The sequence below is a fragment of the Rhodopseudomonas faecalis genome (assembly GCF_003217325.1).
In the GTDB taxonomy this organism is placed as follows: domain Bacteria; phylum Pseudomonadota; class Alphaproteobacteria; order Rhizobiales; family Xanthobacteraceae; genus Rhodopseudomonas; species Rhodopseudomonas faecalis.
This window is the reverse complement of record NZ_QJTI01000019.1, coordinates 15,717-73,387: the sequence shown is the minus strand read 5'-3', so window position 1 is coordinate 73,387 and position 57,671 is coordinate 15,717. Positions and strand designations below refer to the sequence as shown.

The following is a 57,671-nucleotide window of genomic DNA, read 5'->3' as shown; positions in this document are numbered from 1 at the left end:
GGCCAGCACCAGGTCGCTGAACAGCTCGGTGCGCAGCTCGCCGGTCGGCAGTTCGCGGTAACGCACCTTGTAACCCTGGGTTGTGGTTGCGATCGCAACCACCGGGCACAGCGGCCGGATGCGGTCGTCCTGCTCGCCGCACAGCCGTCGCACCAATTCGCGGCGCTGCGGCAGCGAGCCATATTGCGAGCCATAGGATTTGTGGCTGAACCCGGTGGCGGAGCCTGACAGCGCCACAGGTTCGCTCGGAAAGCTCGGCGCCGGGATGCCGATTTCGGTCAGCAATTCGGTGATGGCACGATAGGACTGGCGCAGCCGCAGCCCGTTGCCAAGCTGGTAAAGCCCTGTTCCAGAAGGGAAATAGCTGAATTTGCCGTCGGAAAACAGCCCGGCGCCGCCGATGCCGTAGCCGAGCTCGTCGGCGCGGTCATGGCGCCGCGCCAGCAGCGCCGGCCCAGCCTCGAACAGCCGGTAATCGATCCCGGCGCGGCGCAATGCGTAGGCGGCACCGAGGCCCGCGGGGCCCCCTCCGATGATGCAGACTTTCCTCATAACGGGTCACCTCCATGGCTATGCCCAAAAGGTGACGCAACTTATGCGTGTATGCAACTACAAAATACAACCAAAGAGAGATGCGGGAGACGATGCGCGCGCTGATTGAGGGGGCGGATGCGCCGTCGAGGCATCGGCTCAGCCGGGCCGCGCGGCGACGTCAAGCTCGGGCCACAAGCGAAAGGAGCGCGCCGGAGCGGATCGCAGCGGAGGTCATACCAACGGCGATTGATACCAACCTATCCGCACGTCATGGCCGGGCTCGTCCCGGCCATCCACGTCTTTGATCTTGCAGCGATTTTAAGACGTGGATACCCGCGACAAGCGCGGGTATGACGGTCATTGATACGACCCGATGGTATCAGACGCTCACAGCAGCGCGTTATGGCCGGGCGTCCCGGCCATCTTTGATGGTGCGTTATTTTTTGGGGGCGAGACGCCCGCGGCCGGCGCGGGCAGGGCGTGCCCGAGGCTGGGCAGCCGCTGCGTTACCGGCCCATCAGCCCGAGGCGGCTTGAGCCGACATAGAGCGCCAGCGCCGCGGCGTTGGAGACGTTCAAGCTCTTGATATCGCCGGGCAGATCGAGCCGCGCCAGCGCGCTACAGGTGTCCCGCGTCAATTGCCGCAAGCCCTTGCCCTCGGCGCCGAGCACCAGCGCCAGCGGCTCACGCAGCTCGATGGTGGCAAGATCGGCGTCGCCGGCGCTGTCGAGCCCGACCGTGAGAAAACCGCGCTCATTGAGTGCGGTGAGCGCGCGCGCCAGATTCTGTACCGTCACCACCGGCACCAGCTCGAGCGCGCCGGAGGCGGATTTCGCCAGCACGCCGGTGGCTTCCGGGCTGTGGCGCGCGGTGATCACGATCGCCTTGACCGCGAACGCCGCCGCCGAGCGCATAATGGCGCCGACATTGTGCGGGTCGGTGACCTGATCGAGCACCAGCACGATGCCTTGCTGCGGCAGCGTGGCGATGTCGGGCGAGGGCAGCGGATCGGCCTCGACGAACAGCCCCTGATGCACGGCGTCGGGGCTGAGCAGCTGATCAATCGCGCTCGGCCGCACCATCTCCGGCGTCACCCGGGTCGGGATGTTCTCTTCGGTCAGCCGCCGCGCGGCATTCTCGGTGAGCAACAGGCGGCGAATCTTGCGCTTGGGATTGGCCAGCGCCGCGGTGACCGTGTGCCAGCCATAGAGGGTCACCGGGCCATCACCGCGCTCGCCGCGGTCGCGCCAAGCGGGGCGACGCGCGGCCGCAGCCTGCTCCTTGGTGCGGCCAGGGCGTCCAAATCGATGTTTTCGCGAAGAATCTGTCATCCGCGGCTTGTCTCACGGCGCCCGCGGCTTGGCAATTCGACGGACGGCCGCGTTTATTGGTGAGATTTTCCGATCGTCGGTTGACTTTGGGGGTCGGCTTCGCCCATAACCCCGCCCGGTCGGGCGCCCAAGTATGGGCTCGCTTCCATCGCCAATGCCTTCTGCCAGGAAGGCCGGCGGATTTGGAGCGGGGGAGTGTCCCGAGTGGCAAAGGGAGCTGACTGTAAATCAGCCGCCTCATGGCTTCGCAGGTTCGAGTCCTGCCTCCCCCACCAATCTCTTCTTCCAAGAATGATTGACAAGGCGCGGGCTGAGTGTCTGCCAGTTACCCCTGGCAAGCTTGCTGGGGTGGGGACATCGGTGTGGTACCTATGGGGATTGTCGGAATCACGCAGCGTCAATTGCCGGTATGCCTTAGGCCTGTCAGTCAGAGCAAACCTCTCCCCATTCAATGTCGCGCGCAAAGCAAAAGTACCAGGGCGTTTTGGTCTCAACTCTCTCGTGGGGTGGCCTGTTGATTGTGTCCCGTAAGGTGGTGTAGCGGGCGGCGGGGCACCGCGATGGTCGGTAGAACCATGCCGGTCTGCTGGCGAGGGCTGGGAGGCCGCCAGTGGGATCAACGTGTGCCGGCGGCGCTGGCCTTGATCGCCAGAGCCGCGCATTTTGGCGTGCGGCGCGCTGCAACCGGAACCAGCATAAATGTCTCGTCTCTACGCCACTTATCATCTCAGTTGCGATGCCGCCGCGATTGCGGCGCGTGCGCAAGCGCTGGCGCTGGAGCAGAGCATCGAATGCCCGCTTGAGGCTGTCCCCGAACCGGCGATCCTCGATGAGATCGTTGCGCGGGTTGATGACATCACCAAGCTTGCGCCCGGGCGCTTTGCGGTGCGGCTGGCGCTGGCGGCGGTGACCGCGCCGCCCGAGCCGGGCCAGCTGATCAACATGCTGTTCGGCAACAGCTCGCTTCAGGATGATATCGCGCTGGTCGATGTCGAATGGCCGCAAGATTATCTGGCGGCATTCGGCGGGCCGCGGCTTGGCATCGCCGGCTTGCGGCAGCGCTGCGGCGCGCACGGCCGGGCGCTGACCGCCTCGGCGCTAAAACCGCAGGGGCTGGCGCCAGCGGCCTTGGCCGATCTGGCGGGCACGCTGGCGCGCAGCGGCATCGACCTGATCAAGGACGATCACGGTATTGCCGACCAAGCCTACAGCCCGTTTGCGGCGCGGGTCAGCGCGGTCAGCCGCGCGGTCGCCGAGGCCAATGCCGCGCGCGGCGGCCACACGCTTTATGCGCCCAATCTGTCCGGCTCGCTCGATGATCTGCGCCGCCAGCTCGATCTGGCGCGCGCCGCGGGCGCTGCGGCCGTGCTGGTGGCGCCGATGATCGTCGGTCTCGCCAGTTTTCATGCGCTGGTGCGCGAAGCCGAAGGGCTGGCGGTGATCGCCCATCCGGCGCTGGCCGGTGCGGCCAGAATCGCGCCGCCGCTGCTGCTCGGCAAACTGTTCCGGCTGCTCGGCGCTGACGCGACGGTGTTTCCGCATAGCGGCGGCCGGTTCGGCTATAGTGCTGCCACCTGCCGGCAATTGGCGGACGCGGCGCGTGCGCCGTGGCCGCCGCTGCAGCCGTGCCTGCCGGTGCCGGCGGGCGGCATGAGCGTTGATCGGGTGCCGGAGCTGTTGGCGTGCTACGGCGAAGACGTGATGCTGCTGATCGGCGGCAGCCTGTTATCGGCACGTGACCGGCTTGGCGCGGCCGCCGCACAATTTGTCGCCGCCGTTGCCGAGCATGGCGCGGCGCATCAGGCGCACAACGAGGATTGAGCGATGAGCGATCCGACCAGCAAGCCCAGCACACAGCTGCCGCCGCTGCGCCCCGCCGCGGGGCCGGGGCGTTGGCAGGATGTCGAGCTGCTGGCCTATAAGCAGGATGCCGAAGCACCGTTTCGCGACGTGACCCGGCAGGTGTTATTTGCTGATCCAAAGCTCGGCTGCGAATGGCGCTATTTCGAAGTCGGCGCGGGCGGTCATTCCACGCTCGAGCGCCACGACCACGTCCATGCGGTGATGATCCATCGCGGCCGCGGCCAGTGTCTGGTCGGCGACCAAGTCAGCGATGTCGGGATCGGCGATCTGGTGTTCATTCCGCCGCACAGCTGGCATCAGTTCCGTGCCAATGCCGGCGAGTCGCTCGGTTTTCTGTGCCTGGTCAATGCCGCGCGCGACCGGCCAGAACTGCCCGATGCCGAGCAGCTGTCGCAGCTACGCGCCGACCCGGCGATCGCGCGCTTTTTGGATAGCTGAGGCAAAATGGTCATCGCGCTTGCGGCGAACCCCGTCGCAGGCCGCGGCGCATCGCGCTGCCGAGCTCGCGTGCCGCGCCGCCAAGGATGATCAGCAGAAACTGTGCGAAGTGTGACATCTTCATCGTGGCTTCCTCCATAGTGCGAACGCTGATCCAACGGATCGCGTCTTTGATGAACGAAACCACCAGTGCATGGTTAGTTCCAAAGGGTCTGCGCTGTCGCGCGAGCCTGACAGGTCTGCTGTCAATCCAGCATGGCAGGTCGATTTGAGGGTGGACGCTTTGTCAGCGCGCGCTGACAGATTGAGCGTCAACTAACTGAGCGCCAACTAATCGAGTGACCTGCTGTTTGTGCGAGGCATTGCGAACAGGAACAACGCAGCGCGCCGTTCGTTTCATGGTTCAGATTCGCGTTGCGCCGAGACGATGCGCGCATCGATCAGGCCGCGCGAGCCAAGCCGTGCGATGCCGAGTGTGCAGACCTCGTCGATCAGTTCTCCACCTTCCGGATCGCCGCCAACGGACAGGAGAACGACGATGCGCAGCCAAGATCACCTTCCTCTCTCGTCGGTCCCTCACACCACCCTTAGGTCATTCCCCGGTCATGCCAAGCCGGATTGGGAACGCGACGGCCACGATTGGCCGAACCGCGACAGCAGCCGCTTTGTGCAGGCCGCGGGCCTGCGCTGGCATGTGCAGCAGATGGGGCAGGGGTCGGTGCTGCTGCTGGTGCACGGCACCGGCGCCGCCACCCATTCCTGGCGGAGGCTGGCGCCGCTGCTGGCCTCGCATTTCACTGTAGTGGCGCCCGATCTGCCCGGCCACGGTTTTACCGAGACGCCGCCCGCGCGGCGGCTGTCGCTGGATGCGATGGCCCATGACTTAGCTGCGCTGCTGCGTACGCTCGGCCATCGGCCGGTGCTGGTCGCCGGCCATTCCGCCGGCGCCGCGGTGCTGGCGCGCATGTGCCTTGATCGCAGCATCGTGCCGGGCGGTTTGATCGGTCTGAACGGCGCCATGCTGCCGATCGGCGGCCTGGCGGGGCGGATCATGACGCCGCTGGCGGGCATGCTGGCGGCGAGCGCGCTGGTGCCGCGGTTGTTCGCGCAATTCGCCAGCCGCGAGCGCGTCATCGAGCGCATGATCGCCGACACCGGCTCAGCGCTGGAGCCGGCCGGCGTCGAATTCTATCGGCGCCTGACCTGCAGCCCGGGCCATGTCGCGGCCGCGCTGCGCATGATGGCCAACTGGCGACTGCGGCCGCTGGCCGGCGAACTGCCGCGGCTGTCGACGCAATTGCTGCTGGTGACCGGTGGCAATGACAAGACCATTGCCCCGCACGATGCGCTGCGCGTCAACGCGCTGGTGCCGGGATCGCGGGTGGTGCGGATGCCGGGGCTCGGCCATCTCGCTCATGAGGAACGGCCGCAGGAAGTCGGCGCCTTGCTGGTGCAATGGGCGCGTCACGCCGGGCTGTTGCCGGAACTGGTGCCGGCGCGCATCCGCGTCCGGCGCTGATGGCTTAAGACCGCGCCGGGGCGGGCGGCGCGCTGCCGCGCGGCGGCGGCGTGCCCTGTTTGGCCAATAGGTGGCAGACCCGCGCCACCATGCGCTGCTTGGCGCGCTGCCGGCCGAGCGGCAGCGACCGCGCCTTGCGCAGCGCCGCCACCGCATGAGCCCGGAAATATTGGGTGCTGTCCGCCATGGCCCGTTAACGCCGATCGGCGGTCACGGTTGCGCCCGGCGCGGGCGCCCGCGCCATCCTAGGTGGTTGATCCGGCTTGGGTTCCAGGCTTGCCCGTGCCGCCTTGCCGAAAACCCGCTGATGCATCGGCGCCCCGGCCGTGCTAGGGGACGCGCGGATTTTGGCGCCGCCCGCCGCGCCGCTGGCACATCGCATGAGAGAACCGACCCCCGCATTGCCGCCGCCGCCGCGTGTCGATCTCTGGCTACATGAGATCGGCGACTGGCTGATGCGCAATCAGCGCGCCATCGCCGCCGTGCAATGGAGCGTGGTCGGGCTCTATCTGCTACTCTTGATCGTGCCGGTGCTGGCGCCGTTGCCGGAGCCGGGCGCGCGGATCTGGAACGATGTCGTGCTGTTCGCGCAGTTCGTGCTGTGGGGGCTGTGGTGGCCGCTGGTGCTGCTCTCGATGGTGCTGGTCGGGCGCGCGTGGTGCGGGCTGCTATGCCCGGAGGGCACCATCACCGAAGCGGTCAGCAGCCGCAGCCGCGGCCGCGGCATCCCGCTGTGGATGCGCTGGAGCGGCTGGCCGTTCGTGGTGTTCGCGGTCACCACCATCTATGGCCAGATGATCAGCGTCTATCACTATCCGAGTTCGGCGCTGCTGATCCTCGGCGCCTCGACCTCCGGCGCGATCATCACCGGCCTGTTGTGGGGCCGCAACAAGCGGGTGTGGTGCCGCTTTTTGTGTCCGGTGAATGGCGTGTTCGGCGTGCTGGCCAAGCTGGCGCCGCTGCATTTTCGGGTCGATAACGCCGCCTGGGATCGTTGGAACAAGCCGCGCGGCGCAACGCCGGTGGTAAACTGCGCACCGCTGGTGCCGATGCGCACCATGAAGGGCGCCAGCGCCTGCCATATGTGCGGCCGCTGCAGTTCCTATCGCGACGCGATCACGCTGGCGCGGCGCTCGCCGAACCGCGAGATCGTCGAGGTCGCCGGCGCTGAGCCAAAGCCAGTCGAAACCGTGCTGATCCTGTTCGGGCTGCTCGGCATTGCCGCGGCCGCGTTCCATTGGCCCGACAGCGAACTCTATCTGTGGGGCAAGTTGCAGCTCGCCGGCTTCCTGCTGCGCCACGACTGGCTGTGGCCGCTGCAGGGCGCGCCGTGGTGGCTGCTCACCCATCATCCCGAGCGCGGCGATGTGATGACGCTGCTCGATGGCGCGGTGCTGCTTGGCTATATCGTGGTGATCGCCGCCGCGATCGGCGGCTTTGCCGCGCTGTGCCTGGCGCTGGCGGCCCGCTCGATCGGGCACTGGTCGACGCGGCGCTTCCATCATCTGGTGCAGGCGATGATCCCGGTCGCCGCCTGCGGGGTGTTGCTCGGGCTGTCGCGCATGACGGTGTGGCTGCTGCACGACAATGGCTTGGCGATCGCCGGGCTGATGCCGCTGCGCGCGGCGCTGCTCGGCGGCGCGCTATTGTGGTCGCTGTGGCTCGGCTGGCGCATCATCGGCCGCTACAGCCAGCGGCGCTGGCGAAAACTGGCGGCGATGCTGCCATTCACCAGCGCCGTCGCTGTCAGCGGCGCGGTGTGGGCCCGGCTGTTCTGGAGTTTTTGACCGCAAGGGCGGCTGCCATGACGTCGCGCTTCGCTGCTGATGTGATCAGAAGCGAAGCGCTGCCCTGCCGGTCTGTCGCGCTTTATCCTCGCGCGTTACTTGATCGACGAGCCGACCGTGGGCGCGTTGCCGCGCTGACTTTCGAGCTGCTGCGCCATCTGTAGATGCTGCTGCAGCTTCGGCAGCGTGGTGCTGGCCCATTGCTTCAGCTCGGACTGCTCGTCGCCTTTGCTAAAACGCTCGAACAGCGACACCGCGTCCTTGTGCGCCGTGATCTGGTCGGCGATGTAGGCCTGCGAGAACTCCGCGCCGTTCAGCCGGCTGAGCCGGTCGAGCTTCTGCTGATGGGCGCTGTCGAGCTGCGCCGGCAAATCGACATTGGTGTTGCCGCGGCTCACCAGTCGCTTCAGCTCCGCAGAGCTTTTGGAATGTTCTTCGATCATGGTCGCGGCGAACTTCTTCTCCGCGTCGTTGCCCTTGGTCTGCGCCAGCTTGCTGGAAGCGATCTCGAACAGATCGGACAGCGCGACCTGCCGCGCGAAATCGGCGGCGCTGGGGCTGATGCCGAGTGTCGAATTGATGCCGGTCTTCTCGCCCAATGACTGCGCGGAAACCTGCGTAGCGATCATCGGGGTCGCGATCAGCAGGCAGCTCAGCATGGTAACGGCACGGTTCATGTCGGTTCCTTTCCCAGATCTGGAGGGTGGCGGCACTGGCCTGGCGCGGCAGGCAGCGGGTGCCACCGCGCCCCAGCTTGGGTCGCCGCCGTGAGTGCTGCTCTCAACCGCAAGGGGAGGGTTATGTTCCGAGCGCGGAAGCTGGCTCGCCGGGGAACCCTGGCGCGCGCGGCTAAGGCGAAGCTCAGGCCGAAGTTCCAGCCAGCCCGCCGAGCGGCTTAAAGGCCCCGGGAGCCGATGCGGGCCGGGGCCAGGATGTGGGAGGGTTGTGGCAAGCCGCCGCTGTGCGGCCGGAAAATGGGGAACGGGTGTTGAAGCCGGCCCGGCCGCTGTGTTAGGCATCGCCCGACGCGGGTGTAGCTCAATGGTAGAGCAGCAGCCTTCCAAGCTGAATACGAGGGTTCGATTCCCTTCACCCGCTCCAACACTTAGCCGAAGTCGCGATCTGAAAAATACGCCGGGGGTGCACTCCGGGGGACACCCCTGCGACGTGAGATCGGATTGCGACGTGAGATCGGCTGTGTCCGGTCGGCAAGCCCGCGCTACCCCCAGCGATCGGGCGGAATCTGATGGGCGAGCGCGGTGCGCAGCAGCACGGCGACCGGGGCAGGGATCACGCGGCCATTGGCGTAGCTGTTGATGGTGCGCAGCGAGATGCCAAGGTGCGGGGTGGCGGTCACCTGATTGAGTCCCAATGTGGCGAGGGCGCTGCAAAACTCCTCTTGTGTCATCGGCTGGTGGCGGTTCTTCTTCGGCGTGCTCGGCATGATCTCGTCTTAGGCGTCAGCGGTTTGAAACAAGGGACGCTGGCCTCGGCGCCGCTGTCGCCAGACCAAGTTTTTGCGAGAGGAGGCCAGATCGGATCGCCTCTCGGTGCGTTTGCGCGAAGCTCGCCGACCTGCGGTGCGCTTCGCTGGCCGGTCGATATCACCCGGCGCAAGCGAGCATAGCCGTAATGGTGTATATTGAGAAGGGTGCACGCAGAAGTGGTTCACACTTATTCCGTGATGGTGCGCATCGCTGCGCGCGTTCGGCGACGGTGCGGCGGTGTCCCGCGACGACGGTAAGAGGTGGCTTTGGCCGTGATCGATCATGGCAAGTTCCACGCGGGACGCGCTGGCACATGCGGCCAACAGGATGATGGACGACCGTCAATCAGAGGCCGATGATCAACGGCGTCGCAGCATTCCGCCGAGCCTGTTGTCAGTTATTGCTGCGGCGTTGGCTGGTGTTGGTCTTTGCTAATGACTGATCACAGAGCGACGCCGCGCTGTGGCGTGATCTGAGTACGCGGCCCAGCTTGACGGTTCCCAGGGCGGGACCTAGCCTTTTTTGTCCAATAACGTCAGTGCCATCACCCATGACGGCCTTCATATCGTGTCCCCTGAAGGGGGAAGGGCAGGCGTGGATTGATCAAGCGGTGGCGTCGCGCCGGGACTCACCGCATGGACATGGCTTCGCCCTCATCACTGCTGCAACCGTTTCGGTTCACCACAGCAGATTTGCCGCCAGAGCAGCGCTTTGACTCGTGGCGCGAGCATATGAGCCCTGTGGCGGAGCTGACGCCGAGCGTGAATCAGCCTGCAACCGGCGCGGTCGATCTGGCGATCTGGGACCTCGGCACGCTGGCGTTGTGCCAGGAGCGCAATCCGGGCGCGTGCTTTGCGCGCACGCCGAAGCGGGTGAGGGCCACGCTGGCCGATCATTGGTACCTGTTTTTGCTGAAATCCGGGAACAATTGGACCATCAGCGATTGCGGCGCCAGCGAGCGGATCTCGCGCGGTGCCAGCGGCCAGCTCGGCTTCTATTCGCTGGGCGAAGCCTGTTATGGCGAGATGCGCGACATCGAAACCTTGATGCTGTTCATGCCGCGCGATGTGTTTCCCAATATCGCCGGCCAGCTCGACCGGATCAGCAACAGCATGCTCGATACGCCGTGCGGCGGGCTGTTGACCGACTATCTGCTGGCGCTGGAGCGCCGGCTGCCTTCGATGCGGCATGAGGACCTGCCGGCGGTGCGGCGCGCCACCGAGGCCATGATCACGGCCTGTCTGGTGCCGACGCCTCCTAACGCCGAACAGGCGCGCGAGGGCTTGATGATCAGCCTGGGCGAGCGCGCTCGTTGTGCCGTGCACGCGCGGCTGGCCGATCCCAATCTGACGCCGGCGAGCCTCGCGCTCAGCATTGGCGTGTCGCGCAGCGTGTTGTATCGGCTGTTTGAACCACTCGGTGGTGTTGCCTGCTACATTCGCAACTGCCGGCTGGCAGCGGCGCGCCGCGCCATCGTCAATAGCAGCGATCTGCGCCGCATTCATCAGATCGCCGAAGCCTGCGGGTTCTCGAGTTCGCAGGAATTCAGCCGCGCTTTTCGTCACCGCTACGGCTACAGCCCCTCAGAGGCCCGCGCCGAGCTTGGCGGTCTGATCACGTCTTCAAGCTTTGCCCCTGGGGCGGAATGCCCTCGAACGCTCGCCGAGTTCCTGCTCGCGACCGCGTGACGCAATCCTCGTCAAGTGGCCCGTTGCCAAGCCAGCCACGCCAGATCAGCCTGCTGAACCTTAGGCAATCGCAATATGACAGATTTAATATAACGTCGAGCTTGCGAAAGGGGGTAGCTATGTCAGATTGAAGCGTCTGATGTTTCAAGAGTTCAAAGTATTGTTGAGCTGTTAAAAAGTTTCGCGTTCTAGGTTATAAAGTCGATTGGAAGTAGCTGAGTCAGAATTTGGATCGATGCGAGATGATCCGCTGTCAAGATATCTCGTTTCATTGCAATGAACGGAGCTGGCACCGCCAGTGTGAAGCATGTACGCGGATGCAGATCGTAAATGGACTGAACTGATTGCCGTGCAGGCGCTGCAACAGATTAAGAAACTGGACTTGGCGCTTGAACCTAAAAGTTTCGATCTCTGGTTCTCATACTATTCAGGGCGCAATCGGCCGCTGGTCGAAGCGCTCAACCGGCTACTCGCCACCAGCCCGAAGCCAAGCTGGCTGCAGATGGCTCAGATCCATGAGCAATACCTGACCCCCTACAAAGCCGCTGAACGGATCCGCTCGCTCGGCAGTCAGGTGCACGTCCAGTCGAACTCGCTGGTCGATGTGATCGAAGAGGCGTCGGGTGCTGCGCAGGGCTACGAGCAGCGGCTCTCCAACGCCGCGCCGCGGCTGGCAATCGAACGGGTCGATGGCGGCCTTCGGCAGTTGGTCAGCGAACTGATGTCCTGGACCGATGAGATCCAATCGACCAACTCGCAGCTGGTTGGCCGGCTGAAGAGCACGGCGGAGCACTTGCGCGATTTGCAGGACCAGCTCGACCAGGTCCGTCTGGAAAGCATGATCGATCCGCTGACCGATGTCGGTAATCGTCGATATTTCGATGCCTCGCTGGCGCGACTGCTGAAGGATGGCGCGAACGCGCAGCCGCTGGCGCTGCTGCTGATCGACGTCGACAATTTCAAGATGTTCAACGACCGGCACGGCCACATCATCGGCGATGATATTCTCCGGCTGACAGCTTCCACCATCAAACAGAGTTCCCGGCATGGCGACATCGTGTGCCGTTATGGCGGCGATGAATTTGCGATCATCTTGCCGAACACGTCGTTGGAAGGGGCCTTGCTGCTCGGCGAGAAGATTCAGGCCGCGATCGCGGCTCGCGAACTGCATCGCCGTTCAACGCATGAAAACCTGGGACGGCTGATCGTATCGATTGGAGCCGCCGAACACCGGTTCGACGAGCCGCCGGAAGCTTTCATCGAGCGCGCCGATCATTGGATGTACGCCGCCAAGCAGTCAGGACGCGACCGCAGCAACCTGGACGACAGCTCGCAATCTCCTCAGCGCGCCCGTGGTACGGTTGAACTGGTTTGGCATCGTTCTTATGCCTGCGGCGAAGTGATGATCGATCGCCAGCATCGCGAGCTGTTCGATATTGCCAATGTCATTCTCAGCACGCATGTCGAGAGCCTGGAAGTTCCCCAGGTGATCGATATCGTCGAGATACTGATCGCGCACGTCACCGAGCATTTCTCCTATGAAGAGTCAGTGCTCGAGGCGGTCGGTTATGATCGGCTTGATGCGCATAAGGTCGAGCATGAGCGGCTGTTGTCGCGCGCGCGTCAGCTCAAGGAAGCCGTGGCCTGCGGCGAGAGCTCGCTGCGCGAGCTGCGCGAATTCCTGGTCAACATTGTGGTGGTGGCCCATCTGCTCAAGGAGGACCGGCAGTTCTTCCCGGTGCTAGAGGGGCAGAGATCGCAGGAAGACGCTGAGCCGTCAGCGTGACGATGCCGCGCCGCGCCGATCGGACGCGGCGGTGTTCGCTGTAAGGCGAGAGGCCGAGCTGATCGTTATTCGGCGGGTAACCGCCGGCAGTCCATCGAATAGACCAGCGCGCCGCTCGCGGTGCGGGCGATCGGCTGGCACGGCCGCAGGGTGGCGGCGGCTTCCGCCGCCGGCTGCGCGTCTGCTGTCGGCTGCGCGTCGGTCTTGAGTTCAGACTTGGCCTCAGCGCTGTCGGCGGCGGCCGGCGTCGCCTCATGGCTCGGCTGAGCAGGGGCCGGTTCGCTGCGCGGGGTGGCCGCGACCGCCGGGGCGACCGGCGCTGCCGGGGCGATCGGGCGTTCGGCTTGCAGCGGCGCCGACACCTGAGCGGGCTGTTCGCCAAAGAAGCCAGGGATCACGTACATCACGGCGAGCGCGATCGCCACGCCCGCCACGACGATGCGCGTCAGCCAGATCGAGATCAGATGAAACATGGTGCACTCCGCTATAGCTGCCGCGACCCGTAAGGAGAGGCTGACGCGCCGTTATCTGGACCTGCGATAAGGATTCCGCCATCAGCTTCCTTGATCGCCATCAAGCCGGCCGGCGAACCGGTCGTTCGGCCGCAGGCGTTGCCAAGGCGCCGACTCGCCGCCGCCCTGGAACCGGGGCGGTTCGGGCCGCGTTAGGAGGCGAACATTTCTCCGTGCCGGTGCATGGATGGAGAAATTCATTCCATAGGAAATCCGGCGATCGGTGGAAACCTTGTCTTTTTCCGGTTCTTGGACCGTGGATATAGGCAGTTTCGGCGCGAGAGGATAACAATTTCCTCCAGATGCGAGGCGAGGCGCCACCGGCGGCGGCCTCTTTCAGGGAGTTTTGAGCATGGCAAACTGGTTTCAGGACAACGCGCAGTCGATCGGCCGCACGCCGCTGGTCCGTCTGAACCGCGTCACCGAGGGCGCGCCCGCCACGGTGCTGGCCAAGATCGAAGGCCGCAATCCGGCCTATTCGGTGAAGTGCCGGATCGGCGCGGCCATGATCCGCGACGCCGAACAGCGCGGCGTGCTCGGGCCGGGCAAGGAGATCGTCGAGCCGACCTCGGGCAACACTGGCATCGCGCTGGCGTTTGTCGCGGCGGCGCGCGGCATTCCGCTGACGCTGACCATGCCGGAAACCATGAGCCTGGAGCGCCGCAAGCTGCTGATCGCGTTTGGCGCCAAACTGGTGCTGACCGATGGCGCCAAGGGCATGAGCGGCGCGGTCGCCAAGGCCGAGGAAATCGTCGCCTCCGATCCGGACCGCTACGTGCTGCTGCAGCAGTTCAAGAACCCGGCCAATCCGGCGATCCATGAGGAGACCACCGGTCCGGAGATCTGGAACGACACTGACGGTGCGGTCGATATTTTAGTGGCCGGCGTCGGCACCGGCGGCACCATCACCGGCGTGTCGCGCTACCTCAAGGGTACCAAAGGCAAAAAAATCCAGTCGGTGGCGGTGGAGCCGGAGGCCAGCCCGGTGCTGAGCCAGAAGCGCGCGGGGCAGGATCTCAAGCCCGGCCCGCACAAGATCCAGGGCATCGGCGCCGGTTTTGTGCCGGAGGTGCTCGATCTGTCGCTGATCGACGCCATCGAGCAGGTCAGCAATGACGAGGCGCTGCTCTATGCGCGGCGGCTGGCGAGCGAGGAGGGCATCATCTCCGGCATCTCGTCCGGCGCGGCGGTGGCGGCGGCGGTGCGGCTCGCCAAGAAGCCGGAAAATGCCGGCAAGACCATTGTGGTGATCCTGCCGGATTCCGGCGAGCGCTATCTGTCGTCGATCCTGTTCGAGGGGCTGTTCGATGCCAAGGGCCTCGCCGCCGCCTGACGCGGCAGCAAGGTTCGATGCAGCTTCAAGGCACGCGGCTCAGGCCGCGTGCCTTTGTTGTATCTGGGGAGCGCAGTGCTCAGGCTGATGCGGTGCCCGCCGCGCCAGCGCCGATAAGGACGTCTTTCTCCGTCATCGCGAAGAGGCGCAGCCGACGAAGCAATCCAAGGTCTCGCTGTGCGGCATGGATTGCTTCGCTACGCTCGCAATGACAGGGCGACCGTGAGGCGCGACTTCAATTGGCGCGTCGGCTTCTCGCTTTGGTCTCGCCAAGTTTGGTCCCGCTCTGCAGCGCCAGCACCGCGGCATTGACCACGCGATCGACGATCGCCTCGACGTCGTCGAGATCGCATTGCCCCTCCGACAGTTTTTGCAGGCGTTCGCTGTCGCGGATGGTGTGGTGCGCCATCGCCAGCGCAAAATGCAGGCCCCAATAGATTTCGACTTCGGGCAACTCCGGCATCGCGCGCTGCATCGCCGCGGCGAATTTGCGCAAATGATCGACCTCGCGATTCTTGATCTTGCGGATCGGCGCGACCGCTTCCACCGAGGCGCGGATCATGAACCGCGCCGCGTCGGAGCGTTCGCCCTCCGGGCCAAAACAGCCGCGCAAGGTCGGCGCCACCAGCGCGCGCAGCACCGCATCGATCGGCGCGCGGCCACCGCCCGCGGCTTCCGCTGCTTTCAGCTCGGCCAGGCGCTCGCGATTGGTAGCGATCGAGCGGGTGACGAACAGCTCGGTGATCAGCTCATCCTTGGAGCCGAAATGGTAGTTGACCGCGGCGAGATTGACGCCGGCCTCGGCGACGATGTCGCGCAGCGTCACGTCGGCAAATCCGCGGTCGGCATAGAGCCGTTCCGCGGCGCGGAGAATTGCGGTTCTGGTCTGGTCCGATGCCATTCAGCGCCTTTGGGGGTGGCTTGCATTTCAAACGCCTGTATGAAATCATCGTTTGACGGTCCGGCAAAGTCAATGCGCTGCAACTCGCGGCGCCAAGCGCAGCAGGGCCGGATCGGTTTTCGGTTGCGGTCAGCGCAGCGCCGGCCGCGGTCGTTCGTGCCGCCAACATGTTTGAACAAACTGAGGATCGCCCGATGGATTTCACGATGTCCGCCCGCCAGCGCGAATGGCTCGACCGCGTCAGCGCGTTCATGGATGCGCATGTCCGTCCCGCCGTGCCGATCTACAAGCAGCAGGACGCCGAGGGCGAGCGCTGGAAGGTGATCCCGGTGCTGGAGGAGCTGAAGCAGAAGGCCAAGGCCGAAGGGCTGTGGAACCTGTTTCTGCCGCCGTCGCCGCATGACGACGATGAGTTCCACGGCGCTGGTCTCAGCAATCTCGAATACGCGCTACTGTCCGAGCAGATGGGTCACATCGCCTGGGCGTCGGAAGTGTTCAACTGCTCGGCGCCCGACACCGGCAACATGGAAGTGCTGATCCGCTACGGCACGCTTGAGCAGAAGCGCAAATGGCTGCGGCCGCTGCTCGATGGCGAGATCCGTTCGGCGTTTCTGATGACCGAGCCGGCGGTGGCGTCGTCCGATGCCACCAATATCGAAACCCGGATCGAGCGCGACGGCGATCACTACGTCATCAACGGCCGCAAATGGTGGTCGTCGGGCGTCGGCGATCCGCGCTGCAAGGTGGCGATCGTGATGGGCAAGACCGATCCGAACGCTGCCCGGCATCAGCAGCAATCGCAGATCCTGGTGCCGCTCGACACACCCGGCATCACCATTGAAAAGATGCTGCCGGTGTTCGGCTTTGACGACGCGCCGCACGGCCACGGCATGGTGCTGCTGGAAAACGTGCGCGTGCCGGCCTCCAATCTGCTGCTCGGCGAGGGCCGTGGCTTTGAGATCGCCCAGGGCCGGCTCGGCCCGGGCCGCATCCATCACTGCATGCGCACCATCGGCAAGGCCGAGGAAGCGCTGTCGAAAATGGTGAAGCGGCTCGGCTCGCGCACCGCGTTCGGCAAGAAGATCATCGAGCATTCGGTGTGGGAACAGCGCATCGCCGAAGCGCGCATCGACATCGAAATGACCCGGCTGCTGTGCCTGAAGGCCGCCGACATGATGGACAAGGTCGGCAACAAGACCGCGCAGCTCGAAATCGCCATGATCAAGGTGGCGGCGCCGCGCATGGCGCTGCGCATCATCGACGATGCCATTCAGGCATTCGGTGGCGCCGGTGTCGCCGACGAGGCCGGGCTCGCCAAGGACTATGCCAATATCCGTACGCTGCGGCTCGCCGACGGCCCGGACGAGGTGCATAATCGCGCCATTGCCAGGCTGGAAATGAAGAAGTATGCGAACGCGCCTGCGCGCTGAGCCGTGCCTTTGCGGCATAGGCTGACACGGGCGTCGAACAATGCGAAGGGAGCGCCGCAGTGGCTGATGGCGTGAGGAACGACGAGGAGTTTTCCGGCACCAAGCCGGTCGAGGAGCGTCACAAGTTTGATGAGGCGAGCCTCGAGCGCTGGATGCAGGAGCATGTCGAGGGGTTTTCGGGCCCCTTGAGCGTCAATCAGTTCAAGGGCGGGCAATCCAACCCGACCTACCGGCTTGATACGCCGACGCGCAGCTACGTGCTGCGCCGCAAGCCGTTCGGCAAGCTATTGCCGTCGGCCCATGCGGTCGATCGCGAGTTTCGCGTGATCTCCGCGCTCGGCAAGCAGGGCTTTCCGGTGGCGAAGGCCTATGCGCTGTGCATGGACGACGCGGTGATCGGCGCGGCGTTCTACATCATGTCGATGGAAGAGGGCCGGGTGTTTTGGGACCCGACCTTGCCGAACCAAAGCCCGGAAGCCCGGCGCGCGATCTTCACCGCTAAGATCGAAACGCTGGCCCAGCTGCACAGTTTTGATCCGGAAGCGATCGGGCTCGCCGATTTCGGCAAGCCGGGCAATTATTTCGCCCGGCAGGTCGATCGCTGGACCAAGCAGTACAAGGCGTCGGAAACCGAGCACATCGCCGAGGTCGAAAAGCTGATCGAATGGCTGCCGCGCACCGTGCCGGAGCAGCAGCGGGTGTCGATCGTGCATGGCGACTACCGGCTCGACAACATGATCTTCCATCCGACCGAGCCGCGCGTGATCGCGGTGCTGGATTGGGAGCTGTCGACGCTCGGCGATCCGATGGCCGATTTTACCTATCTGTTGATGCAATGGGTGATGCCGGGGCTGAGCGGCGTCGATCTGAAAGCGCTCAACATCCCGACGCTGGAAGAAGCGATCGCCATTTATGTCAAGGCCAGCGGCCGGCCGGATGTGCCGGACGTCAATTGGTACTTCGCCTACAATCTGTTCCGGCTGGCCTGCATCACGCAGGGCATTGCCGGCCGGATTCGCGACGGCACCGCGGCCAATGCCAAGGCGATCGAAACCGCCAAGCGCACCGTGCCGCTGTCGAAGGCGGCCTGGCACTACGCGCAGCAGGCCGGCGCCCAATAACGCCGCGCTGCGGCTGACTATGAATCAAGCCACGGCGCTCAAGCCGTGCGCCGTGCAAGCCTTGAGCTCGCAAACCTTGGGCGCGATCGGATTCCGGTCGCGCCCTTTTTTATGAGGCATGCGCCATCATCATGGCCCGCGAGAAACGCGCACTTGCATCTGTTGATCTGGTCATTCCGGGATGCGCGCCTTGGCGCGCAGATCCGGAATCTCGCTCGAGCTGTAGAAAGATAGCGATTCCGGGTTCGTCCGCCGCGGTCGCGGCGAACGCCCCGGAATGACGGCCCGGGATGGTTGCTCGCGTTCGCGGACGGGACGCCGTTTAGATCGGCTTGCCGGTGTAGGGCATCGAGGCTGACAGCCCACCATCCACGGCGATCGCCTGGCCGTTGACGTAAGAGGCTTCGTCGCTGAGCAGAAACAGCCCCATGGTGGCGAGTTCGCGCGGCTGACCGGCGCGTTTCAGCGGATTGAGCTGGCCGATCTTGTGTTCGGTGCCGCGGGCCCGCGCGCCGTCGAACACTGGCTTGGTCATGCCGGTTTCGATCAGGCCGGGACAGATCGCGTTGATACGCACGCCGGTGCCGGACAGCGAATAGGCGGTGGTCTGCACCAGGCTGATCACGCCGGCCTTTGAGGCGGCATAGGGATGGCCGGAGGCACCGGCCTTCAGTCCCGCCACCGAGGCGGTGCACAGCAGCGCGCCGGCGCCTTGCGCGATCATGTGCGGCATCGCGTGTTTGATCGCCAGAAACGGCCCGATCAAATTGATGCGCAGCACGTCCTGCCAATGCTCGACGCTCTGTTCGGCCAGCGGCAATAGGCCGCCGCTGATGCCGGCATTGGCCCACAGCGCATCGAGCCGGCCATGGCTGGCGATCGCCTTGGCGATCATCGCTTTGACGTCGTCTTCCGAGCCGGCATCGGCGATCATCGCTTGGGCGGTGCCGCCCTGCTGCCGTGCCTGTTCGGCCGTGTCATGAACGGCCTCGGCGCGATCGACGGCAATCAGCTTCGCGCCCTCGGCGGCGAACAGCAGCGCTGCGGCGCGGCCGATGCCGCTCGCCGCGCCGGTGATGATGACGGATTTGCCTTCGAGGCGCCCCATGAACGTATCCTCCAGAGTTTGTTCTTGTACCGTGATGCGGAATAGCTCTGCATCGGTGCCTCGCAGGTCGGCCGCGCGTGACACGGGCAACGCAACTGAGGCAAGCTATGCTGTGACCTACAGCCGCTGCTTGATCTTTTGAAGAGGCTGTAAGCTCACCCGCACGCGCCATCACCGCGCGTGTCGGCAATAATCACAGGGCGGCGCCGGTGTGCAGCCGGGCCAGGGGAGATCCAGATGTCGTTGTTCGATCTTACGGGAAAAGTCGCGGTCATCACTGGCTCGTCGCGCGGCATCGGCCGTGCGATCGCCGAGCGGATGGCCGAGCACGGCGCCAAGGTGGTGATTTCGTCGCGCAAGCAGCCGGCCTGCGATGAGGTTGCCAAGGCGATCAACGACCGGCACGGCCGCGAAGTGGCGCTGGCAGTCGCGGCCAATATCTCCACCAAGCAGGAGCTGAAGACGCTGGTCGAGGAGACCAACGCCAAGTTCGGGACGATCGACACGCTGGTGTGCAACGCCGCGTCCAATCCGTATTTCGGGCCGCAAGCCAAGATCAGCGACGATCAGTTCCGCAAAATCCTCGACAACAACATTGTCTCCAACCACTGGTTGATCAGCCTGGTGGCGCCGCAGATGATGCAGCGCAAGGACGGCAGCATCACCATCATTTCCTCGATCGGCGGGCTGAAAGGCTCGACCGTGATAGGCGCCTATTGCATCTCGAAAGCCGCCGACATGCAGCTCGCGCGCAATCTGGCGTGCGAATACGGCCCGTACAACATCCGGGTGAACTGTATCGCGCCCGGCCTGATCAAGACCGATTTCGCGCGCGCGCTGTGGGAGAACCCCGACACGCTGAAAGCTTCCACGTCGCGCTCGCCGCTGTCGCGGATCGGCGAGCCGGACGAGATCGCCGGCGCCGCGGTGTTTCTGGCCGCGCCGGCCGGCACGTTCATGACCGGCCAGACGCTGGTGATCGACGGCGGCGCGACGATTAGTTAGTTGTCGGAGGCAATCCAGAGCTCCGTGCTCAAGGCTCCTGGATTGCTTCGCCTGCGGCTCGCAATGACGGCGCGGGCGTTCTCTGCCAATCAGACCTTGCCTACCAATCCGAACACGTCATTCCGGGGCGCCGCGTAGCGGCGGACCCGGAATCCCGAGATTGTTGCGACGAGATTCCGGGTTCGCGAGCTGCGCTCGCGCCCCGGAATGACTCCTGGAGAGTGCGGTGATTACTCCACCGCCGCGTACACCACATCGCGCACCAGCGACCGATAGTAGTCGTGCTGGCCAGGTCCCTGCGACATCATCACGGCAAACAATTGTTCCACCGGGTCGACCCAGAAGAACGTGCCGGCGATGCCGCTCCAGAAGAACTGTCCGGCCGAGCCGGAGAATGGCGCGAATCCGGCTCCGGTGCGCACCGCAAAGCCGAGCCCAAAGCCGTGGCCCGGCGGCAGGACGCTGGCGTCGGTCGGCAGGTTGGGCGCCAGGTGGTTGGCGGTCATCAGTTGCAGCGTCTTGCGGCCGATGATGCGGGTGCCTTCGAGCGTGCCGCCGTTCAGCAGCATCTGGCAGAAACGCGCATAATCCATGGTGGTCGATACCAGGCCGCCGCCGGCGGATTCCATCACCGGCACCTCCAGCGGATCAAACAGCACCATCTGGTCGCCGGTCCAGGGATCGGTCGCAAAGGGTTCTGCAATGCGGCTCTTATTGGCAGCCGCCGTATGGAAGCCGGTATCGTTCATGCCGAGTGGCGTCAGAACACGCTCGGTCAGGAACGTGCCGAGCGATCGGCCCGACACCAGCTCGATCACCCGGCCAATCACGTCGGTTGAGCGGCTGTAGTTCCAGGCGGTGCCGGGTTGGCATAGCAGCGGCAGCGACGCGATCCGGCTGGCGTGTTCGGCATTGGTGATCTTTCGACTGTTCACCTGCGCCTGCTGGTACATCTTCTGCACCGGGCCCACTCCAATATGGTCATAAGCGAGGCCAGAGGTGTGACGTAGCAGGTCCTGAATGGTGATCGGCCGATTGAGAGGCCGCAATTCGAGGTTGCCGCCGCTGAGCACGGCAACGCTCTGATTGGAGAATTCTGGAATGTACTTGGTCAACGGGTCGTCGAGCAGCAGCTCGCCATCCTCCACCAGTTGCATGGCGCCGATTGAGACGATCGGTTTGGTCATCGAGAAAATGCGAAAAATACTATCAGGCGACATCGGCCGATCTGATGTCGGGCTCTGACGTCCCATCGCTTCAAACCAAGCGACCGCGCCACGGCGGGCGACCAGGATGATCACCCCCGGCGTCGTGCCTTTGTCGATCTCGCGCTTGAACGCGTCTGACATTTTCTGAAGACGCTGTGATGACAATCCCAGAGCGTCCGGCCGGTCTTGCGGCAATGTGGGTTTTGCAGGCTGTGGGGAGGTTGAGCTGACCGAGGAAGGCATGGGCATCTCCCGATGTTGGTCTGGCTACAAATGAGCAGTGTTGATTGCTCACTACTCAGCCTGCCATAGAAGTTCTGGCTTGAATAGCTTGGAATTCCGCAGTAACCAGCGCCGGTTTCGCCGCAGCGAAATTCCAGCGCGGATAAGGATGGAGAGCGATGGCTAAAGCAAAGTTTGAACGTACGAAGCCGCATTGCAACATCGGCACGATTGGTCACGTTGACCATGGCAAGACGTCGCTGACGGCGGCGATCACCAAGGTTTTGGCGGAGACCGGCGGCGCGACGTTCACGGCGTATGACCAGATCGACAAGGCGCCGGAAGAGAAGGCCCGCGGCATCACCATTTCGACCGCGCACGTTGAGTACGAGACGCAGAACCGTCACTACGCGCACGTCGACTGCCCCGGCCACGCCGACTACGTGAAGAACATGATCACCGGCGCGGCGCAGATGGACGGCGCGATCCTGGTTGTGTCGGCGGCTGACGGCCCGATGCCGCAGACCCGCGAGCACATCTTGCTGGCGCGCCAGGTCGGCGTTCCGGCGCTGGTGGTGTTCCTGAACAAGTGCGACATGGTCGACGATCCGGAACTGCTCGAGCTGGTCGAGATGGAAGTGCGCGAGCTGCTGTCCAAGTACGACTTCCCGGGCGACGACATTCCGATCATCAAGGGTTCGGCGCTGGCTGCTCTTGAGAACAGCAACCCGAAGCTCGGCCATGAGGCGGTGCTGGAGCTGATGAAGGCGGTCGACGCCTACATCCCGCAGCCGGAGCGTCCGGTTGACCAGCCGTTCCTGATGCCGGTGGAAGACGTGTTCTCGATCTCGGGCCGCGGCACCGTGGTGACCGGCCGTGTCGAGCGTGGCATTCTGAAGGTTGGCGACGAAATCGAAATCGTCGGCATCCGCGACACGCAGAAGACCACCTGCACCGGCGTTGAAATGTTCCGCAAGCTGCTGGACCAGGGCCAGGCTGGCGACAACATCGGCGCGCTGCTGCGCGGCACCAAGCGTGAGGACGTCGAGCGTGGCCAGGTGCTGTGCAAGCCGGGTTCGGTGAAGCCGCACACCAAGTTCAAGGCTGAAGCCTACATCCTGACCAAGGAAGAGGGCGGCCGCCACACCCCGTTCTTCACCAACTACCGTCCGCAGTTCTACTTCCGCACCACCGACGTGACCGGTGTTGTGCACCTGCCGGAAGGCACCGAGATGGTGATGCCGGGCGACAACATCGCGATGGAAGTGCACCTGATCGTGCCGATCGCGATGGAAGAGAAGCTGCGCTTCGCTATCCGCGAAGGTGGCCGCACGGTGGGAGCAGGGGTGGTCGCTTCGATCATCGAATGATCGAAGCGCCGCACCGTCAGCTCCAACCGAATCGAAAATGCGCAAGTGCGATGGATCGCACTTGCGGCGGCGCCGGCGTGGTCGCCTCGATCATCGAATAACGGCGAGTCCGGTCGCGCTCCGCGCCCGGGCGATCGTGATCTGCACAGGCGCAGGAACCCAGCGTTCCTGCGCCTGTTGTTTTTGGGCGGGTGGGCACAGCGCAATTGTGTTGGATTGAGAAAGAGTTGCGGCTGCAACAGCAACAGCGCGGTGCGACACGGCGGATCGCCGCCGCGAAAAAAATCCTCAGATTTGTCGAAAGACGGAGGTGACGACGGCTTCAGCCTTCGCTATAGAAGCGCCGCGTAGGAGTGTAGCTCAATTGGTAGAGCACCGGTCTCCAAAACCGGGGGTTGGGAGTTCGAGCCTCTCCACTCCTGCCATTCTTGTCTCACGGCAAGGTGGCAACCGCGAAGGGCAGAACGCGAGCCGGTGAGTGCTCGTAAGCTGCGTCTTCAAAACAGCTCGATATCCGCTCAATATGCAATGCGTCAGTGGCGCTGACCGCGCCGCGTGTGTCGTGGTCGCACAGAGCGTGGCCGCAGCCATGGGCGCTGCGGCAGCCGTTTTCCCTTGGTGCTGATGCTATGGTGCGAAGCGGACCGCATGCGGAGCCGTTGGGCGGGCATCCGCGTCTTCAAGGCTGAGCTAGATCCAAGACGTCGACGGCCGGGACGAGCCCGGCCATCGCGCGTGCAGTGGCGTTGCCAGCCAATGCGATTAAAGCTCCGATGATTCCGGTTGCAATGCAGCCGATGCTGTAACGGCCTGGTCCGGCGCGTCGTCGTCACGCGAGCCGATCGTGGTGTCGCTTGATATTGCAGTGTCGCTTGACGTCGTCTTGGGGCCGTAAGCCGCCAAAAACACATCGACCGCCCGCGCAATCGTTTCCTCAAGCTCCTCGGGGCTGATCTCGGCCTCGAGCTGCAAGCGCAGCCGATAGGCGGTTTCCGACTCCAGCAGCGCGCGCAGATGATAGGCGGCGGCGTTCGGGTTGGTGGCCGACAGCCGGCCCGCTTTGGTGGCGGCCTCGATATAGGCCGCGAGCAGTTTTGCGCCCTGTCCCGGGCCGGTGTCGTGAAAGATGCGGCCGAGATTGCCGGCGCGGCCATGCGCCACCGCCAGCCGATAGGCGTTGGTGGCGTTCCGGTCCGACACCCGCGCCATCAGATGCCGGCCGGCATCGAGCAACACTTGGCGCGGATCTTCATTGGCTCGCTCGGGCAGGCTGGCCAGCATCGGAATAACCTCCTTGCCGACCACCCGCAGGCTGACATGGACAAACAGGTTCTCCTTTGAGGGGAAATAGCCATAGAGCGTGGCCTTCGAGCCCCCGAGACGTTTGGCGATCTCAGACATCGAGGCGCCTTCCAGCCCGCGCTCTGTGAACACTTCCGCCGCGGTCTCCAGGATCGCTTCGCGCTTCGCTTCCGTTCGTACTCTGGCCATCAGGTCTCCAGTCTTCTCGGTGGGCGTGTCATCTGCCCATCCATTAACGATACCAAACGTACGGTATTATTGACAAGGGAGTGGCGTCAAGATAAATGATAACCGAACGTACGGTTCAGTTAATGGGTGTCGTGATGGCTGCGTGGTGTTCTGGTGCCGGCAATGACGTTTTGGAGCGGATGCACGGTCGGTGCGCCGGGGGCGATGAGAGGCGGCGGAACCGAATGGCTCGGGTGCCGCGGGACCGTGGACCGCGAAGGTGACGCCGCGGGATTCGGCCAGGTCTGGCGTGGAGCTCAGGACGAAACCGCTCGGCTGGGCGCCTGCGCCTCGTCTGCAACTGCGGGGGCGTGCCTGCGGCCTCGCTCAGGTGCTGGGCTGCGTCGCTCGGCTGGCGCTGCCATCTGACGCCACGCCTGCCGAACGGCTGCTGACCGATGCCGTGCCGTCTGTGGCCGCCGTCCCCCACGAAATGACCGCACGACCCGCGCCAGCCGCGCGGGCCGTTCTTCGGCACGGATGACGCCGATGCCATCTCGCCGATCGCCAAACAACAAACTCAACAAGAAGGCTAAGGCCATGAGCCATACTGCATTCGTTGGACCTGCTGCCATCCTGGTCGCGGCGCTGACCCTTGCGGGCTGCGATTCCTCCAATTCCAAGGCCAAGGAGAAGGGCGCCGACGCCCATGCGCCGCGGCCGGTGTTGGTGGCGCCGGTGCGCTATGAGGACGCCGCCCGCAAGCGCACCTTCGCCGCCACCATCCGGCCCAGCATTGAAAGCGATCTCGGCTTTCGCGTGAACGGCAAGGTGGCGCAGCGGCTGGTGCGCAACGGCGATCTGGTGCGCGCCGGGCAGCCCTTGCTGACGCTCGACACCAACGATCTCGAACTGCATCGCGAGCAGGCCGAGGCAGAGGTGAGGGCCGCCAAGACCAACTTGACCCAGGCCGCGGCAGATGAGCGCCGCGTCAATGAACTGCAGAGCAAGGGCTGGGCGGCGAGCGCCGCCGCCGAGAAGGGCCGGGCCGCCGCCGAGGAGGCGCGCAGTCGGCTGATCCGCGCGCAACGCTCGCTTGAACTCGCCAATCACGCGCTGGACTACGCCGTGCTCGAAGCCGATGCCGACGGCGTCATCACCGCAACGCCGGTCGAGCCGGGGCAGGTGATCGCCGCCGGCCAGGCTGCGGTGCGCCTCGCCCGGCTCGCCGAACTCGAGGCGCTGGTGGCGTTGCCGGAGAGTTTTGTCGAACAGGCGCGCAACGCGGCGGCGACACTGACGCTGTGGTCGCTGCCGGACAAGGTCTATCGGCTGCGGCTGCGCGAATTGGCGCTGGCGGCCGATCCGGCCACGCGCACTTACGGCGCGCGCTTCAGCATTTTGAATGCCGATGAATCAGTGCGGCTCGGCATGAGCGCCACCCTGACCATGCGTGAGCCGACCGATAAGCGCGCCGCGCGGCTGCCGCTGACCGCGCTGTTCAACCACGGCAGCGGCCCCGCAATGTGGGTGGTGGACGGCAACGGCAAGCTCACCCAGCGCAGCGTGGAGATCGATCGCTACGACGACCGCACCGTGCTGATCGCATCGGGCATCGAGGAGGGCGAGACCGTGGTGGCGCTCGGCGTCGAACAACTCGACGCGGGCCTGACCGTGCGCCCGATCTCGAAACTCGCATTCTAGCGTTGAGGACATATGATGCGCCGTTTCAACTTGTCCGCCTGGGCCGTCGCTCATCCGACGCTGATGCTGTTCCTGATTCTGGTGATCACCGTGGGCGGCTTGATCTCCTACCAGAAGCTCGGCCGTGCCGAAGATCCGTCCTATGTGATTAAGGTGGCGGTGGTGACCGCGAGCTGGCCCGGCGCGACCGCCGAGGAAATGCAATTCCAGGTCGCCGACCGCATCGAGAAGAAGCTGCAGGAGCTGCCCTGGTTCGACAAGGTCACCACCTACTCGAAACCCGGCTTCGTCGCCGCCGAAATGGTTTTCAGCCACGCCACGCCGCCGGAGCAGGTTCCGTGGCTGTTCTATCTGGTGCGCAAGAAGATGCAGGATCTTAAGCCCGACCTGCCGCAGGGCGTGCTCGGGCCGGAGGTCAACGACGAATATGGCGACGTCGACTCCATCCTTTATACGCTGCGCTCCGAAAGCGCCGACTACGCCACCATGAAGCGGGTCGCCGAGGATGTGCGCCAGCGGTTGCTGCAGGTACCCAACGTCTCCAAAGTGACGATCTACGGCACGCAGGACGAGCGGATCTTCGTCGATTTCGATCACATCAAGCTCGCCAATCTCGGCATCGCGCCGCGGGTGATCTTTGAAAGCCTGGCGCGCCAGAACGATCTGGCGCCGGTCGGCATCATGCAGACCAGCTCGACGCGGATTCCGCTGCGCACGTCCGGCGCCTATGACGGCGCGCGGGCGGTGGAAGAAACCCCGATCGCGGCCAATGGCACAGTTTTTCGGCTCGGCGACATCGCCACCGTCAGCCGCGGCTTTGCCGATCCGCCGAGCTTTTTGGTGCGGCAGCGCGGCGTGCCGGCGCTGGCGATCGGCATCGTCATGCAGCGCGGCGCCAACATTCTCAAGCTCGGCGAGGACGTCGAGAAGCTGATGACCGACGTCGAGAAGGCGACCCCGGTCGGGCTGACGTTTGAGCGCGTCGCCAATCAGCCCGCCGTGGTGCGCGTCGCGGTCGGCGACTTCATGAGCTCGTTTATCGAAGCGCTGGCGATCGTGCTCGCGGTCAGCTTCGTGTCGCTGGGCTGGCGCACCGGCGTGGTGGTGGCAACCTCGGTGCCGCTGGTGCTGGGCGTGGTGTTCGTGGCGATGCTGGTGATGGGCATCGACCTGCAGCGCATCTCGCTCGGCGCGCTGATCATCGCGCTCGGCCTTTTGGTTGACGACGCCATCATCGCGGTCGAGATGATGGTGGTGAAGATGGAGCAGGGCTACGACCGCGTCCAGGCGGCATCCTTTGCCTGGGAGTCCACTGCGTTTCCGATGCTGACCGGCACACTGGTCACCGCGGCCGGCTTCCTTCCGGTCGGCTTTGCGCGTAGCGGCACCGCCGAATATGCCGGCACCATCTTCTGGGTGGTCGGCATCGCGCTACTAGCGTCCTGGGTGGTGGCGGTGATTCTGACGCCCTATCTCGGCTACAAGCTGCTGCCGAACATCCCGGTCCATGTCGGCGACAAGAAATCGCTGTACGACTCCGCGCTCTATCGCCGGCTGCGCGCGGCGATCGTCTGGTCGGTCGAGCACCGCGTGCTGGTGGTGTGCCTCACGGTGCTGGCGTTCGTGTTGTCGATCGTCGGCTTCGGCAAGGTGCAGCGTCAGTTCTTCCCGACCTCGGATCGGCCGGAATTGTTTGTCGAGCTGCGGCTGCCGGAGGGCAGTTCGATCGCAGCCAGCGCCGAAGCCGCCAAGCGCGCCGAAGCGCTGTTGGTCGGCGATCCCGATATCGTCACCTACAGCACCTATGTCGGGGCCGGCCCGCCGCGGTTTCTGCTCAACGTCAATCCGGCACTGCCGAACGAGGCCTATGCCGAGATCGTGGTGGTGACCACCGATCCCAAAGCGCGCGAGCGCGTCAAAGCCCGGATCGAGCGCGCCGCCGCCAATGGCGCGGTGCCGCAGGCGCGGGTGCGCGCCAATCGGCTGGCGCATGGTCCGCCGCTGCGCTTCCCGGTGCAGTTCCGCGTCGTCGGCCAGGACCCGAACACGGTGCGTTCGATCGCCTATCAGGTCCGCGACCTGATGCGCGCCAATCCCGATGTGATCGAACCGCATCTTGATTGGAATGAGCAGATGCCGTCGGTCAGGCTGGTGATTGACCAGGATCGCGCCCGCGCGCTCGGTCTTGATCCGCAGACCATCTCCCAGACCCTGCAAATGCTGGTGACTGGCTACACGGTGACCACCGTTCGCGACCGCACGGAAAAGGTTGCGGTGGTGGCGCGGGCGATCAGCGCGCAGCGCGGCGATCTCGGCTCGATCGGCGATCTCACCGTGCTGTCGCGCAACGGCGTGCCGGTGCCGCTCGCTCAGGTAGCGCATATCGAGGAAACTCACGAAGAAGCGATCCAATGGCGCCGCAACCGCGACATGGCGATCACGGTGCGCTCCGACGTGCGTAGCGGCGTGCAAGCGCCCTATGTGACCTCGCTGGTGTGGGCCAAGCTCGCCGAGCTGCGCAGCCAGTTGCCGCCCGGCTATCGGCTGGAAATCGGCGGTGCCTTCGAGGAATCCTCGAAAGCCAATGGCGCGCTGTTTGCCGTGATGCCGCTGATGCTGGTGGTGATGCTCACCGTGCTGATGCTGCAGTTGCAGAGCTTCTCGCGGCTGCTCTTGGTGCTGCTGACCGCGCCGCTCGGGCTGATCGGCGCCACGCTCGGGCTGCTGGTATTCGGCATGCCGTTCGGCTTTGTGGCGCTGCTCGGCCTGATCGCGCTTGCCGGCATGATCATCCGCAACTCGGTGATCCTGGTCGATCAGATCGAGCACGACGTCTCGGAAGGCCATCCGCGCCGGGTCGCGATCGTCGACGCCACGGTGCGCCGTGCGCGGCCGGTGGTGCTGACCGCGGCGGCTGCGGTGCTGGCCATGATCCCGCTGTCCCGCTCCAGTTTCTGGGGGCCGATGGCGGTGGCGATCATGGGCGGCCTGGTGGTGGCCACGGTGTTGACGCTGCTGTTCCTGCCGGCGCTGTACGCGCTCTGGTTCCGCAATTCGCTCGATCATAGCGACAGCGCGCAGCCACGCCGCGCCAGCATCAAGGAGCTGATCGATGCCCTCAAGCTGTTGCCCCTCACCGTTGCCGGATGGCTGCAGCGCGACCCTAAGGGGGGGCCTCATGTCAAGGGATAGTCTCGGCGGCGACGAGGACCTCGATTTGCTGCTCACCATCGGCGCCCGGGTGCGAATGAATGCACTCGGGCGGGCCCGCCACCCGCGCTACGGCCTGCGCGAAGGGACGATCGTCGGCTGCGGCTCGCCGAGCAGCCGGCGCGTCAAATTCGACGATCGCAAAACAGTGTTGTCGATCTACAAGGGCTATCTCGAAGTCTTGCCCAACAAGCGCGGGAGCAGGAACACTTCCGATTTACGCTCGGAGCTGTAAGCTCTCCGCCTTCTCACCGATAGCGAGCGAGCGCCGTGGAGCCGATCGAACCTGACCGAATACAAGAGGTGATCACAGCCAAGAACGTCGACCTCACCAGTTGCGATCGCGAACTCGTGCAATATCCGGAGGCGATCCAGCCGCACGGCGCGATGCTGACGGTGGACGAGCAGACCAACCTGGTGATGCACGCTTCCGCCAATTGCGGGGAGTTCATCGGCAAGGAGCCGGCAGCGGTGCTCGGCCAGAACATCGCCAGCGTGCTCGGTCCGGCCTGGAGGGCGCTACCGCACACGCTGCATCGCATGCCGCTCGACACCGGTCCGGTCAATGTGGCGCGCGAGTCGTTTCTCGGCACCGAACGCGGCTTCAACCTGTTCGCGCATCGCTGCTCTGGACTGATCCTCCTCGAATTGGAAAGAGCCTCGGAGGCAGCCTCGCGCGATGTCTCCAATCTGTATTCGGTGGTGCGTGCCGACATCGCCCGGCTGCAGCAGACCAAGAACTTGAAGGAGTTCTTCGATCTCGCGGTCGAGCGGATTCGTACCTTCACCGGTTATGACCGGGTGATGGCCTATCGCTTCGATCATGACGGCAGCGGCCATGTCACCGCGGAGAGCCGGCGCGATGATCTCGAAGCCTATCTCGGGCTGCATTATCCCGCGACCGACATTCCCGCGCCGGCGCGGCGGTTGTTCGGCCTCAGCTGGATCCGTCATCTGCCTGACGTCAGCTATGTTCCGGTGCCGCTGCTGGCGATGAAGAGCCCGCTGGTGATCGGGCCGGTCGATATGAGCTTTGCCATCCTGCGCAGCGTGTCGGTGATGTACACCGGCTACCTGAAAAACATGGGCGTGCACTCCTCCATGGTGATGCCGCTGATGAAGGAGGGCAAGCTGTGGGGGCTGATCTCGGCGATGCATCATTCCGGGCCGCGCCACATCACCCATGAAACGCGGATGGCCGCCGAATTCCTGGCGCATACGCTGTCGCTGCTGATGTCGGCCAAGGAGGATGCCGAGATTTTCGGGCAGATCACGGCGATGAAGGCGACCTCGGACCGGCTGGTGCAGATGCTCGGCCAGGAAGCCGATCTCACCAAGGCGCTGCGCGCGGCCGACACGCTGCAACTGCTGGCGGCGCAGGTCGAGGCCGACGGCGTCGCGGTGGCCTCCGAGGATGACGTCACCGCGATCGGCAAGACGCCGTCCGAGCCGGCGATCCGCGATTTGGTCGGTTGGCTTGCGGGGCAGGACCTGCCGCTGTTCGCCACCGACCGGCTGCCGTCGCTCTATCCGCCGGCTACGCAATTTGCTGCGGTCGCCAGCGGCGTGCTGGCGATCCGGGTGTCGGCGCAGCTGCCGGATTTCGTGCTGTGGTTTCGGCCCGAGCAGGTCGAGGTGGTGCAATGGGCCGGCAATCCGCGCAAGCCGGTCGAGATCGACGAGGGCGACGGCATGTTGCGGCTGCGGCCGCGCAACTCATTCGAGCTTTGGAAGGAAAGCGTCCGCAACCGCTCGACCGCCTGGCGCGACATCGAGAAGGACGCGGTGTTCCGGCTCGCGGAGTCGATCGGCGACATCGTGCTGGAACGGGCCAAGAAGATCGAGCGCATCAGCCGCGAACTCGATGCGGCGCGCGGCGAGTTCAGCGGCTATGCCGACGCTGCTTCTTACGAATTGAAGGAGCATCTGCGCGGCATCCAGCATCTCACCACGGCGCTGCGTCGCCGCCAGGGCGAACAGCTCGATGAAGAGGGTCGCCAGCAGGTCGTCACCATTCTCAAGCTGACGCATCGCATGGACAGCCTGGTCGATGCGCTGCTGGAGCGCTCGAAACTCGGCAAGGCCGATATCGCCTTCGCGCAGGTCGATCTGGATGAGGTGGTCGATAGCGTGCTGCTGCAGTTGCGGCGCGCTTTGTCGGACCATCAGGTCGAGGTGCGGCGGCCAACGCCATTGGGGACGGCCGACTGCAACCGCGATTGGGTGATGGAAGTGTTCTCCAATCTGATCGCCAACGCGATTGCCTATAACGACAAGAGCGAGCGCTGGATCGAGATCGGCTGCGAGCCGGGCTCGCCTGCGACCTATTATGTCCGCGACAATGGCATCGGCATTGCCAATACCGATCAGCAACTGATCTTCCAGATGTTTCGCCGTCTCGATGATCGCGAGCCGCCGCATGGCAGCGCCGGCATCGGTCTGCCGCTGGCGCGCAAGATCGTCGAACGCCATCGCGGCCGGATCTGGGTGGAGTCACAGCTTGGCGAGGGCTCGACGTTCTATTTCACACTCGGCGCCGGCAAGGCGCAGGGCCACGGGGCAGGGCATCATGGCCCGGCGTCGTAATGGGCGCGGCGTTGCCGCCGAAGGCGGCGGCGCCTGCGCGGCGCCTTGCCTAACCGTCATGCAAGGACAACGACGTGCATAGCGTGCTGCTGCTTGCGATCCGGCGCATCCGGGACCCGCTGATCCTGATCAGCTTGATCTTCGGCTTCTCGACCATCGGGCTGGCGCTGATCCCCGGTGTCGATGCCGAGGGGCGGCGCTGGCACATGTCGCTGTTCGAGGCGTTCTATTTCGTTTCCTACACCGCGACCACCATCGGCTTTGGCGAACTGCCGCACACTTTCACCAATCAGCAGCGCATCTTTGTCACGCTGATCATCTATCTGTCGGTGATCGGTTGGGCCTATCTGCTCGGCGCGCTGCTCAACCTCGTGCAAGAAAAGGCGTTTCAACAGGCGCTGGTCGACCGCCGCTTCCAGCGTTCGGTGAAGCGGTTGCGCGAGCCGTTCTATCTGGTGTGCGGTCTCGGCGACACCGGTATGACCGTGGTGCGCGCGCTCGATCAGCTTGGCTGCCGCTCGACCGCGATCGACAAGGACGAACGGCGCATCCAGCAGCTCGAAATCGAAGAAATGTCCCACCTGGTTCCGGCGCTCGCCGCCGATGCCCGCTCGCCGGAGACGCTGTCGGCGGCCGGCTTGCTGAAGCCGGAATGCAAGGGCGTGCTGTCGCTGTGCAATGATGACGAGACCAATCTGGCGATCGCGATTTCCGCCTGCATCCTGCGCCCGACCTTGCCGGTGATCGGCCGGGCCGAAACCACCATCACCGCCACCTCGATGGCTTCGCTCGGCACTTTTCGCGTGATCAATCCGTTCCGCGAATTCAGCGACCACCTCGGCCTGGCGATGAAAGCCCCCGACGTGCACCGGCTGATTTCCTGGCTGACCAGCGCGCCGGGCGCCTATCTGTTTCCGAGTTCGCCGACCCGGGTGCCGGTGGCGCCAGGCCATTGGATCGTGTGCGGCTATGGCCGGCTCGGCCATGAGGTGATCGCGGCCGTGCACAATGGCGGCTTTTCCGCGACCGTGATCGATCCGGTCGGACTGCGGCTCGAAGGCTTGCGCGCCATCAAGGGGCGGGGCGCCGACGTCGCCGTGCTCAACGAGGCGGGCATCGCGCATTCGGTCGGCATCATCGCCGGCACCGATGATGATGCCGAGAATCTGGCGATCGGCATTGCCGCCCGCCGGCTGAAGCCGAACATTTTCATCATCCTGCGCCAGAATCAGCGCTCCAGTCGGGTGCTGTTCACCAAGTTCGGGGCCAGCATGACCATGGTTCCGAGCCAGATCGTCGCCGACCAGTGCATCGCGGCGCTGCGCACGCCGCTGCTGGCCGACTTCCTCGACATTGTCCGGACCAAGGACGAGGTCTTTGCCTACTCGCTGTCCGAGCGGCTGCGTGCCCTGATCGGCGACGAGACGCCGCGATTCTGGAGCGTGTCGTTGACCCGCGCCGATGAGCCGGCGCTGGCGGCCGCGCTCGAAGCGGGCCGCATGACCTGCGTCGATGATCTGCTGCAGGCGCTGCGCGGCCGCCACGGCCAGCAGCCCTGCGTGGCGCTGGCGCTGCTGCGCGACGGCATCATGACCGAATTACCGGCAGGGGAAGCCGCGCTGCGGCCCGGCGATCAGCTGCTGGTGGCCGGGCGGCACCTGGCGGACGGGCGGCGCGGCTGGTGGTTGCGCCGCCTTGGGTGGGCGGCGTCCGATCCGGCCTGATCGACCGCAGAAACCGGCCCGGAGCCATGGGGTTGGCGGCATTTGCGGCCGGTAATCCTCGGCGCGCGTCTTGACCTAGGCGGATGGCCGCAGTACAGAACGGCACTCGCAGTCGGCCCGGTTAAGGATTTCCGACGCGGCGTGTTTTCCCGAAAAACGAGCCCGCTAGCCGGCTCATCCTTGGGGCAGGGAGACCTGACCTCAGGAGTGGGCGCAAGAGGGCTGTGCGGCTTTTCCGATAACGACGACGGACGCGGATCTCAAACGATGGCCTTCAGCCCGTTCAAATTCCTGCAAGAGGTTCGCAGTGAGACTGCGAAGGTCACCTGGCCGAGCCGCCGCGAGACCACCATCACCACGATCATGGTGTTCGTGATGGTCGCGCTGGCCTCCATCTTCTTCTTCTTTGCCGATCAGCTGATCCGTTTGCTGATCACCTTCATCCTCGGCATCCGTTAATACGAAGGCGCACGGAACACCCTCATGAGCATGCGCTGGTACATCGTCCACGCCTATTCCAACTTCGAAAAGAAGGTCGCGGAATCGATCCGCGAGCAGGCCAAGCAGCGTGGGCTTGAAGACCTGTTTGAGCAGGTGCTGGTCCCGACCGAAAAGATCACCGAAGTGCGCCGCGGCCGGAAGGTCGATGCTGAGCGCAAGTTTTTCCCGGGCTATGTGCTGGTCAAGATGAACCTCACCGACGAGGCGTTCCATCTGATCAAGAACACCCCGAAGGTCACCGGCTTCCTCGGCGCCGAAAACAAGCCGATGCCAATCTCCGAATCGGAAGCGATGCGCATCCTGCATCAGGTGCAGGAAGGCGTGGAACGCCCGAAAACCTCGGTGTCGTTCGAGGTCGGCGAGAATGTGCGCGTGGCCGATGGCCCGTTCGCGTCGTTCTCCGGCGTGGTCGAGGAAGTCGACGAGGCCCGCTCGCGGGTCAAGGTCGCGGTGTCGATCTTCGGCCGTGCCACTCCGGTGGAGTTGGAATTCGGTCAGGTTGAGAAGGTCTGATCGAGCGAGTAGGGAATAGGAATAGCGGATAGAAGAAGCGTCTGGCGGGTCCCGCTCTTCGCAACTTTCTATTCGCTGACATCGTGGGAGGTGAAGGCGGTCGCCAACCGCTCGAAGCCGAACCACTTATAGGAGAGCAGTATGGCAAAGAAAGTAACCGGATACCTGAAGTTGCAGGTGCCGGCCGGCGCGGCGAACCCGTCGCCGCCGATCGGTCCCGCGCTTGGTCAGCGCGGTCTGAACATCATGGAGTTCTGCAAGGCGTTCAACGCGCAGACCCAGAAGGAAGAAAAGAACACCCCGATTCCGGTGGTGATCACCATCTACGCCGACCGGTCCTTCACTTTCGAGATGAAGACCCCGCCGATGTCCTACTTCCTGAAGCAGGCGGCGAAGATCCAGTCCGGCTCCAAGGCGCCGGGCCGTGACAAGGCCGGCAAGGTGACCTCGGCGCAGGTGCGCGAGATCGCTGAGAAGAAGATGAAGGATCTGAACTGCGACAGCATCGATTCGGCGATGCGCATGGTCGAAGGCTCTGCCCGCTCGATGGGCCTGGAAGTGGTGGGGTAACAGGCCATGGCAATCGGAAAGCGTTTGAAGAAGGCCCGCGAGGGTATCGACCGCCAGAAGCTGTACCCGCTCGCTGAGGCCATCAAGCTGGTCAAGGAGCGCGCCACTTCGAAGTTCGACGAGACCATCGAAGTCTCGCTCAACCTCGGCGTTGACCCCCGTCATGCCGACCAGATGGTTCGCGGCGTGGTCATGCTGCCGAACGGCACCGGCCGCACCGTGCGCGTCGGCGTGTTCGCGCGTGGCGCCAAGGCCGACGAAGCCAAGGCTGCCGGTGCTGACGTGGTCGGCGCGGAAGACCTGGTGGAGAAGGTGCAGGGCGGTACCATCGAGTTCGATCGCTGCATCGCGACCCCGGACATGATGCCGCTGGTGGGACGTCTTGGTAAGGTGCTCGGCCCGCGCGGCATGATGCCGAACCCGAAGATCGGCACCGTGACCATGGACGTCGCCGGTGCGGTCGCCGCCGCCAAGGGCGGTTCGGTCGAGTTCCGCGTCGAGAAGGCCGGTATCGTGCAGGCTGGCGTCGGCAAGGCGTCGTTCTCGGAAGAGAAGCTGGTCGAAAACGTCAAGGCGCTCGCTGACGCGGTGTCCAAGGCCAAGCCGACCGGTGCCAAGGGCACCTACATTCAGCGCGTCGCCGTGTCCTCGACCATGGGCCCGGGCGTCAAGGTCGAGCCGGGCACCATCATCGGCTAACCAGCGCTGAGCACATACAGTTTGCGAGGGGCGAAATCGGGCAACCGGTTTCGCCCCTTTGCTGTGTTCCGCGGCTCCATGGCTGTGGTGCACCGGGATGTTCTGTCGCTCCCGCGCAACCGTGCATAAAAGATGCCGGAAGTCCGGATCAGCCCTTGGCAAGCGCGGTAAGACTCGTTAAACAAACCCGCCCGGACGTGCTGGCGCAGGCTGGCTTGTCCGTGCACGCATTCCGAAAACCCGAATTGTTAGGAGCTTGTTCCTTCAGTCCATCCGCCTGGAGCGTCTGAAGGAATGAACGACCGACGTCGGATGAATGCGGCAGGGCTCCAGATGAGGCGATCCGGCGACGGATTGTCAAATCGGGGTCCGATCCTGTCCGAGACTGCAGGCGCCCGAGATAAGCGAAAGCGCATCAACGGCTTAATCGATGCCTGCATAGATGGGTGACAACCGGATTTCGCCGTGCGGCTCGCGTCGCCGGCAACGGATCAGGTTCGAACCTCGACACCCCGGGCCACGGCCGGCTTTGCCGGTGCGGTACGGGAGGGCAGGCTTTTCATATCGTCTCGCCCGGCGTGTCTGATGAGGTCGTGTATCTCAAGGTCAGGTCGGGCAGGGCGATGGGTATAACCCGGCGGCCCTGCCTCTCGGCAAAGGTCGCCAACCGGAGAGAGCTTGCTGTGGATAAAGCGGCAAAAAAAGAAGCGGTCGCATCGCTGAATGGTCTGTTCAAGACCACCGGCGTCGCGGTCGTCGCTCACTATTCCGGCCTCACCGTTGCCCAGATGCAGAAGCTGCGTTCGCAGATGAAGCAGGCCGGCGCCTCGGTGAAGGTCTCGAAGAACCGGCTCGCCAAAATCGCTCTTGAAGGCACTGACGTTGCCGCCATCGGTTCCCTGCTGAAGGGGCCGACCGTGATCGCCACTTCGGACGATCCGGTGGCTGCGCCGAAGATCGCCGTCGAATTCGCCAAGGCCAACGACAAGTTCGTGATCCTCGGCGGCTCGATGGGGACGACTGCTCTGAACGTTGACGGTGTCAAGGCGCTCGCCTCGCTGCCGTCGCTCGACGAACTGCGCGGCAAGCTTGTGGGTCTGGTTCAGGCCCCGGCGACCAAGATCGCTCAGCTCTCGACCGCGCCCGCGTCCAAGCTCGCGCGCGTCGTTCAGGCCTATGCCACCAAGAACGAAGCGGCTTAAGCCCTTCCTCACACCACTGGTTCGAACTGATACGCTAAAGGAAACTGATCAATGGCTGACCTTCAGAAGATTGTTGACGACCTGTCGAGCTTGACCGTGCTCGAAGCCGCCGAGCTCGCCAAGATGCTCGAAGAGAAGTGGGGCGTGTCCGCCGCTGCCGCCGTTGCGGTCGCTGGCCCGGCTGCTGCCGCCGCTGCCCCGGCTGAAGAGAAGACCGAGTTCACCGTTGTGCTGGCTTCGGCCGGCGACAAGAAGATCGAGGTCATCAAGGAAGTGCGTGCGATCACCGGTCTGGGCCTCAAGGAAGCCAAGGACCTGGTCGAAGGCGCTCCGAAGCCCCTCAAGGAAGGCGTCAACAAGGAAGAAGCCGACAAGATCAAGGCCCAGCTCGAGAAGGCTGGCGCCAAGGTCGAGCTCAAGTAAGCTCAATGCACAGCCCGGCGGCGCGGCATGGCTCCGCCGTCGGGGGTGCGATGGTTCTTCAGAAGTCGCGGCGAGGGCCTTGGGCCGATCGCCGCGGTTTCGTCCCGGAGGGCCGGGACACAGGAAAGTGTGGAGATCGTCCGGGTTCGCCCTTCGAATCTCCATATTGTCGTCCCATATCGGGGCGGCAGCACGGCAACACGGTTGAGGGCAGGGACGGCGAGCTCTTTGCGCGGCCGTTGGGAGATCAGCAATTTCGGGCTTTTTCGGTCCGTGACGAGATGTTGGGACGGGCGGATGCAGTGAGCTGCGCCGCACGTCGTTTTGCGTTCTCGACTGAAGCGTGCGCGTTTAGGACAAATGTCCCAAGCTGAAGCCGCCGACTGAGACCGCAGCGTAATTCACACCCGGGGCTGGTGCCAGCCCGTCCCGGAAGCATCGCCCCGGCGGGCGACGAAATGAGAGGCCACGATGGCGCAGCAGACGTTCACCGGTCGCAAACGCGTTCGCAAGTTCTTCGGTCACATTCGGGAAGTTGCCGAGATGCCGAACCTCATCGAGGTTCAGAAGGCGTCTTATGATCAGTTCCTGATGGTGGAGGAGCCCGCCGGCGGTCGCTTGGACGAGGGCCTGCAAGCGGTGTTCCGCTCGGTGTTCCCGATTTCGGACTTCTCCAACACCTCGATGCTGGAATTCGTGCGCTACGAGTTCGAGCCGCCGAAATATGACGTCGACGAGTGCCGCCAGCGCGGCATGACCTACGCTGCGCCGCTGAAGGTGACGCTGCGCCTGATCGTGTTCGATATCGACGAGGAAACCGGCGCCCGCTCCGTGAAGGACATCAAGGAGCAGGACGTGTACATGGGCGACATCCCGCTCATGACCATGAACGGCACCTTCGTCGTCAACGGCACCGAGCGCGTGATCGTCTCGCAGATGCACCGTTCGCCGGGTGTGTTCTTCGATCACGACAAGGGCAAGACCCACTCCTCGGGCAAGCTGCTGTTCGCCGCCCGCGTGATTCCCTATCGTGGCTCGTGGCTCGACATCGAGTTCGACGCTAAGGACATCGTGTTCGCGCGTATCGACCGTCGCCGCAAGATTCCGGTGACGTCGCTGATGTTCGCGCTCGGCCTCGATGCCGAAGAGATCCTGTCCACGTTCTACAACAAGATCATCTACAAGCGCACCAAAGAGGGTTGGCGCGTTCCGTTCGATGCCAGCCGCTTCCGTGGCTACACCACCAGCACCGACCTGATCGACGCCGACACCGGCAAGGTCGTGCTCGAGGCCGGCAAGAAGCTCACCGTGCGTGCCGCGCGCCAGCTCCAGGAAAAGGGGCTGAAGGCGCTGCGCATGACCGATGAGGACCTGATCGGCAATTACCTGGCCGAAGACCTCGTCAATCCGAAGACGGGTGAAATCTATGCCGAAGCCGGCGAAGAAATCACCGACAAGTCGCTGAAGGCGCTGAACGAGCAGGGCTACAAGGAACTGCCGCTGCTCGACATCGACCACGTCAATATCGGCCCCTACATCCGCAACACGCTGGCGGCCGACAAGAACATGACGCGCGAAGACGCGCTGTTCGACATCTATCGCGTGATGCGTCCGGGCGAGCCGCCGACCCTCGAGTCGGCCCAAAACATGTTCCAGTCGCTGTTCTTCGATCCGGAGCGCTACGACCTGTCCGCGGTCGGCCGCGTCAAGATGAACATGCGCCTCGACCTCGATGCGCCCGACACCCATCGCACGCTGCGCAAGGAAGACATTCTGGCCGTAATCCAGACCCTGGTCGGTCTGCGTGACGGCCGCGGCGAGATCGACGACATCGACCATCTCGGCAATCGCCGCGTGCGTTCGGTCGGCGAGCTGATGGAAAATCAGTATCGCATCGGTCTGCTGCGCATGGAGCGCGCCATCAAGGAGCGCATGTCGTCGGTCGATATCGACACCGTGATGCCGCAGGACCTGATCAACGCCAAGCCGGCTGCGGCCGCGGTGCGTGAATTCTTCGGCTCCTCGCAGCTGTCGCAGTTCATGGACCAGACCAACCCGCTGTCGGAAATCACCCACAAGCGCCGTCTCTCGGCGCTTGGCCCGGGCGGTCTGACCCGCGAGCGCGCCGGCTTCGAAGTCCGCGACGTGCATCCAACCCACTATGGCCGTATCTGCCCGATTGAGACGCCGGAAGGTCCGAACATCGGTCTGATCAACTCGCTGGCCACCTTCGCCCGCGTCAACAAGTATGGCTTCGTCGAGACCCCGTACCGCAAGGTCAAGGAAGGCCGCGTCACCGACGAGGTGGTGTATCTGTCGGCGATGGAAGAAGGCCGCTACGCGGTGGCGCAGGCCAACGTGCAGCTCGACGACAGCGGTCGCTTTGCTGATGATCTGGTGGTGTGCCGCGCTGGCGGCACCCGCGACGTGGTGATGATCCCGTCCGACCAGGTCGACTACATGGACGTGTCGCCGAAGCAGCTGGTTTCGGTCGCCGCGGCGCTGATCCCGTTCCTTGAGAACGACGACGCCAACCGCGCGCTGATGGGCTCGAACATGCAGCGTCAGGCCGTGCCGCTGGTGCGCGCCGAGGCGCCGTTTGTCGGCACCGGCATGGAAGGCGTGGTCGCCCGCGACTCGGGCGCCGCGATTGCCGCGCGCCGCACCGGCGTGATCGACCAGATCGACGCAACCCGCGTCGTGATCCGCGCCACCGAAGATCTCGATCCGACCAAGTCGGGCGTCGACATCTACCGGCTGATGAAGTTCCAGCGCTCCAACCAGTCAACCTGTATCAACCAGCGCCCGCTGGTGAAGGTCGGCGACATGGTGCGCAAGGGCGACATCATCGCTGACGGCCCGTCGACCGATCTCGGCGAGCTCGCGCTCGGCCGCAACGTGCTGGTCGCGTTTATGCCGTGGAACGGCTACAACTTCGAAGATTCGATCCTGCTGTCCGAGCGGATCGTGAAGGAAGACGTGTTCACCTCGATCCATATCGAAGAGTTCGAGGTGATGGCCCGCGACACCAAGCTCGGCCCCGAGGAAATCACCCGCGATATTCCGAACGTCTCGGAAGAAGCGCTGAAGAACCTCGACGAAGCCGGCATCGTCTATATCGGCGCTGAAGTTCGCGCCGGCGACATCCTGGTCGGCAAGATCACGCCGAAGGGCGAAAGCCCGATGACGCCGGAAGAAAAGCTGCTGCGCGCGATCTTCGGCGAAAAGGCGTCGGACGTGCGCGACACCTCGCTGCGCGTGCCGCCGGGCGTGCAGGGCACCATCGTTGAAGTGCGCGTGTTCAACCGGCACGGCGTCGATAAGGACGAGCGCGCGCTGGCGATCGAACGGGAAGAGATCGAACGCCTCGCCAAGGACCGCGACGACGAACAGGCCATTCTCGACCGCAACGTCTACGGCCGTCTTGCCGACCTGCTCGATGGTCGCCAGGGCATTGCCGGTCCGAAGGGCTTCAAGAAGGACACCAAGATCACCCGTGCGGTGCTCGAAGAGTATCCGAAGTCGCAGTGGTGGATGTTCGCTTCGCCGAACGACAAGCTGATGGCCGAAATCGAGGCCATGCGGAAGCAGTACGACGAGTCGAAGAAGGGCCTTGAACAGCGCTTCCTCGATAAGGTCGAGAAGCTGCAGCGCGGCGACGAACTGCCGCCCGGCGTGATGAAGATGGTCAAGGTCTTCGTCGCGGTGAAGCGCAAGATTCAGCCGGGCGACAAGATGGCCGGCCGTCACGGTAACAAGGGTGTGGTGTCGAAGATCGTGCCGATCGAAGACATGCCGTTCCTGGAGGACGGTACCCACGCCGATATCGTGCTGAACCCGCTCGGCGTGCCGAGCCGCATGAACGTCGGTCAGATTCTCGAGACCCATCTCGGCTGGGCCTGCGCGGGCCTCGGCAAGCGCATTGGTCAGACCATCGACGCGTATTATCAGAAGCAGGATCTCCAGCCGATGCGCGAGACCCTGAAGAAGATCTATGGCGACCACGAAACCATCCAGTCGCTGAACGACAACGAGCTGCTGGAGCTGGCCCGCAACCTGAAGCCCGGTGTGCCGATTGCCACCCCGGTGTTCGACGGCGCCAAGGAGACCGACATCGAAGAGATGCTCAATCTCGCGGGTCTGGATGCCTCCGGCCAGTCGACCGTCTATGACGGCCGCACCGGCGACGCCTTCGATCGTAAGGTCACGGTCGGCTACATCTACATGCTGAAGCTGCACCATCTGGTCGACGACAAGATCCACGCGCGTTCGATCGGTCCGTACTCGCTCGTCACCCAGCAGCCGCTGGGCGGTAAGGCGCAGTTCGGCGGCCAGCGCTTCGGTGAAATGGAAGTGTGGGCGCTCGAAGCCTACGGCGCGGCCTACACGCTGCAGGAAATGCTGACCGTGAAGTCGGACGACGTCGCCGGCCGTACCAAAGTGTACGAGGCGATCGTGCGCGGCGACGACACCTTCGAAGCCGGCATTCCGGAGTCGTTCAACGTGCTGGTCAAGGAAATGCGCTCGCTCGGCCTCAACGTCGATCTGCACAATTCCAAGATGACCGTCGCGCCGACCTCCGAGGCGGCGGAGTAACAGCAGCAGGGCGGCGCGAGCGCCGCCCTTTCAGCCTCGTCCGGTGCCGCGGCGCAAAGCTGTGGCGCGGGGCGGGGTGGTCCCGCGGTGGGCGCAACGGCAGCCCGGGACGATACGGCGCGCAGGTTTTTGAGATTCTGCAGCAGGCGTGGCGAGGCCTGCAGGCAAGGAGACGATGATGAACCAAGAGATTATGAATCTGTTCAATCCGACGACGCCGGCTCAGGTCTTTGACCAGATCCGCATCTCGATCGCGTCGCCGGAGAAGATTCTGTCGTGGTCCTACGGCGAAATCAAGAAGCCGGAGACGATCAACTACCGTACGTTCAAGCCGGAGCGCGACGGTCTGTTCTGCGCCCGCATCTTCGGGCCGATCAAGGATTACGAATGCTTGTGCGGCAAGTACAAGCGCATGAAGTACAAGGGCATCATCTGCGAAAAGTGCTCGGTGGAAGTGACGCTGTCGCGCGTCCGCCGCGAGCGCATGGGGCACATCGAGCTCGCCGCTCCGGTTGCGCACATCTGGTTCCTGAAGTCGCTGCCCTCGCGCATCGGCCTCTTGCTTGACATGACGCTCAAGGATCTCGAGCGCATTCTGTACTTTGAGTACTATGTGGTGCTCGAGCCGGGCCTGACTGCGCTGAAGGATCGTCAGCTGCTGTCGGAAGAAGAGTATCTGCGCGCCCAGGACGAATACGGCCAGGACTCCTTCACCGCCATGATCGGCGCCGAAGCGATCCGCGAGCTGCTGAAGGGTCTTGAGCTGGAGAAGCTCGAAGGCCAGCTACGCGCCGAGATGCAGGAGACCGACTCCGACATCAAGCACAAGAAGCTCGCCAAGCGTCTGAAGATCGTCGAAGCGTTCCGCTTCTCCGGCAACAAGCCGGAATGGATGATCATGACCGTGGTCCCGGTGATCCCGCCGGATCTGCGTCCGCTGGTGCCGCTCGATGGCGGCCGCTTCGCTACCTCGGACCTCAACGACCTGTATCGCCGCGTCATCAACCGTAACAACCGCTTGAAGCGGCTGATGGAGCTGCGCGCGCCGGACATCATCATCCGCAACGAAAAGCGCATGCTGCAGGAGGCCGTCGACGCGCTGTTCGACAACGGCCGCCGCGGCCGTGTCATCACCGGCGCCAACAAGCGTCCGCTGAAGTCGCTGGCCGATATGCTCAAGGGCAAGCAGGGCCGCTTCCGTCAGAACCTGCTCGGTAAGCGCGTCGACTATTCCGGCCGTTCGGTGATCACCGTGGGTCCGGAACTGCGCCTGCATCAGTGCGGCCTGCCGAAGAAGATGGCGCTCGAACTGTTCAAGCCGTTCATCTATTCGCGTCTCGACGCCAAGGGCCTGTCGACCACCGTCAAGCAGGCCAAGAAGCTGGTGGAGAAGGAGCGTCCGGAGGTTTGGGACATCCTCGATGAGGTGATCCGCGAACATCCCGTGCTGCTGAACCGCGCGCCGACGCTGCACCGCCTGGGCATTCAGGCGTTCGAGCCGGTGCTGATCGAAGGCAAGGCGATCCAGCTGCATCCGCTGGTCTGCTCGGCGTTCAACGCCGACTTCGACGGTGACCAGATGGCGGTGCACGTGCCGCTGTCGCTGGAAGCGCAGCTCGAAGCGCGCGTGCTGATGATGTCGACCAACAACATCCTGCACCCGGCCAACGGTCTGCCGATCATCGTGCCGTCGCAGGATATCGTGCTCGGCCTGTACTACCTGTCGATCCTGCGTGAAGGCCTGCCGGGCGAAGGCAAGCTGTACAGCGAGATGTCCGAGATCGAGCACGCGCTGCACGCCAAGGTCATCCACCTGCACACCAAGATCAAGTATCGCTGGTATGGTCAGGACGAGGAAGGCAATCCGGTCAAGCGCTTGATCGAGACCACGCCGGGCCGCGTGCTGCTCGGCCAGGTGCTGCCGAAGCACCCGAAGGTGCCGTTCGAGACCATCAACAAGCTGATGACCAAGAAGGAAATTTCTGGCGTCATCGATCAGGTCTACCGTCACTGCGGCCAGAAGGAGACCGTGATCTTCTGCGACCGCATCATGGCGCTCGGCTTCTACAACGCGTTCAAGGCCGGCATCTCGTTCGGCAAGGACGACATGGTGGTGCCGTCGTCGAAGTGGAAGATCGTTGAAGAGACCCGCTCGCTCGCCAAGGAATTCGAGCAGCAGTACAATGACGGTCTGATCACCCACGGCGAGAAGTACAACAAGGTCGTGGACGCCTGGTCGAAGTGCACCAAGAAGATCTCGGAAGACATGATGACCGAGATCTCTTCGGTCAAGAAGGGCAAGGGCGCCGAAGGCCAGATCAACTCGATCTTCATGATGTCGAACTCCGGCGCCCGTGGTTCGCAGGACCAGATGCGCCAGCTCGCCGGCATGCGCGGCCTGATGGCCAAACCGTCGGGCGAGATCATCGAGACGCCGATCATCTCGAACTTCAAGGAAGGTCTGTCGGTTCTCGAGTACTTCAACTCGACCCACGGCGCCCGTAAGGGTCTGGCCGACACCGCGCTCAAGACCGCGAACTCGGGCTATCTGACCCGCCGTCTGGTCGACGTGGCGCAGGACTGCATCATCACCGCGTCGGACTGCGGCACCTCGCTCGGCATCAAGATGCGCGCCATCGTTGACGCCGGCACCGTGGTCGCCTCGCTCGGCTCGCGTATTCTCGGCCGCACCGCGGGCGAGGACGTGCGCGATGCCGCCACCAACGAGGTGATCGTTGCCCGCGGCACGCTGATGGATGAAAGCCATGTCGATGCGCTGCAGCGCGCCGGCATCCAGGAAGTGAAGATCCGTTCGGCGCTGACTTGCGAACTGGTCAACGGCATCTGCGCCAAGTGCTACGGCCGTGACCTCGCGCGCGGCACCCCGGTCAACCACGGCGAGGCGGTCGGCGTGATCGCGGCGCAGTCGATCGGTGAGCCGGGCACGCAGCTGACGATGCGTACCTTCCACATCGGCGGCGCGGCGCAGATCAACGAACAGTCGTTCATTGAATCGAACTTCGAAGGCAAGATCGTCATCAAGAACAAGGCGATCGCCAAGAACAGCGAAGGCCATCTGGTCGCGATGGTGCGCAACATGGTGGTGGCGGTGGTCGATGCCGACGGCACCGAGCGCGCCACCCATCGTATCCAGTACGGCGCGCGCATGCGCGTCGACGAGGGCGATATGGTCAAGCGCGGCCAGCGCATCGCCGAGTGGGACCCGTACACCCGCCCGGTGCTGACCGAAGTGGAAGGCACCATCGGTTTCGAAGATCTGGTCGAAGGCCAGTCGATTTCGGAAACGCTGGACGAATCCACCGGTATCGCCAAGCGCGTGGTCATCGACTGGCGCTCCTCGCGTGGCGGCGCGGACCTGCGTCCGGCGATCGTCATCAAGGGCGCGGATGGCAAGGTGCTGAAGCTGGCGCGCGGCGGTGACGCCCGCTACATGCTGTCGGTCGACGCCATTCTGTCGGTCGACGTCGGCTCCCCGGTGAAGCCGGGCGACATCCTCGCCCGTATCTCCACCGAAAGCGCCAAGACCCGTGACATCACCGGCGGTCTGCCGCGGGTGGCCGAACTGTTCGAAGCCCGCAAGCCGAAGGATGCCGCGATCATCGCGGAGATCGCCGGCACCGTGCGCTTCGGCCGGGACTACAAGAACAAGCGTCGTATCTCCATCGAGCCGATGAACAAGGACGAGGAGACCCGCGAATATCTGATCCCGAAGGGCAAGCACATCCACCTGCAGGACGGCGACATCGTCGAAAAGGGCGATTTCATCGTCGAAGGCAATCCGGCGCCGCACGACATCCTGGCGATCAAGGGCATCGAGGAACTCGCGGCCTACCTGGTCAACGAAATCCAGGAAGTGTACCGGTTGCAGGGCGTGTTGATTAACGACAAGCACATCGAGGTGATCGTTCGCCAGATGCTGCAGAAGGTCGAAATCACCGACCAGGGCGAGACCGACATGATCGCGGGCGAACAGATCGACAAGATCGAGTTCGACCAGATCAACGCCAAGGCGAAGGAAGAGGGCAAGAAGATCGCGACCGGCACCCCGGTGCTGCTCGGTATCACCAAGGCCAGCTTGCAGACCCGCTCGTTCTTCTCGGCGGCGTCGTTCCAGGAGACCACCCGCGTGCTCACCGAAGCCGCGGTCAACGGCAAGATCGATCCGCTGGAAGGTCTGAAGGAAAACGTCATCGTCGGCCGGCTGATCCCGGCGGGCACCGGCGCCTCGATGGCCCGGATTCGCGAAGTCGCGGTGAAGCGCGACAAGCTGATCCTGGACGAGCGCGAGAAGCAGACGGCGGTCGTGCCGAATGTGCCGGAAGCCGAGCCGCTGGCGCTGCCGCCGGTCGAATAGCTCGTTGCGAGCCATTCCTAGTCAAACCGTTGAAAGGCCGGCGTCAGCCGGCCTTTTGACATTGAGGGACGATTTCCCGGGGCAGATTACGGCTTGTTCATCTTCCCTTCAGGTGCTTCACGCTCATGTGGACACTGACAACATAGCTTCGGATCGGCGGTCTTCCGCCCACATTCCGGGCTAGACGATTAGAAGGTTGGACGACTGCCGATTATCGGCCGATCCCCCCGAAACCTGATGGAAAATTGCCGTCGCTGCTCGCTGCAGCACGGTCATTCTGCGTCGAAAGAGAGCCATGTTCGATCTTGCAATTGTCGGCGGTGGTCCTGGCGGCTTGATGAGCGCCTGGTATCTGAAGAAAAAGCTCGGCGAGCTGTGCAAGGTGACGATTTACGAGGCTTCCGACCGCGTCGGCGGCAAGGTCGTCACCCGCACCTTCGATACCGCGCCGGCGATGTACGAGGCCGGTGTCGCCGAGCTGTATGATTACTCGATGACCGGGCCGGACCCGCTGCGCGAACTGGTGCAGCATTTCGGGTTGCAGACCATCCCGATGGACGCCGAGCAGGTGCAGCTCGACGGCGCGTTGATCAACGACGAGCCGGGCATGCGCAAGAAGTACGGCGACAAGACCGCCGATGCGATCCTGGCGTTTCGTAAGCGCTGCACCGAGGTGATCTCGCCGGTCGAGTACTATGAAGGCATCGGCGCCCACGACAACGACCATCCCTGGGCCTGGACTGATTGCGAAAAACTGCTCGACAAGGAAGTCGATGATCCGGTTGCCAAGCACTTCTTCAAGGTGATGGCGCGCTCCGACATCGCCACCGAGGCGCACAACACCAACGGCCTCAATGCGCTCAAGAATTTCGTGATGGATATCGACGGCTATATCGGCCTGTACTCCATCCAGAACGGCAATGAGCAGCTCATCGAATGCCTGCGCTCGGAGATCGACGCCGAGGTTAAGCTCAATCATCGCGTGCTTAAGGTCGGCAAGACCGAGGCCGGCCGCTATCAGCTCAACATGATGAACGGCAAGGGCCCGGAAACCCGGGACTTCGACCTGGTGCTGATGTGCCTGCCGCATAATTGGCTGGCGACCATTGCCTGGGGCAACGAGCAGCTGCGCCGCGCCATGGTCAAGCACGTCGCCTATTTCGACCGTCCGGCGCATTATCTGCGGGTGTCGATCCTGTTCGACTCGCCGTTCTGGGGCGATCAGATTCCCGGTTCCTGGTTCATGTCGGAGGCGTTCGGCGGCTGCTGCGTCTATAATGAAGGCTCGCGCCACGATGTCGGCCGCTACGGCGTGCTCAACTGGCTGATCCCGGGCTCGGATGCGCTCGCTTACGCCAATCTCAGCGATGCCGAGCTGATCGAAGCGGCGCTGAAGTCGCTGCCGTCGTCGCTCGGCGACGCCCGCGAGCATTTCATGGAAGGCAAGATTCATCGCTGGCTGTCGGCGGTGAACAGCATTCCGGGCGGCCTGCCGGTGCGCGATGTGATGACCAACCATCGCCCTGAGCCGAAGAATCACCCGGGATTGGTGATCGTCGGCGACTATATGTTCGATTCGACGCTGAACGGCCTGTTCGACTCCGCCGACGCCGCCACCGACATCATCCTGACCGAGGCGGTCAAGCTGCGCCGCGTCCGCGCCCAGCAGGGCAAGCCGATGTCGGACAAGATCGATGCCGACTATTTTCGGAATTATCGCGGGCAGGGGCCGTATCACCAGGTCTGGAACCAGTTCACCGATCCCGATTACCTGATGAAGCTGATCAGCATCATGTGGGATCGCAAGGACGGCTACCGGCTGCTGGTGGCGGGTTCGGCCAGCGGCGAGCTGGTCGGCGCCCTGCGTGACCGCGGCATCGATGCCTTCGGCGTCGAGAATAACCGCGGCATCCACGCCAAGACGCCGGAGGCGCTCAAGCCCTATAATTATCTCGGCTCGGTGGTCGAGCTGCCGTTCAAGGACAACGAATTCGATTTCGTGTTCGAGACCAGCCTGTGCCACATCGCCGACAACCGGGTGAAGAAGGCGATCGCCGAGCTGCATCGCGTGGTCAACACCGGCGTGGTGTTTGGCTCGGTGACCAGCGACATGCCGCCGGCCTTGATCGATCGCTACGACCTGCTGCGCGGCGTCAAGAAGCTCGGTACCTGGTGGGAGTGGTCGGAACTGTTCTTCAGCGCCGGCTTCGACCTCGCCATGCATCGCTGCGACCGCACTGACGAGGTGTGGGCCGCGACGCTGGCCGCCAATAAGGGCCCGGGCAATTGGTACGCCGACGCGGACAGCCTACGCTATTCGTTCTTCGACAAGGTCGTCGACGAGGACGAAGCGGAAGCCTAATCTGCCGCCGGGCCGGCCGCGACGACAGCGGCCCCCGGCGTCTCGCTGGCAGGGCGTGTTCCTGCCTAGCGCCTTGCCGGCCGGGCCATCGCCCGGCTGTCATGTTTCTTATTCGATTTTTTGACGGCGTCATTCGCCCAATCTTTGGTTCGTTCCATGGCGCGCAAGCCCCTTCCGCCGTCCGGCGACGAGGTCTCTCCGGAATCCGAAGCGGCTTCGCCGCTCGATGATCAATTTGCGATCAAGGTCGGCGCGGGGGCTAGCCCTGTGCAGGGAACCAAGCCGCTGGACGGCGAGACGCCGCCCGGGCTCGAGAAGACCACGGTCAAGCCGGCCGCCAAGCGTCCTGCCGACGATGATGACGATGATGACGATGACGACGAGGATGATGACGGTCCCGACGTCGACGATGACGATGACGACGAGCTCGTGGTGTTCACGGCGCGCGAGGCGGCGGGCGCGCTGGCCACTTTTGCAGGGTTCGTCCGGCCGTATCTGAGCAATTACAAGAAAGCGGTGACGTTCGTGGCATTCGGCCTGGTGGTCGAGATGCTGTTCAACGTCATCATGCCGCTCAGCCTGAAATATCTGATCGACGACGCGCTCGGCGAGGAGGATTTTGAGGCGCTGATCAAGATCCTGTCGGTGCTCGCGGTCGCCGGCATCATCACCTCGATCATTGCGATCTGGTATGAGCGCTGGGACGCGCGGCTGAGCGCCGCGGTGATATCCGATATCCGGCAGCGGCTGTTCGACCACGTGCAGAATCTGCCGTCGTCGTACTTCGCGCGCACCAAGCGCGGCGAAACGCTGTCGCGTTTCTCGATCGATCTGTCCGCGGTCGAAAGCGGCGTCAAAACTTTTGCCAACAGCGCCGCGCTGCCATTCATGGAGCTGATCGCCGGCATCATCCTGATGCTGTTCCTGAACTGGCAGCTCGCCGTGGTGGCGCTGCTGATCTTCCCGATCACCTTGATCGGCCCGCGCATTCTGACGCCGAAAGCGGTGCAGGCCAATTACGAGCAAAAGATCAACGAGGCAGCGCTGCTCGGCAATGTCCAGGAGAACATCGCCGCACAGGCGGTGGTGAAGGCGTTCAGCCTGCAGCGCCGTGCGGCCGGCTGGTTCGGCCGGCGCAATGACGAGACCCGGCTCAAGATGGCGCGCGCCACCTTCCTGTCGAGCATGGTGGAGCGCACCGTCACCATTGCGGTGCTGCTGCTGCACCTGGTGGTGCTGGCGATCGGCGCCTACCTCGCCACCAAGGGCCAGATCACGGTCGGCACCTTCGTGACCTTCGAGAGTGCGTTCTGGGAGGTGTCGTACAACATCGCCCATGTGATGCATTACATCCCGGTGTCGATCGCCTCAGCGGCCGCGGTGCGCCATATCGACGAACTGCTCGATGAGCCGACCCGCGGCGCCGACCGGCCGGGCGCGAGCGAACTGCCGCGCATCAGCCGCGACATTTCCTTCGAGCGCGTCAGCTTCACCTATGAAGGCAGCGAGCGGCCGGTGCTGGATCAGTTCAGCCTAAAACTCGATGTCGGCAAATCGATCGCCATTGTCGGGCCGAGCGGCTCCGGCAAGAGCACGCTGCTCAATCTGATTCTGCGGCTCTATGTGCCGGATGAGGGCAGGGTGACGATCGACGGCCACGACATCCGCAAGGTGACGCGCGAATCGCTGCGCAGTGGCATGGCCGTGGTGTTCCAGGAGAACATGCTGTTCAACATGTCGATTCGCGAGAACATCCGACTCGGCAAGGAGGACGCCACCGACAAGGAAGTCGAGCAGGCGGCCCGGCGGGCCGAGATCCATAAGTTCATTATGAGCCTGCCGCACAAATACGACACCGTGATCGGCGAACGCGGCGACACGCTATCCGGCGGCCAGCGGCAACGAATCGCGATCGCGCGCGCGATCGTGCGCAATCCGTCACTGCTATTGCTCGACGAGGCGACCTCGGCGCTCGACCAGACCACCGAGGCGGCGATCAACCGCACGCTGCTCAAGGTCGCCAAGGGCCGCACCATGATCTTCTCGACTCACCGGCTGACCTCGGTGGTCGACATGGACGAGATCATCGTGATCTCGGAAGGGCAGGCGGTCGAGCGCGGCAGCCACGCGGAGCTGCTGGCCAAGAACGGGCTGTATCGCAAGCTGTGGGACGACCAGAGCCATAAATCCGCAGCCTCGGCCGTCGATGATGACGACGATGATGATGAGTGAGAGCGTCGTCGATTCCAGCGACTGCGACCTCAACGCGCTGACTGAAGAATTGTAGATATCAGGTTTAGTTTCCGTGCGGCGTAGATGGAGCCGTCAACTGAAAGATGTGCGAAGTCACGATAGAACGATGTCACGCCGTCGTTTGTTTTACAGCGGCCATCCGCGCAAAAGGCTTCACTCAGCGAGATCACACTGAAATCATGTTGGTCGCTCGTGGATCTCAACTGTTCCAGGGTGCTTTGCTGTTTCCGTAAATACTCCTGTTCGGAGAAGCTGCAGTCTCTTGATGAACCGAGGGTAAGTCGATTGTCGAGCAGACGTTCGACACAGATCGAATAGTCGATGGCGGTGAATGGGGGAGGGGCGACATAAACGACTCGCTTGCCGGCTGCCTGGAGTGAGTGAACCGTCGAACCAATCCGATCGAAATTCGATGCCGAGGCGAGCACCACGTATTGAAGGTTCTCATCGGCGACGATGCGCTCTAGGACGGCGCGATTAAACGATTCGCATGAGTCGCCTCGTTCATTTCGGCCGGTATCTTGTTGCGAAAATGGCTCAAGTATCGGTGGGCAACTGCTTCGGGTCATTTGAATGATCCCGAGGCCGCGATCATCGGCGGCCAGTCCGGGAATGAGATGCATGGCAAAGCTGTCCCCCCACACGGCGATCGCGGGGGTGGGGCTGTTCTGACAGGCGGGGATTTTGCTCAGCACCCGTTGGTCGCAGATCGGGTCGAAGCCTGTGTTTGGGCGTCGGATTTCCGACCAGTCGCGTTGTTGGCTGGCCAGCGCAAGGTAGGACAGCGGAATTGCGAGTGCTGCCGCAATGAGCGTGAAGGAGCCCGCCAGCACAGGGGGCGATGGTCGAAGACAGGAGTGACGGATCGGGTTTTCGACCCAGCGGTAGAGTGCCATTGCAAGCGGGAAGACTGCGGCCAGCAATGACAGCCGAAGCAGCAACGGCGGCTCAGAAAAGTAGATGCTGTGTGCGAAGGCGAAGACCGGCCAGTGAACCAGATAAAGCGCGTAAGAGATATCTCCGACCCGTGCCAAGCCGTTCGCTAAGATCCCGCGACTCAGAATGGGTGGCTGGGTGGCGATCACCACTGCGGTCGCGAGGCAGACGATCACCGCGTCAGTCCGCGGATGCACCGGGTCGATGGATAATGCCGGCACCATGATCAAAACCAGCACCGCGCTTGTTCCAGCGACTGATCTTGCCAGTGTCGGTAGCCTTGGCAGTGGCGAAAGCGCCAGGAGGGCGCCGAGTGCCAGCTCCCACGCTCTCGCCGGCAGCAGATAGAAGGCAAAGCTGGGCTTACTGCGGGCAAACAGCATGCACAGCGCCAGACAGGTCAAGATTACCGCGATGACAACCGGACGGCGCAGCCGGGGCGGGGTGACCCACAAGATGAATGGGGCGAGCAGATAATACTGCTCCTCAACCGCCAGCGACCAAGTGTGCAGCAGTGGCTTCAAGGTCGCTGCGGTATCGAAATATCCTGCTTGCTGGGCCAGCACGAAATTGGCTGTGAAGGTGAGAGCGCCGAGCAGTTGTGAAATATATGAGCGCAGCTCGAGCTGGGTCAGGATCGCGCTCGCGAAGACGGAGGTCACAAGGAATGTGACAAAGGCTGCTGGCAGCAACCGCTTCGCTCGACGCCAATAGAAATCTGAAAATGAGAAGCGATCCTCGTCTAGCGAGCGGCAGATCAGGCCGGTGATCAGATATCCGGAGATGACGAAGAAGATGTCGACGCCGAGGTATCCGGCCTTGAGACCCAGACCTGCATGGTAGAACACAACGAGGAGGACTGCGATACCGCGCAGCCCTTGGATATCGAGACGCATACCGAATTGCAATTCTTAGTTGGTGCTGCAGTCGCCAATATCCTGATTCTTGTGCCGACGCGATCTTCATACGCCTAGTGAACGCATGGTCACTTCCGTTCAGCTTGAAGCCTCCTCAGATCAACAGGCGGAGGGGCCCTGAGTGTCGTCCGATTCTGCCGTTCCGATCGGAAAGGTGCTGCGCAATCGGGAGTCGCCACCGCCCGATCTGAGTCGCGGCGAGGGCGGTCGCGCCCTCTTTAATGATTCTCATATTCGAATCGTGCAGGCGGGCTGCGGCAGGGTCCGATTCTCGACCGTCACGCCGCCGTCATCTGCGGCGACTCGCCCTAAGATTGTGGCCGATGCGGTTTGCACGGGAGGAGTCGCGTGGCTGCCGAGCAGAGATCAGCGGTTTTCCGGCGGATTCCGCACCGCAGCGGCGCCGAACGCCGATCAAGGTCTGCTTAAGCCTTGACTTGCCGAGTCACGGCCGATAAAACCCGCCCACTCAACGACAGGCGGTGAGCGTCGCCTGCGTCGGAACGGATCACCCAATCGGGCACCAACCTCGACGTAAGATGCTCAAACGCTGTCGATTTAGCTAGGCAATGCCAGGACGATAGTCGTTCTCCAGAGCTTGTTCTCTGCAGATTGATTTCGGAAGCATGACCTCGGTGGAGACCATTTTGCGCGAGCAGGGTGGTCAGGATCGCGGTCCTCTGTGGCGTCGAAGCGCTTTCCGCCCAGCAATGGCCGGTCGGCGTTATTTCGCGTTGCGCGGATTTCTTCGCGTGGTGCGACTCATGGGGCGAGCAGCTCCGAACGAATTTGCGAAGCCGTTATGGCTTCGCGCGAACAAGGGTGAAGGCGAAGATGCCGACGATCAACCAGCTGATCGCTAATCCGCGCGTCGTACAGAAGTCGCGCAAGAAGGTGCCGGCGCTGCAGCAGTCGCCGCAGAAGCGTGGTGTCTGCACGCGCGTCTATACGACGACGCCGAAGAAGCCGAACTCGGCGCTCCGTAAGGTTGCCAAGGTTCGTCTGACCAATGGTTTTGAAGTGATCGGCTACATCCCGGGTGAGGGGCACAACCTCCAGGAGCACTCGGTGGTGATGATCCGCGGCGGCCGCGTCAAGGACTTGCCCGGCGTGCGCTACCACATCCTCCGCGGCGTCCTCGACACCCAGGGCGTCAAGAACCGTAAGCAGCGTCGTTCGAAGTACGGCGCGAAGCGTCCGAAGTAAGCGGGAATTTATCGATGTCTCGTCGTCATGCTGCCGAAAAGCGCGAAGTGCTTCCGGATCCGAAGTTCGGAAACATCGTCATCACCAAATTCATGAATTCGGTGATGTACGCCGGCAAGAAGTCGGTCGCCGAAACGATCGTCTATGGTGCCCTTGGCATCATTGAGACCAAGACCAAGCAGAACCCGCTCGGCGTGTTCGAGCAGGCGCTCGACAACGTCATGCCGACCATCGAGGTTCGCTCGCGTCGCGTCGGCGGTGCCACCTACCAGGTGCCGGTCGAAGTCCGCAGTGCTCGGCGCCAGGCGCTGGGTATCCGTTGGCTGATCTCGGCTGCGCGCAACCGCAACGAGAAGACCATGACCGAGCGTCTGTCGGCTGAGCTGCTCGACGCCTCCAATAACCGCGGCGCTGCCGTCAAGAAGCGTGAAGACGTGCACAAGATGGCGGAAGCCAACCGCGCGTTCTCGCATTACCGCTGGTAACGGCTAAGTCTCGGAATCGAGGATCATTCTATGCCCCGCGTTCATGCCATCGAGGACTACCGCAACTTCGGCATCATGGCTCACATTGATGCCGGCAAGACGACTACGACTGAGCGGATCCTGTTTTACACCGGCAAGAACCATAAGATTGGCGAGACGCACGAAGGCGCCGCCACGATGGACTGGATGGCGCAGGAGCAGGAGCGTGGCATCACGATCACTTCGGCTGCCACCACCGCTTTCTGGAACGGCAAGCGTCTGAACATCATCGACACGCCCGGCCACGTCGACTTCACCATTGAAGTTGAGCGCAGCTTGCGCGTGCTGGACGGCGCGGTGTGCGTGCTCGACTCCAACCAGGGCGTCGAGCCGCAGACTGAAACGGTGTGGCGTCAGGGCGACAAGTACAAAGTGCCGCGCATCGTGTTTGCCAACAAGATGGACAAGACCGGCGCGGACTTCTTCAAGTGTCTGAAGGACATCGTTGATCGTCTCGGTGCCAAGCCGGTTGCGATTCAGCTGCCGATCGGCGCGGAAAACAACTTCCGCGGCGTGATCGATCTCGTCCGCATGAAGGCGATTGTCTGGGACGACGAGGCGCTCGGCGCCAAGTTCCGCGACGATGAAATTCCGGCCGACATGCTCGATCAGGCCAAGGAATATCGTGAGAAGATGATCGAGGCCGCCGTCGAACTCGACGACGATGCCATGGCCGCCTATCTCGAGGGCAACGAGCCCGACGTCGATACGCTGAAGAAGCTGATCCGTAAGGCGGTTCTGTCCGGCGCCTTCTATCCGGTGCTGTGTGGCTCGGCCTTCAAGAATAAGGGCGTGCAGCCGCTGCTCGACGCCGTTGTCGACTACCTGCCGTCGCCGGTTGACGTTCCGGCGATCAAGGGCATCGATGCCGACGGCAACGAGGTGCTGCGCAAGGCCGACGACAAGGAGCCGCTGTCGCTGCTCGCGTTCAAGATCATGGACGACCCGTTTGTCGGCACCATCACCTTCTGCCGCATCTACTCGGGCGTTCTGCTCAGCGGCACCGGCGTGGTGAACTCGACCCGCGAAAAGAAGGAGCGCATCGGCCGCATGCTGCTGATGCACGCCAACAACCGCGAAGACATCAAGGAAGCCTATGCCGGTGACATCGTCGCGCTGGCCGGTCTCAAGGAAGCGCGCACTGGCGACACGCTGTGTGACCCGGCGCATCCGGTGATCCTGGAGAAGATGGAATTCCCGGATCCGGTGATCGAGATCGCCATCGAGCCGAAGTCGAAGGCCGACCAGGAAAAGCTGGGCGTGGCGCTGGCCAAGCTCGCTGCTGAAGATCCGTCGTTCCGCGTGTCGACCGACCTCGAGTCGGGGCAGACCATCCTCAAGGGCATGGGCGAACTGCATCTCGACATTAAGGTCGACATCCTGCGGCGGACCTACAAGGTCGATGCCAACGTCGGCGCGCCGCAGGTGGCGTTCCGTGAGCGCATCAGCCAGCGCGCTGAAGTGGATTACACCCACAAGAAGCAGACTGGTGGTACGGGTCAGTTCGCGGCGGTGAAGTTCATCGTCGAGCCGAACGAGCCGGGCAAGGGTTACGAGTTCGAGTCCCGCATCGTTGGTGGTGCGGTGCCGAAGGAGTACATCCCGGGCGTCGAAAAGGGCATCGAGAGCGTGCTGTCCTCGGGCGTGGTCGCCGGCTTCCCGGTGGTCGACGTCAAGGTGGCGCTGATCGACGGTAAGTACCATGACGTCGACTCGTCGGCGCTGGCCTTCGAAATCGCGTCGCGTGCGGCGTTCCGTGAGGCTCTGCAGAAGGGTCGCTCGGTGCTGCTCGAGCCGATCATGAAGGTCGAGGTGGTGACGCCGGAAGATTACACCGGTTCGGTGATCGGTGACCTGAACTCGCGGCGCGGCCAGATCCAGGGCCAGGACATGCGCGGCAACGCCAACGTGATCAACGCGATGGTGCCGCTGATGAACATGTTCGGGTACGTCAACAACCTGCGTTCGATGAGCCAGGGTCGCGCGACCTTCACGATGCAGTTCGACCACTACGCGGAAGCGCCGGCCAATGTGTCGGCTGAAGTCCAGAAAAAGTTTGCCTGAGTGTCGTCGGCGAGAGCTAGCGACTGAACGGAGAGAGCGATGGCTAAAGCAAAGTTTGAACGTACGAAGCCGCATTGCAACATCGGCACGATTGGTCACGTTGACCATGGCAAGACGTCGCTGACGGCGGCGATCACCAAGGTTTTGGCGGAGACCGGCGGCGCGACGTTCACGGCGTATGACCAGATTGACAAGGCGCCGGAAGAGAAGGCTCGCGGCATCACCATTTCGACCGCGCACGTTGAGTACGAGACGCAGAACCGTCACTACGCGCACGTCGACTGCCCCGGCCACGCCGACTACGTGAAGAACATGATCACCGGCGCGGCGCAGATGGACGGCGCGATCCTGGTCGTGTCGGCGGCTGACGGCCCGATGCCGCAGACCCGCGAGCACATCCTGCTGGCGCGCCAGGTCGGCGTTCCGGCGCTGGTGGTGTTCCTGAACAAGTGCGACATGGTCGACGATCCGGAACTGCTCGAGCTGGTCGAGATGGAAGTGCGCGAGCTGCTGTCCAAGTACGACTTCCCGGGCGACGACATTCCGATCATCAAGGGTTCGGCGCTGGCTGCTCTTGAGAACAGCAACCCGAAGCTCGGCCATGAGGCGGTGCTGGAGCTGATGAAGGCGGTCGACGCCTACATCCCGCAGCCGGAGCGTCCGGTTGACCAGCCGTTCCTGATGCCGGTGGAAGACGTGTTCTCGATCTCGGGCCGCGGCACCGTGGTGACCGGCCGTGTCGAGCGTGGCATTCTGAAGGTTGGCGACGAAATCGAAATCGTCGGCATCCGCGACACGCAGAAGACCACCTGCACCGGCGTTGAAATGTTCCGCAAGCTGCTGGACCAGGGCCAGGCTGGCGACAACATCGGCGCGCTGCTGCGCGGCACCAAGCGTGAGGACGTCGAGCGTGGCCAGGTGCTGTGCAAGCCGGGTTCGGTGAAGCCGCACACCAAGTTCAAGGCTGAAGCCTACATCCTGACCAAGGAAGAGGGCGGCCGCCACACCCCGTTCTTCACCAACTACCGTCCGCAGTTCTACTTCCGCACCACCGACGTGACCGGTGTTGTGCACCTGCCGGAAGGCACCGAGATGGTGATGCCGGGCGACAACATCGCGATGGAAGTGCACCTGATCGTGCCGATCGCGATGGAAGAGAAGCTGCGCTTCGCTATCCGCGAAGGTGGCCGCAC

At 63.6% G+C, this 57,671-nt stretch carries 43 protein-coding genes and 3 tRNA genes (1 of these 46 only partly in view); 34 read left to right on the top strand and 12 right to left on the bottom strand.

Features of this window, described 5'->3' with window-relative positions; translation table 11 throughout:
* Positions 1–552, bottom strand: partial view of an NAD(P)-binding protein gene (locus BJ122_RS14370; protein ID WP_110781821.1) — the 5' end (the start) only. It extends 837 nt beyond the left edge of the window; only the first 552 of its 1,389 coding nucleotides appear in the window; the start codon lies at positions 550–552; the stop codon falls past the left edge of the window.
* Between the two features lie 488 nt (positions 553–1,040).
* A complete protein-coding gene (gene rlmB, locus BJ122_RS14365; RefSeq protein WP_110781819.1) occupies positions 1,041–1,865 on the bottom strand; it encodes a 23S rRNA (guanosine(2251)-2'-O)-methyltransferase RlmB in 825 nt (274 codons plus the stop codon).
* Positions 1,866–2,054: 189 nt separating this feature from the next.
* Between rlmB and BJ122_RS14360 the strand changes: the two genes are divergently transcribed.
* From BJ122_RS14360 to BJ122_RS14350, 3 genes are all read left to right on the top strand, one after another.
* A tRNA-Tyr gene (locus BJ122_RS14360) sits at positions 2,055–2,140 on the top strand.
* A gap of 424 nt (positions 2,141–2,564) precedes the next feature.
* Entirely contained in the window at positions 2,565–3,686 is a 1,122-nt protein-coding gene (locus tag BJ122_RS14355; RefSeq protein WP_110781818.1) for a RuBisCO large subunit C-terminal-like domain-containing protein, read from the top strand.
* A gap of 3 nt (positions 3,687–3,689) precedes the next feature.
* Entirely contained in the window at positions 3,690–4,166 is a 477-nt protein-coding gene (locus tag BJ122_RS14350; RefSeq protein ID WP_110781816.1) for a cupin domain-containing protein, read from the top strand.
* A gap of 10 nt (positions 4,167–4,176) precedes the next feature.
* Here the strand turns inward: BJ122_RS14350 and BJ122_RS19300 are convergent, their stop codons facing one another.
* Positions 4,177–4,353, bottom strand: coding sequence for a hypothetical protein (locus BJ122_RS19300; protein WP_181418963.1), 177 nt, complete (start codon positions 4,351–4,353; stop codon positions 4,177–4,179).
* A 351-nt stretch (positions 4,354–4,704) separates the two neighbouring features.
* On the opposite strand from BJ122_RS19300, the gene bchO reads away from it, so the two are divergent.
* Complete coding sequence (gene bchO, locus BJ122_RS14345) at positions 4,705–5,685, top strand: alpha/beta fold hydrolase BchO (RefSeq protein ID WP_110781814.1); 981 nt, start codon at positions 4,705–4,707, stop codon at positions 5,683–5,685.
* A gap of 4 nt (positions 5,686–5,689) precedes the next feature.
* Here bchO and BJ122_RS14340 read toward each other — a convergent pair whose 3' ends face one another.
* Positions 5,690–5,872, bottom strand: a complete 183-nt coding sequence (locus tag BJ122_RS14340; RefSeq protein WP_110781813.1) for a hypothetical protein — start codon at positions 5,870–5,872, stop codon at positions 5,690–5,692.
* Positions 5,873–6,065: 193 nt separating this feature from the next.
* Here BJ122_RS14340 and BJ122_RS14335 point away from each other — a divergent pair, with 193 nt between their 5' ends.
* Positions 6,066–7,472 carry a 4Fe-4S binding protein gene (locus tag BJ122_RS14335; RefSeq protein ID WP_110781847.1) on the top strand — a complete coding sequence of 469 codons (1,407 nt, stop codon included), beginning with the start codon at positions 6,066–6,068 and terminating at the stop codon, positions 7,470–7,472.
* A 95-nt stretch (positions 7,473–7,567) separates the two neighbouring features.
* On the opposite strand, the gene BJ122_RS14330 is transcribed toward BJ122_RS14335, so the two are convergent.
* A complete protein-coding gene (locus BJ122_RS14330) occupies positions 7,568–8,149 on the bottom strand; it encodes a DUF4142 domain-containing protein (RefSeq protein WP_110781811.1) in 582 nt (193 codons plus the stop codon).
* 350 nt (positions 8,150–8,499) lie between these two features.
* Here BJ122_RS14330 and BJ122_RS14325 point away from each other — a divergent pair.
* Positions 8,500–8,573, top strand: a tRNA-Gly gene (locus tag BJ122_RS14325).
* Between the two features lie 118 nt (positions 8,574–8,691).
* On the opposite strand, the gene BJ122_RS19040 is transcribed toward BJ122_RS14325, so the two are convergent.
* Positions 8,692–8,916, bottom strand: coding sequence for a helix-turn-helix domain-containing protein (locus BJ122_RS19040; RefSeq protein ID WP_146227201.1), 225 nt, complete (start codon positions 8,914–8,916; stop codon positions 8,692–8,694).
* Positions 8,917–9,720: 804 nt separating this feature from the next.
* Between BJ122_RS19040 and BJ122_RS14320 the strand changes: the two genes are divergently transcribed.
* Positions 9,721–10,647, top strand: a complete 927-nt coding sequence (locus BJ122_RS14320) for an AraC family transcriptional regulator (protein ID WP_245407738.1) — start codon at positions 9,721–9,723, stop codon at positions 10,645–10,647.
* Between the two features lie 307 nt (positions 10,648–10,954).
* Positions 10,955–12,433 carry a diguanylate cyclase gene (locus BJ122_RS14315; RefSeq protein WP_110781808.1) on the top strand — a complete coding sequence of 493 codons (1,479 nt, stop codon included), beginning with the start codon at positions 10,955–10,957 and terminating at the stop codon, positions 12,431–12,433.
* A gap of 65 nt (positions 12,434–12,498) precedes the next feature.
* Here BJ122_RS14315 and BJ122_RS14310 read toward each other — a convergent pair whose 3' ends face one another.
* Positions 12,499–12,906: a hypothetical protein gene (locus tag BJ122_RS14310; RefSeq protein ID WP_110781806.1), complete on the bottom strand. Its 408-nt coding sequence runs from the start codon at positions 12,904–12,906 to the stop codon at positions 12,499–12,501.
* Between the two features lie 391 nt (positions 12,907–13,297).
* On the opposite strand from BJ122_RS14310, the gene cysK reads away from it, so the two are divergent.
* Positions 13,298–14,278: a cysteine synthase A gene (gene cysK / locus BJ122_RS14305; protein ID WP_110781804.1), complete on the top strand. Its 981-nt coding sequence runs from the start codon at positions 13,298–13,300 to the stop codon at positions 14,276–14,278.
* 235 nt (positions 14,279–14,513) lie between these two features.
* Here the strand turns inward: cysK and BJ122_RS14300 are convergent, their stop codons facing one another.
* Complete coding sequence (locus tag BJ122_RS14300) at positions 14,514–15,179, bottom strand: TetR/AcrR family transcriptional regulator (RefSeq protein WP_110781803.1); 666 nt, start codon at positions 15,177–15,179, stop codon at positions 14,514–14,516.
* Between the two features lie 194 nt (positions 15,180–15,373).
* On the opposite strand from BJ122_RS14300, the gene BJ122_RS14295 reads away from it, so the two are divergent.
* Complete coding sequence (locus BJ122_RS14295; RefSeq protein WP_110781801.1) at positions 15,374–16,609, top strand: acyl-CoA dehydrogenase family protein; 1,236 nt, start codon at positions 15,374–15,376, stop codon at positions 16,607–16,609.
* 59 nt (positions 16,610–16,668) lie between these two features.
* Complete coding sequence (locus tag BJ122_RS14290; protein WP_110781800.1) at positions 16,669–17,730, top strand: phosphotransferase family protein; 1,062 nt, start codon at positions 16,669–16,671, stop codon at positions 17,728–17,730.
* 322 nt (positions 17,731–18,052) lie between these two features.
* Here BJ122_RS14290 and BJ122_RS14285 read toward each other — a convergent pair whose 3' ends face one another.
* Positions 18,053–18,838, bottom strand: coding sequence for an SDR family NAD(P)-dependent oxidoreductase (locus BJ122_RS14285; protein WP_110781799.1), 786 nt, complete (start codon positions 18,836–18,838; stop codon positions 18,053–18,055).
* 237 nt (positions 18,839–19,075) lie between these two features.
* On the opposite strand from BJ122_RS14285, the gene BJ122_RS14280 reads away from it, so the two are divergent.
* Complete coding sequence (locus BJ122_RS14280; protein ID WP_110781797.1) at positions 19,076–19,843, top strand: SDR family NAD(P)-dependent oxidoreductase; 768 nt, start codon at positions 19,076–19,078, stop codon at positions 19,841–19,843.
* Positions 19,844–20,073: 230 nt separating this feature from the next.
* Here the strand turns inward: BJ122_RS14280 and BJ122_RS14275 are convergent, their stop codons facing one another.
* Positions 20,074–21,294: a serine hydrolase domain-containing protein gene (locus tag BJ122_RS14275; protein ID WP_110781795.1), complete on the bottom strand. Its 1,221-nt coding sequence runs from the start codon at positions 21,292–21,294 to the stop codon at positions 20,074–20,076.
* A gap of 158 nt (positions 21,295–21,452) precedes the next feature.
* Here BJ122_RS14275 and tuf (BJ122_RS14270) point away from each other — a divergent pair, with 158 nt between their 5' ends.
* Together tuf (BJ122_RS14270) and BJ122_RS14265 are read left to right on the top strand one after the other, a co-directional pair.
* Positions 21,453–22,643: an elongation factor Tu gene (gene tuf, locus BJ122_RS14270; protein WP_110781793.1), complete on the top strand. Its 1,191-nt coding sequence runs from the start codon at positions 21,453–21,455 to the stop codon at positions 22,641–22,643.
* 349 nt (positions 22,644–22,992) lie between these two features.
* Positions 22,993–23,068: transfer RNA gene (locus BJ122_RS14265), tRNA-Trp, on the top strand.
* Positions 23,069–23,405: 337 nt separating this feature from the next.
* On the opposite strand, the gene BJ122_RS14260 is transcribed toward BJ122_RS14265, so the two are convergent.
* On the bottom strand, positions 23,406–24,134 hold the full coding sequence (locus tag BJ122_RS14260; RefSeq protein ID WP_110781792.1) for a TetR/AcrR family transcriptional regulator: 729 nt from the start codon (positions 24,132–24,134) through the stop codon (positions 23,406–23,408).
* A 579-nt stretch (positions 24,135–24,713) separates the two neighbouring features.
* Here BJ122_RS14260 and BJ122_RS14255 point away from each other — a divergent pair.
* From BJ122_RS14255 to BJ122_RS14185, 15 genes are all read left to right on the top strand, one after another.
* Positions 24,714–25,817: an efflux RND transporter periplasmic adaptor subunit gene (locus BJ122_RS14255; protein WP_110781790.1), complete on the top strand. Its 1,104-nt coding sequence runs from the start codon at positions 24,714–24,716 to the stop codon at positions 25,815–25,817.
* Between the two features lie 15 nt (positions 25,818–25,832).
* On the top strand, positions 25,833–29,009 hold the full coding sequence (locus tag BJ122_RS14250) for an efflux RND transporter permease subunit (RefSeq protein WP_110781846.1): 3,177 nt from the start codon (positions 25,833–25,835) through the stop codon (positions 29,007–29,009).
* A gap of 25 nt (positions 29,010–29,034) precedes the next feature.
* Positions 29,035–29,262: a hypothetical protein gene (locus tag BJ122_RS14245; protein WP_245407737.1), complete on the top strand. Its 228-nt coding sequence runs from the start codon at positions 29,035–29,037 to the stop codon at positions 29,260–29,262.
* Positions 29,263–29,330: 68 nt separating this feature from the next.
* On the top strand, positions 29,331–31,613 hold the full coding sequence (locus BJ122_RS14240; RefSeq protein ID WP_245407736.1) for an ATP-binding protein: 2,283 nt from the start codon (positions 29,331–29,333) through the stop codon (positions 31,611–31,613).
* 74 nt (positions 31,614–31,687) lie between these two features.
* Positions 31,688–33,337 carry a potassium channel family protein gene (locus tag BJ122_RS14235; RefSeq protein ID WP_110781687.1) on the top strand — a complete coding sequence of 550 codons (1,650 nt, stop codon included), beginning with the start codon at positions 31,688–31,690 and terminating at the stop codon, positions 33,335–33,337.
* Between the two features lie 267 nt (positions 33,338–33,604).
* Positions 33,605–33,796 carry a preprotein translocase subunit SecE gene (gene secE, locus BJ122_RS14230; RefSeq protein WP_027276718.1) on the top strand — a complete coding sequence of 64 codons (192 nt, stop codon included), beginning with the start codon at positions 33,605–33,607 and terminating at the stop codon, positions 33,794–33,796.
* 24 nt (positions 33,797–33,820) lie between these two features.
* Positions 33,821–34,351, top strand: a complete 531-nt coding sequence (gene nusG, locus BJ122_RS14225) for a transcription termination/antitermination protein NusG (RefSeq protein WP_027276719.1) — start codon at positions 33,821–33,823, stop codon at positions 34,349–34,351.
* Positions 34,352–34,492: 141 nt separating this feature from the next.
* Positions 34,493–34,921, top strand: a complete 429-nt coding sequence (gene rplK / locus BJ122_RS14220; protein WP_027276720.1) for a 50S ribosomal protein L11 — start codon at positions 34,493–34,495, stop codon at positions 34,919–34,921.
* Between the two features lie 6 nt (positions 34,922–34,927).
* The gene (rplA, locus tag BJ122_RS14215; RefSeq protein WP_027276721.1) at positions 34,928–35,620 is read left to right on the top strand and encodes a 50S ribosomal protein L1; all 693 of its coding nucleotides are present in this window, start codon (positions 34,928–34,930) and stop codon (positions 35,618–35,620) included.
* A 683-nt stretch (positions 35,621–36,303) separates the two neighbouring features.
* Positions 36,304–36,822 (top strand): 50S ribosomal protein L10, encoded by a 519-nt coding sequence (gene rplJ, locus BJ122_RS14210; RefSeq protein ID WP_027276723.1) that lies wholly within the window; start codon positions 36,304–36,306, stop codon positions 36,820–36,822.
* A gap of 51 nt (positions 36,823–36,873) precedes the next feature.
* A complete protein-coding gene (gene rplL / locus BJ122_RS14205; RefSeq protein ID WP_103010968.1) occupies positions 36,874–37,245 on the top strand; it encodes a 50S ribosomal protein L7/L12 in 372 nt (123 codons plus the stop codon).
* Positions 37,246–37,716: 471 nt separating this feature from the next.
* Positions 37,717–41,841, top strand: coding sequence for a DNA-directed RNA polymerase subunit beta (gene rpoB / locus BJ122_RS14200; RefSeq protein ID WP_110781686.1), 4,125 nt, complete (start codon positions 37,717–37,719; stop codon positions 41,839–41,841).
* A 178-nt stretch (positions 41,842–42,019) separates the two neighbouring features.
* Positions 42,020–46,216: a DNA-directed RNA polymerase subunit beta' gene (gene rpoC, locus BJ122_RS14195; RefSeq protein WP_110781842.1), complete on the top strand. Its 4,197-nt coding sequence runs from the start codon at positions 42,020–42,022 to the stop codon at positions 46,214–46,216.
* A 295-nt stretch (positions 46,217–46,511) separates the two neighbouring features.
* Positions 46,512–48,578 (top strand): FAD-dependent oxidoreductase, encoded by a 2,067-nt coding sequence (locus BJ122_RS14190; RefSeq protein ID WP_110781684.1) that lies wholly within the window; start codon positions 46,512–46,514, stop codon positions 48,576–48,578.
* A 156-nt stretch (positions 48,579–48,734) separates the two neighbouring features.
* On the top strand, positions 48,735–50,810 hold the full coding sequence (locus tag BJ122_RS14185; protein WP_245407735.1) for an ABC transporter ATP-binding protein: 2,076 nt from the start codon (positions 48,735–48,737) through the stop codon (positions 50,808–50,810).
* Between the two features lie 29 nt (positions 50,811–50,839).
* Here BJ122_RS14185 and BJ122_RS14180 read toward each other — a convergent pair whose 3' ends face one another.
* Complete coding sequence (locus BJ122_RS14180) at positions 50,840–52,663, bottom strand: acyltransferase family protein (RefSeq protein WP_110781683.1); 1,824 nt, start codon at positions 52,661–52,663, stop codon at positions 50,840–50,842.
* 647 nt (positions 52,664–53,310) lie between these two features.
* On the opposite strand from BJ122_RS14180, the gene BJ122_RS19295 reads away from it, so the two are divergent.
* From BJ122_RS19295 to tuf (BJ122_RS14160), 5 genes are all read left to right on the top strand, one after another.
* The gene (locus BJ122_RS19295; protein ID WP_181418960.1) at positions 53,311–53,547 is read left to right on the top strand and encodes a hypothetical protein; all 237 of its coding nucleotides are present in this window, start codon (positions 53,311–53,313) and stop codon (positions 53,545–53,547) included.
* On the top strand, positions 53,519–53,890 hold the full coding sequence (rpsL, locus tag BJ122_RS14175; protein WP_008969396.1) for a 30S ribosomal protein S12: 372 nt from the start codon (positions 53,519–53,521) through the stop codon (positions 53,888–53,890). Before BJ122_RS19295 ends, rpsL begins: the two co-directional genes overlap by 29 nt.
* A gap of 14 nt (positions 53,891–53,904) precedes the next feature.
* Positions 53,905–54,375 (top strand): 30S ribosomal protein S7, encoded by a 471-nt coding sequence (rpsG, locus tag BJ122_RS14170; protein ID WP_027276730.1) that lies wholly within the window; start codon positions 53,905–53,907, stop codon positions 54,373–54,375.
* A 30-nt stretch (positions 54,376–54,405) separates the two neighbouring features.
* Positions 54,406–56,478 carry an elongation factor G gene (gene fusA, locus BJ122_RS14165; protein ID WP_110781681.1) on the top strand — a complete coding sequence of 691 codons (2,073 nt, stop codon included), beginning with the start codon at positions 54,406–54,408 and terminating at the stop codon, positions 56,476–56,478.
* 39 nt (positions 56,479–56,517) lie between these two features.
* On the top strand, positions 56,518–57,671 hold a 1,154-nt coding region (gene tuf, locus BJ122_RS14160), incomplete at its 3' end, for an elongation factor Tu (protein ID WP_110781839.1).

Coding starts and splice junctions, on each gene's coding strand:
- bchO (WP_110781814.1), top strand. CDS start 4,705: ATGCGCAGCCAAGATCACCTTCCTCTCTCGTCGGTCCCTCACACCACC.
- BJ122_RS14285 (WP_110781799.1), bottom strand. CDS start 18,838: ATGGGGCGCCTCGAAGGCAAATCCGTCATCATCACCGGCGCGGCGAGC.
- cysK (WP_110781804.1), top strand. CDS start 13,298: ATGGCAAACTGGTTTCAGGACAACGCGCAGTCGATCGGCCGCACGCCG.
- BJ122_RS14190 (WP_110781684.1), top strand. CDS start 46,512: ATGTTCGATCTTGCAATTGTCGGCGGTGGTCCTGGCGGCTTGATGAGC.
- rplK (WP_027276720.1), top strand. CDS start 34,493: ATGGCAAAGAAAGTAACCGGATACCTGAAGTTGCAGGTGCCGGCCGGC.
- BJ122_RS14280 (WP_110781797.1), top strand. CDS start 19,076: ATGTCGTTGTTCGATCTTACGGGAAAAGTCGCGGTCATCACTGGCTCG.
- rplL (WP_103010968.1), top strand. CDS start 36,874: ATGGCTGACCTTCAGAAGATTGTTGACGACCTGTCGAGCTTGACCGTG.
- BJ122_RS14275 (WP_110781795.1), bottom strand. CDS start 21,294: ATGCCTTCCTCGGTCAGCTCAACCTCCCCACAGCCTGCAAAACCCACA.
- BJ122_RS14300 (WP_110781803.1), bottom strand. CDS start 15,179: ATGGCATCGGACCAGACCAGAACCGCAATTCTCCGCGCCGCGGAACGG.
- fusA (WP_110781681.1), top strand. CDS start 54,406: ATGCCCCGCGTTCATGCCATCGAGGACTACCGCAACTTCGGCATCATG.
- rpoC (WP_110781842.1), top strand. CDS start 42,020: ATGAACCAAGAGATTATGAATCTGTTCAATCCGACGACGCCGGCTCAG.
- BJ122_RS14335 (WP_110781847.1), top strand. CDS start 6,066: ATGAGAGAACCGACCCCCGCATTGCCGCCGCCGCCGCGTGTCGATCTC.
- BJ122_RS14315 (WP_110781808.1), top strand. CDS start 10,955: ATGTACGCGGATGCAGATCGTAAATGGACTGAACTGATTGCCGTGCAG.
- rpsG (WP_027276730.1), top strand. CDS start 53,905: ATGTCTCGTCGTCATGCTGCCGAAAAGCGCGAAGTGCTTCCGGATCCG.
- BJ122_RS14180 (WP_110781683.1), bottom strand. CDS start 52,663: ATGCGTCTCGATATCCAAGGGCTGCGCGGTATCGCAGTCCTCCTCGTT.
- rpsL (WP_008969396.1), top strand. CDS start 53,519: ATGCCGACGATCAACCAGCTGATCGCTAATCCGCGCGTCGTACAGAAG.
- BJ122_RS19040 (WP_146227201.1), bottom strand. CDS start 8,916: ATGCCGAGCACGCCGAAGAAGAACCGCCACCAGCCGATGACACAAGAG.
- BJ122_RS19295 (WP_181418960.1), top strand. CDS start 53,311: ATGACCTCGGTGGAGACCATTTTGCGCGAGCAGGGTGGTCAGGATCGC.
- rlmB (WP_110781819.1), bottom strand. CDS start 1,865: ATGACAGATTCTTCGCGAAAACATCGATTTGGACGCCCTGGCCGCACC.
- BJ122_RS14295 (WP_110781801.1), top strand. CDS start 15,374: ATGGATTTCACGATGTCCGCCCGCCAGCGCGAATGGCTCGACCGCGTC.
- BJ122_RS14250 (WP_110781846.1), top strand. CDS start 25,833: ATGCGCCGTTTCAACTTGTCCGCCTGGGCCGTCGCTCATCCGACGCTG.
- tuf (WP_110781793.1), top strand. CDS start 21,453: ATGGCTAAAGCAAAGTTTGAACGTACGAAGCCGCATTGCAACATCGGC.
- BJ122_RS14255 (WP_110781790.1), top strand. CDS start 24,714: ATGAGCCATACTGCATTCGTTGGACCTGCTGCCATCCTGGTCGCGGCG.
- nusG (WP_027276719.1), top strand. CDS start 33,821: ATGAGCATGCGCTGGTACATCGTCCACGCCTATTCCAACTTCGAAAAG.
- rplA (WP_027276721.1), top strand. CDS start 34,928: ATGGCAATCGGAAAGCGTTTGAAGAAGGCCCGCGAGGGTATCGACCGC.
- BJ122_RS14355 (WP_110781818.1), top strand. CDS start 2,565: ATGTCTCGTCTCTACGCCACTTATCATCTCAGTTGCGATGCCGCCGCG.
- BJ122_RS14260 (WP_110781792.1), bottom strand. CDS start 24,134: ATGGCCAGAGTACGAACGGAAGCGAAGCGCGAAGCGATCCTGGAGACC.
- BJ122_RS14310 (WP_110781806.1), bottom strand. CDS start 12,906: ATGTTTCATCTGATCTCGATCTGGCTGACGCGCATCGTCGTGGCGGGC.
- secE (WP_027276718.1), top strand. CDS start 33,605: ATGGCCTTCAGCCCGTTCAAATTCCTGCAAGAGGTTCGCAGTGAGACT.
- rpoB (WP_110781686.1), top strand. CDS start 37,717: ATGGCGCAGCAGACGTTCACCGGTCGCAAACGCGTTCGCAAGTTCTTC.
- BJ122_RS14340 (WP_110781813.1), bottom strand. CDS start 5,872: ATGGCGGACAGCACCCAATATTTCCGGGCTCATGCGGTGGCGGCGCTG.
- BJ122_RS14330 (WP_110781811.1), bottom strand. CDS start 8,149: ATGAACCGTGCCGTTACCATGCTGAGCTGCCTGCTGATCGCGACCCCG.
- BJ122_RS14185 (WP_245407735.1), top strand. CDS start 48,735: ATGGCGCGCAAGCCCCTTCCGCCGTCCGGCGACGAGGTCTCTCCGGAA.
- BJ122_RS14350 (WP_110781816.1), top strand. CDS start 3,690: ATGAGCGATCCGACCAGCAAGCCCAGCACACAGCTGCCGCCGCTGCGC.